Origin of the sequence: Nitratidesulfovibrio termitidis HI1 (assembly GCF_000504305.1) — a bacterium.
Taxonomy (GTDB): domain Bacteria; phylum Desulfobacterota; class Desulfovibrionia; order Desulfovibrionales; family Desulfovibrionaceae; genus Cupidesulfovibrio; species Cupidesulfovibrio termitidis.
Window position 1 is genome coordinate 253514 of the sequence record NZ_KI632512.1, and the last position, 57671, is coordinate 311184.

At 64.2% G+C, this 57671-nt stretch carries 44 protein-coding genes and 1 tRNA gene (2 of these 45 running past the window's edge); 17 read left to right on the top strand and 28 right to left on the bottom strand.

Features of this window, described 5'->3' with window-relative positions; translation table 11 throughout:
- Positions 1–402 carry the 3' portion of a methyl-accepting chemotaxis protein gene (locus DESTE_RS17390; protein ID WP_084559307.1) on the top strand. 6 nt of this gene lie to the left of the window's left edge, so 402 of the gene's 408 nt are visible here — the last part of the coding sequence; its start codon lies off the left edge, out of view; its stop codon occupies positions 400–402.
- 193 nt (positions 403–595) lie between these two features.
- On the opposite strand, the gene DESTE_RS01265 is transcribed toward DESTE_RS17390, so the two are convergent.
- The 5 genes from DESTE_RS01265 to DESTE_RS01285 all read right to left on the bottom strand — a co-directional run bounded on the left by DESTE_RS01265 (position 596) and on the right by DESTE_RS01285 (position 7718).
- Positions 596–2170 (bottom strand): diguanylate cyclase, encoded by a 1575-nt coding sequence (locus DESTE_RS01265; protein WP_051384256.1) that lies wholly within the window; start codon positions 2168–2170, stop codon positions 596–598.
- A gap of 1132 nt (positions 2171–3302) precedes the next feature.
- Positions 3303–4457: a tartrate dehydrogenase gene (locus tag DESTE_RS01270; protein WP_245590681.1), complete on the bottom strand. Its 1155-nt coding sequence runs from the start codon at positions 4455–4457 to the stop codon at positions 3303–3305.
- 86 nt (positions 4458–4543) lie between these two features.
- Positions 4544–5011 carry a tripartite tricarboxylate transporter TctB family protein gene (locus DESTE_RS01275; RefSeq protein ID WP_035064156.1) on the bottom strand — a complete coding sequence of 156 codons (468 nt, stop codon included), beginning with the start codon at positions 5009–5011 and terminating at the stop codon, positions 4544–4546.
- Positions 5001–6539: a tripartite tricarboxylate transporter permease gene (locus DESTE_RS01280; RefSeq protein WP_084559310.1), complete on the bottom strand. Its 1539-nt coding sequence runs from the start codon at positions 6537–6539 to the stop codon at positions 5001–5003. Before DESTE_RS01280 ends, DESTE_RS01275 begins: the two co-directional genes overlap by 11 nt.
- Positions 6540–6767: 228 nt before the next feature.
- Positions 6768–7718 (bottom strand): tripartite tricarboxylate transporter substrate binding protein, encoded by a 951-nt coding sequence (locus DESTE_RS01285; RefSeq protein ID WP_035064158.1) that lies wholly within the window; start codon positions 7716–7718, stop codon positions 6768–6770.
- Between the two features lie 405 nt (positions 7719–8123).
- Here DESTE_RS01285 and DESTE_RS17395 point away from each other — a divergent pair, with 405 nt between their 5' ends.
- Complete coding sequence (locus DESTE_RS17395; RefSeq protein WP_084559311.1) at positions 8124–9074, top strand: LysR family transcriptional regulator; 951 nt, start codon at positions 8124–8126, stop codon at positions 9072–9074.
- 27 nt (positions 9075–9101) lie between these two features.
- Here the strand turns inward: DESTE_RS17395 and DESTE_RS01290 are convergent.
- A tRNA-Pro gene (locus DESTE_RS01290) sits at positions 9102–9178 on the bottom strand.
- Between the two features lie 616 nt (positions 9179–9794).
- On the opposite strand from DESTE_RS01290, the gene DESTE_RS01295 reads away from it, so the two are divergent.
- The 3 genes from DESTE_RS01295 to DESTE_RS01305 all read left to right on the top strand — a co-directional run bounded on the left by DESTE_RS01295 (position 9795) and on the right by DESTE_RS01305 (position 12178).
- Entirely contained in the window at positions 9795–10061 is a 267-nt protein-coding gene (locus DESTE_RS01295) for an RNA recognition motif domain-containing protein (RefSeq protein WP_007521357.1), read from the top strand.
- Between the two features lie 97 nt (positions 10062–10158).
- Positions 10159–10377, top strand: a complete 219-nt coding sequence (infA, locus tag DESTE_RS01300; RefSeq protein ID WP_012611350.1) for a translation initiation factor IF-1 — start codon at positions 10159–10161, stop codon at positions 10375–10377.
- Positions 10378–10717: 340 nt separating this feature from the next.
- Complete coding sequence (locus tag DESTE_RS01305) at positions 10718–12178, top strand: 4Fe-4S binding protein (RefSeq protein WP_035064161.1); 1461 nt, start codon at positions 10718–10720, stop codon at positions 12176–12178.
- Between the two features lie 254 nt (positions 12179–12432).
- On the opposite strand, the gene DESTE_RS01310 is transcribed toward DESTE_RS01305, so the two are convergent.
- The 4 genes from DESTE_RS01310 to DESTE_RS01325 form a co-directional block, all read right to left on the bottom strand.
- Positions 12433–12756 carry a hypothetical protein gene (locus tag DESTE_RS01310; protein WP_035064163.1) on the bottom strand — a complete coding sequence of 108 codons (324 nt, stop codon included), beginning with the start codon at positions 12754–12756 and terminating at the stop codon, positions 12433–12435.
- Between the two features lie 441 nt (positions 12757–13197).
- A complete protein-coding gene (locus tag DESTE_RS01315; RefSeq protein ID WP_035064166.1) occupies positions 13198–13701 on the bottom strand; it encodes a cob(I)yrinic acid a,c-diamide adenosyltransferase in 504 nt (167 codons plus the stop codon).
- The gene (amrS, locus tag DESTE_RS01320; protein ID WP_035064168.1) at positions 13701–14852 is read right to left on the bottom strand and encodes an AmmeMemoRadiSam system radical SAM enzyme; all 1152 of its coding nucleotides are present in this window, start codon (positions 14850–14852) and stop codon (positions 13701–13703) included. The genes DESTE_RS01315 and amrS overlap by 1 nt, the downstream gene beginning before the upstream one ends.
- 106 nt (positions 14853–14958) lie before the next feature.
- Positions 14959–15393 (bottom strand): hypothetical protein, encoded by a 435-nt coding sequence (locus DESTE_RS01325; RefSeq protein WP_245590682.1) that lies wholly within the window; start codon positions 15391–15393, stop codon positions 14959–14961.
- A 139-nt stretch (positions 15394–15532) separates the two neighbouring features.
- Here DESTE_RS01325 and purM point away from each other — a divergent pair, with 139 nt between their 5' ends.
- Positions 15533–16585: a phosphoribosylformylglycinamidine cyclo-ligase gene (gene purM / locus DESTE_RS01330; protein ID WP_035064174.1), complete on the top strand. Its 1053-nt coding sequence runs from the start codon at positions 15533–15535 to the stop codon at positions 16583–16585.
- Between the two features lie 184 nt (positions 16586–16769).
- On the opposite strand, the gene DESTE_RS01335 is transcribed toward purM, so the two are convergent.
- Positions 16770–18290, bottom strand: coding sequence for a radical SAM family protein (locus DESTE_RS01335; protein WP_035064177.1), 1521 nt, complete (start codon positions 18288–18290; stop codon positions 16770–16772).
- A gap of 155 nt (positions 18291–18445) precedes the next feature.
- Between DESTE_RS01335 and DESTE_RS01340 the strand changes: the two genes are divergently transcribed.
- Positions 18446–19318, top strand: a complete 873-nt coding sequence (locus DESTE_RS01340; protein ID WP_035064179.1) for a hypothetical protein — start codon at positions 18446–18448, stop codon at positions 19316–19318.
- A gap of 45 nt (positions 19319–19363) precedes the next feature.
- A complete protein-coding gene (locus DESTE_RS01345) occupies positions 19364–19888 on the top strand; it encodes a hypothetical protein (protein ID WP_035064182.1) in 525 nt (174 codons plus the stop codon).
- Positions 19889–19988: 100 nt separating this feature from the next.
- On the opposite strand, the gene DESTE_RS01350 is transcribed toward DESTE_RS01345, so the two are convergent.
- Complete coding sequence (locus DESTE_RS01350; protein ID WP_245590683.1) at positions 19989–20990, bottom strand: glycosyltransferase family protein; 1002 nt, start codon at positions 20988–20990, stop codon at positions 19989–19991.
- 221 nt (positions 20991–21211) lie between these two features.
- Here DESTE_RS01350 and thiC point away from each other — a divergent pair, with 221 nt between their 5' ends.
- Positions 21212–22501, top strand: a complete 1290-nt coding sequence (gene thiC / locus DESTE_RS01355) for a phosphomethylpyrimidine synthase ThiC (RefSeq protein ID WP_035064183.1) — start codon at positions 21212–21214, stop codon at positions 22499–22501.
- A gap of 281 nt (positions 22502–22782) precedes the next feature.
- Here thiC and DESTE_RS01360 read toward each other — a convergent pair whose 3' ends face one another.
- Positions 22783–25071 carry an EAL domain-containing protein gene (locus tag DESTE_RS01360; RefSeq protein ID WP_035064186.1) on the bottom strand — a complete coding sequence of 763 codons (2289 nt, stop codon included), beginning with the start codon at positions 25069–25071 and terminating at the stop codon, positions 22783–22785.
- A gap of 30 nt (positions 25072–25101) precedes the next feature.
- Positions 25102–26070 carry a D-2-hydroxyacid dehydrogenase gene (locus DESTE_RS01365; protein ID WP_035064188.1) on the bottom strand — a complete coding sequence of 323 codons (969 nt, stop codon included), beginning with the start codon at positions 26068–26070 and terminating at the stop codon, positions 25102–25104.
- Positions 26071–26240: 170 nt separating this feature from the next.
- Between DESTE_RS01365 and DESTE_RS01370 the strand changes: the two genes are divergently transcribed.
- The 7 genes from DESTE_RS01370 to DESTE_RS01400 all read left to right on the top strand — a co-directional run bounded on the left by DESTE_RS01370 (position 26241) and on the right by DESTE_RS01400 (position 40389).
- On the top strand, positions 26241–27959 hold the full coding sequence (locus DESTE_RS01370; RefSeq protein ID WP_245590684.1) for an ABC transporter substrate-binding protein: 1719 nt from the start codon (positions 26241–26243) through the stop codon (positions 27957–27959).
- Positions 27956–31234: an EAL domain-containing protein gene (locus DESTE_RS01375; protein ID WP_035064192.1), complete on the top strand. Its 3279-nt coding sequence runs from the start codon at positions 27956–27958 to the stop codon at positions 31232–31234. Before DESTE_RS01370 ends, DESTE_RS01375 begins: the two co-directional genes overlap by 4 nt.
- 92 nt (positions 31235–31326) lie before the next feature.
- Complete coding sequence (locus tag DESTE_RS01380; RefSeq protein ID WP_035064195.1) at positions 31327–34971, top strand: AsmA family protein; 3645 nt, start codon at positions 31327–31329, stop codon at positions 34969–34971.
- A 437-nt stretch (positions 34972–35408) separates the two neighbouring features.
- Positions 35409–37589: a two-component system sensor histidine kinase NtrB gene (locus tag DESTE_RS01385; RefSeq protein ID WP_035064197.1), complete on the top strand. Its 2181-nt coding sequence runs from the start codon at positions 35409–35411 to the stop codon at positions 37587–37589.
- The gene (locus DESTE_RS01390; RefSeq protein ID WP_035064200.1) at positions 37586–39142 is read left to right on the top strand and encodes a sigma-54-dependent transcriptional regulator; all 1557 of its coding nucleotides are present in this window, start codon (positions 37586–37588) and stop codon (positions 39140–39142) included. Before DESTE_RS01385 ends, DESTE_RS01390 begins: the two co-directional genes overlap by 4 nt.
- A 17-nt stretch (positions 39143–39159) precedes the next feature.
- The gene (locus DESTE_RS01395; protein ID WP_035064203.1) at positions 39160–39741 is read left to right on the top strand and encodes a tetratricopeptide repeat protein; all 582 of its coding nucleotides are present in this window, start codon (positions 39160–39162) and stop codon (positions 39739–39741) included.
- A 282-nt stretch (positions 39742–40023) separates the two neighbouring features.
- A complete protein-coding gene (locus DESTE_RS01400) occupies positions 40024–40389 on the top strand; it encodes an Hpt domain-containing protein (RefSeq protein WP_035064206.1) in 366 nt (121 codons plus the stop codon).
- A gap of 218 nt (positions 40390–40607) precedes the next feature.
- On the opposite strand, the gene DESTE_RS01405 is transcribed toward DESTE_RS01400, so the two are convergent.
- The 10 genes from DESTE_RS01405 to pgm form a co-directional block, all read right to left on the bottom strand.
- Positions 40608–40871, bottom strand: a complete 264-nt coding sequence (locus tag DESTE_RS01405) for a hypothetical protein (protein WP_035064209.1) — start codon at positions 40869–40871, stop codon at positions 40608–40610.
- Positions 40872–41096: 225 nt separating this feature from the next.
- The gene (locus DESTE_RS01410) at positions 41097–41723 is read right to left on the bottom strand and encodes a peroxiredoxin (protein WP_035064212.1); all 627 of its coding nucleotides are present in this window, start codon (positions 41721–41723) and stop codon (positions 41097–41099) included.
- Positions 41724–42114: 391 nt separating this feature from the next.
- Positions 42115–42756: a hypothetical protein gene (locus tag DESTE_RS01415; RefSeq protein WP_035064215.1), complete on the bottom strand. Its 642-nt coding sequence runs from the start codon at positions 42754–42756 to the stop codon at positions 42115–42117.
- 66 nt (positions 42757–42822) lie between these two features.
- On the bottom strand, positions 42823–43857 hold the full coding sequence (locus DESTE_RS01420; protein WP_035064218.1) for an OmpA family protein: 1035 nt from the start codon (positions 43855–43857) through the stop codon (positions 42823–42825).
- Positions 43858–44013: 156 nt separating this feature from the next.
- Positions 44014–45435: a dihydrolipoyl dehydrogenase family protein gene (locus DESTE_RS01425; RefSeq protein WP_035064221.1), complete on the bottom strand. Its 1422-nt coding sequence runs from the start codon at positions 45433–45435 to the stop codon at positions 44014–44016.
- Positions 45425–46870, bottom strand: a complete 1446-nt coding sequence (gene gcvPB / locus DESTE_RS01430; RefSeq protein WP_035064224.1) for an aminomethyl-transferring glycine dehydrogenase subunit GcvPB — start codon at positions 46868–46870, stop codon at positions 45425–45427. The genes DESTE_RS01425 and gcvPB overlap by 11 nt, the downstream gene beginning before the upstream one ends.
- Positions 46867–48198, bottom strand: coding sequence for an aminomethyl-transferring glycine dehydrogenase subunit GcvPA (gene gcvPA, locus DESTE_RS01435; RefSeq protein ID WP_035064227.1), 1332 nt, complete (start codon positions 48196–48198; stop codon positions 46867–46869). The genes gcvPB and gcvPA overlap by 4 nt, the downstream gene beginning before the upstream one ends.
- 16 nt (positions 48199–48214) lie before the next feature.
- Positions 48215–48598 (bottom strand): glycine cleavage system protein GcvH, encoded by a 384-nt coding sequence (gene gcvH, locus DESTE_RS01440; protein WP_035064231.1) that lies wholly within the window; start codon positions 48596–48598, stop codon positions 48215–48217.
- 307 nt (positions 48599–48905) lie between these two features.
- Entirely contained in the window at positions 48906–49319 is a 414-nt protein-coding gene (locus tag DESTE_RS01445; protein WP_035064233.1) for a response regulator, read from the bottom strand.
- A 241-nt stretch (positions 49320–49560) separates the two neighbouring features.
- On the bottom strand, positions 49561–51210 hold the full coding sequence (gene pgm, locus DESTE_RS01450) for a phosphoglucomutase (alpha-D-glucose-1,6-bisphosphate-dependent) (protein ID WP_035064236.1): 1650 nt from the start codon (positions 51208–51210) through the stop codon (positions 49561–49563).
- 326 nt (positions 51211–51536) lie between these two features.
- On the opposite strand from pgm, the gene DESTE_RS01455 reads away from it, so the two are divergent.
- On the top strand, positions 51537–52973 hold the full coding sequence (locus DESTE_RS01455) for a hypothetical protein (protein WP_156925226.1): 1437 nt from the start codon (positions 51537–51539) through the stop codon (positions 52971–52973).
- Between the two features lie 157 nt (positions 52974–53130).
- Here the strand turns inward: DESTE_RS01455 and DESTE_RS01460 are convergent, their stop codons facing one another.
- The 4 genes from DESTE_RS01460 to DESTE_RS01475 all read right to left on the bottom strand — a co-directional run.
- Positions 53131–54228: a virulence RhuM family protein gene (locus DESTE_RS01460; RefSeq protein WP_156925227.1), complete on the bottom strand. Its 1098-nt coding sequence runs from the start codon at positions 54226–54228 to the stop codon at positions 53131–53133.
- A 115-nt stretch (positions 54229–54343) separates the two neighbouring features.
- Positions 54344–55444 (bottom strand): redox-regulated ATPase YchF, encoded by a 1101-nt coding sequence (gene ychF / locus DESTE_RS01465; protein WP_035064242.1) that lies wholly within the window; start codon positions 55442–55444, stop codon positions 54344–54346.
- Between the two features lie 353 nt (positions 55445–55797).
- Positions 55798–56448 carry a LysE family translocator gene (locus DESTE_RS01470; RefSeq protein WP_035064244.1) on the bottom strand — a complete coding sequence of 217 codons (651 nt, stop codon included), beginning with the start codon at positions 56446–56448 and terminating at the stop codon, positions 55798–55800.
- Between the two features lie 569 nt (positions 56449–57017).
- Positions 57018–57671: the 3' portion of a M16 family metallopeptidase gene (locus DESTE_RS01475; protein ID WP_245590685.1), read on the bottom strand. 2118 nt of this gene lie beyond the right edge of the window; only the last 654 of its 2772 coding nucleotides appear in the window; its start codon lies beyond the right edge, outside the window — the gene reads right to left on this strand; the stop codon is at positions 57018–57020.

The window sequence follows — 57671 nt, forward strand, 5'->3', positions numbered from 1 at the left end:
GTGCTGAACGCCGCCATGGAGGCGGCCCGCGCGCGTGAAGGGGGGCGTGGTGTTGCCGTCGTGGCCGACGAAGTGCGCAAGATGGCGGAAAAGACCATGACGGCCACCAGGGAAGGGGCGACGCCATACGCGACATCCAGGCTGAAACGCGCAAGAGCATGGACAGCGTGGACCAGCCTTCCCGACCATCAAGGATGCGATGCCCCTGGCGGCCAAGGGGGTGAGGCGTTGCGGCAGATCGTGCGGCAGATCGTGCGGCTGGTGGAGCAGGCGTCGGACCCGGTGTGTTCCATAGCCACGGCGTCGGAACAGCAGTCTTCCACCAGCGAGGAAATCAACCGCGCCGTGAGCAGGTGGCGGGCATGCCGTCGGAGACCTCGCAGGCCATGGGGCAGGCGTTGATGGCCATGTCGGAGCTGGCCCGACAGTGGCAGATACTGCACGCCTGATCGGGGACATGAAGTAGGCGGGCTGCCGCCCCCCCGTACGGCATGGTGCGCTGGCAGGCGGGGGCTGGCGGGCATCTGGCGGATAACGCCGGGTGCCCGCCGTTCTTTCGGGCTGGCAATGGCTGTCAGTCGCGCGCCATCCATGTTCAGGGTATCCCCGCGCTGGGCGTGTCGTCGGCCTGCCACAGTTCCACCCTGTTGCGGCCATTGTTCTTGGCCCGGTAGAGCGCACGGTCGGCCTGGCCGATCATTTCTTCCAGCGTGACGGGGCCGCCCGACCCGGCAACGCCTATGCTGACAGTCATGGAAAACCGGGTGTCGCCGTGGACCACGGTAGCCCGTTGCACGGCGGTGCGCACTCTTTCCGCAAGGTGCTCGGCCTGGGCCATGGATGTGTTGGCCGCGATGATGACGAATTCTTCGCCTCCCATGCGTGCAAGAAAGTCTGACTTGCGGGCGTGCTCGCGCAGTACCTCGCCCAGTTTGCGCAGAGCGGCATCGCCGGTCTGGTGACCGTACGTGTCGTTGATGGACTTGAAGCGGTCGATGTCCAGCACCAGACAGGCGTATTCCGTACCTGCGCGCAGGCAGGTTTCCGCGATGCGCGCGCCGTCTTCCTCCAGGCTGCGCCGGTTGGCGAGGCCGGTGAGCATGTCGGTGGACGTGAAGACCCGCAACTGCTCCAGATAGGCGGCCGTGCGTGCGGCCATGCTGCAGAAGTTGTCGTACAGCCGGGCCAGTTCCACGGGCATCTTGCGGGTGTCGATGTGTTGGCAGGTGGTGTCATATTCGCCCGACAACATGCGGGTGGACATTTCGGACATGGCCTTGACCGGTTTGGTGATGCCGGAGGCAAAACGCAGCATGAAAGGGGTAAGCACCGCCAGCGTCACCAGCGACGTGCCCATGAGTGTCAGCAGCATCCTGTGCATGTGCCCGAGAATTTCGGAAAGCGGCGTCTCGCGCACCAGCAGCCAGTCGCCCGCCGTGATCAGGCGGCTGGTGCCGATGACGTCCACCCCGTCGTTGTTGGTGTATACCTGCGGCGTGCGCAACCCGTTGGAGGCGGGCGGGGTGATGATGATGGTGTCCGGCTTCGAACTGTCCAGCAGCATGTGATCCTTGTTTCGCAGCAGGAACGGGGACCAGTCCTTCGTGGAGAACGACAGGGAAAACGTTTGTGCTATTGTATCGATGCGTATGGCGCCGGCAGCAACGCCAAGAAAGGTGCCCTCCGTGTCGCGGATGGGGCAGGTTACGATGACGGCGTTCGAACTGCTGACGCGGTTGTTGAAGATGGTGGTGATGGTGGACGTGCCGCTTCTGGCACTGGCGAAATACGCCCTGTCCGACACGTCGATACGCATTGATCCGTTGGGGTCGACGGTGACGATGCCTTTGGCGTCGATGAACACGAGATTGCTGAAATCACCATGCGATTCCATGAACAGCGTGGCGATTTCTCGCAGTTTCTCCTGGTCGCCCCGGGTTGTGGCAGCCAATTTCGCCACGTGCGCGATGTCGCCCATACGGTGGGTGAGCCAACGTTCGATGGATACGTGCAGGGCGTCCGTTTCTTCGGTGATGTAGGCGTAGGTGTCCGCGATGCTGCTGCTGCGCATGAAGCTGTAGTAGCCGATCAGCATGGCGCACGCGGGAAGGATGATGAGCACGGCGGTGTACGCGTGCAGTTTTCCTTCGATGGTGGAAAGTGTCGCCATGGTCGCTTCCTGCGTTCGTGGCCCGTTGGAGGGGCGGGATGGGCCCATGATATACACAAGGGGGCACGGCGGGAATTATACCATGCGAAATGAGGGGGCGGCAGCGCTTGGCCCGCCGCTGGCTCTTTGCCCGAGGGGACATGCATGAATGCACTCGGGTTCGATGGGTGGCGATGTATATCGGGGAATGCTTTGTGACTATATTGTTATTTTATGGTGGATTGAAGGGAGGCGTGTGTTTGTTGGTAGAATAAATATTTGCTGTTTTGCTAATATGGGTATCTGTCGAGATGTGGTATGATTGGTGTGCTGGTGGAAGATGTGTTGAGTAATTGAATGCGTTTTGTATGTGTATTTATTGATGGTTGTATAGCGCTTGTTGATTGTCATAATTTCAAGAAAATGAATAGAACATAACTGTGTTGTGTGATTATGTAATTGATGTCTTTAGAATGCAGTATATTGAATCTGGAAGAATTACGATACAATGAAGAATGCATATATAGATTTGAATGAGGATGTGATGTGATGTGATGTGATGAAAGGATATTCTGTGGTAAGTTGAAATGCGAGCTATGGTGTGAAGAAGTAGGAAGTATTGTTTTGAGAACATAAAGCATGACGGACATGTCAGATTATCATCGATGCATTGTCAAATACGGCGTGAAGTCGTTACATTTGTATGTAAGCGTGGTTTAAGAAGACGCATTAGTGCGCAGAGAATTGAAAGAATCGTGCGATATTTGAGGGTCGGTGATTGCGTGATGGGCCGTAAGTAACATGGCAGCACCAAATATCATAACTGCATCAATTGAATTGAATATTTCTATGTTTGCGTTAAAATCTGGATTTATACATTGCGATATGGCGGGAATGCTTTCAACTTCTTGATCGATGAAGTCGTTTATTGTTTTAAACGCCGAGAAGTGGATTTGCTCCCCATGCTCTTGAAGATGGTAAGTGTTATTTCAGGCAGTGATATTGCAACGGGTTGGCCCGGTTTGGCTGGGCCTTGTCAGGGTTATTGAGGAGAGGGGAGGCCCTTTTTACGCTTGCGGATGTCTTTGTGTGGCCCGCCGCGCAAAAGGGCCCCCCTGGAAGAGTTCGGGTTCGTCAACCGCTCATGCCGGACTTAACGCCCTGTCGAGCGGATTTTGGTGATGATCTCGTCCGTGACTTCCATTGTCTTCGACGTGCCGCCAAGGTCGGGGGTGCGCACCCTCCCTTCGGCGGTAACGTCCTTGATGGCCCCGACGATGCGTTGGGCCTCTTGTTTGTGTCCCAGAAAATCAAGCATGAGGGCTCCAGTCCAGATCATGGCGATGGGGTTTGCGATGCCCATGCCGATGATGTCGGGGGCCGAGCCGTGCACGGGCTCGAACATGGAGGGGAACTTCCGCTCCGGGTTGATGTTCACGCTGGGAGAGAGTCCCAGGCTGCCGCTGATGGCGCCTCCGATGTCCGTGAGAATGTCGCCGAACATGTTGGATGCCACGGCCACGTCCACGGACTCGGGCTTGAGCACAAGGCGGGCTGCCATGGCATCCACGAGCATATGCTCGGTGCGTACGTCGGGGAATTCGCCCGCCAAGCGTTCGAAGCACTCATCCCATAGGGTCATGGTGTGTCGCTGGACGTTGGATTTTGTTACGCAGATGAGGTGGTTGCGGCGGGTGCGCGCCAATTCGAAGGCGTAGCGGATGATGCGCTCCACCCCGACCCTGGTGAAGACCGACGTCTCCATGGCTACTTCAAAGGGCATGCCGGGGTGGGACCGGCCACCAGCGCCGGAGTATTCACCTTCGGTGTTTTCACGCACGATAACAAAGTCTATGTCCCCGTATTTTTTGTCCGCAAGGGGGCTTTTGACGCCCGGCAGCAAAAGGCTTGGCCGGGTGCAGACGAACTGGTCGAAGCCGAGGCGGATCTTGATGAGCAGGCCATGCAGGGAGACATGGTCTGGAACCTGCTTTGGCAACCCCACGGCGCCGAAGTAGATGGCGTCGAAAGGCCGCAAGATATCCAGGCCGTTCTCGGGCATCATCAAACCGTGCTGCAGGTAGTAATCGCATCCCCAAGGGAAATATTCATAGTGCATCTTGTACGTTCCGCAGGCCTCGCTGACCGCGTCCAGCACACGCACTCCTTCGGGCGTCACCTCCTGTCCAATGCCGTCGCCGGGGATGACTGCGACCCTGTACTCCTTCATGGCCAAACCTCGCTCCTGTTTTTCCTGTTTCCACGTGATTGCATTGATAATGCGCACTTGCTGATTTTGCAGCTGCACTGTGCCTGGTGTCGGTGACGATGCTTGGGCGGGATGAACTTTATCCGGACAATGTCAGGTGCATGGCCAGGTATCCTTTGTTGTGCCTATATGATGCCATCAAATACGTGGCCCACTGGAAGAGTGACGCCAAGCAACCTTGAGAAGACAAAGTAGAATACAATGACGCATGCCATTGTTCCCAGGCAATTCATTAAAATACAAGATGATGTCCGTTTTTCTTTTGGGATATACCTGATAATCAGGATTGAAATGCTTATGAAGCTGGCAAGAATAAATCCCAAGATATTCAAGAGAAGAGCCCATGCCGCGCCCACTACCATCGATAGCATCATGGTGTCGTTTATCTTGAATATGACCCTATTGCTTTCCTTTTTTTTCAATACACCCTTGATGACAAGGATTACGCCCAAGAAGGCAAGAAAGGGCAAGATGATTTCTGGAAAGAATGCACCGAAGGGCGTGAAGTCGTCATTCAGCTGGAAGTAGAAAAACGATGAGATGGCCAGAACGGCAACGCCGCCCACCGCATCGGTATTTGTATTAACTTGCATGAGAATTTTCTCCATTCCCTGCCGTATGCAGTTTGGAACTGACTTTTTTGATCAGGGGCCAGCACAGCGACAACGCACAGCAGGCCGCCAGCACGATGCAGATTGGACGTGTGAGGAAGATCAGCCAGGGGGCAGACTGGCTGACAGCCCCTCCCATGATTATGCCTTGCACGAAGCCGCGCTCTGCGATCGGGCCAAGGATCAGACCCAGCACGATCGGCCCCGGGTCGAATTCAAGCTCTTTCAGGCAATAGCCTAAAAGACCGCTGCCGAACATGATCAGCACATCAGCAGCATTGTTGCGTATGGCATAGGAGCCAACAACTGTAAGCAGCATGATGGCGGGGATCATGTAGCGGGAAGGAGTTTTTGTGACAACTTGAAATATAAATTTCCCTGCAAAAATACCGAGCACGGCCATGAGTATGTTGCAGAAGAAGAAAGAAAGCATGAATGCGTAGGTAATGTCGCCATTTTTACTGAAAAGTTCGGGGCCAGGTGTAATGCCTTGCATGAGCAGGGCGCCAAAGATGATGGCGGCGGGGGGTGATCCGGGGATTCCCATGGCAAGAAGAGGAACCAAGGCGCCTTCAACAGTAGCGTTGTTTGCTGATTCCGTGGCTACAATGCCCTGTGCATTGCCATTGCCGAAGGTTTCGGGATCCATTGCGGCGCGTTTGGCCTCGTTATAGGCGACAATGTTGGATATATTGCCGCCAGCACCGGGAAGGATGCCTATCAGTGCACCAAGGACGGATGAGCGCATGGTGTTGCCCATGTGATGCGTCACGTTCTTCCAGGCCTGTCGCAATGCATGGGAACTGCCGCTCAGCTTGCCCATGATGACAAGTTTCTGGTTGGGGGTGGCCGCCATGTTGAATACTTCGGGAATACAGAAAAAGCCGATCAAAACTGAAACAAGTTCCATTCCGCCCTGTAGCGACGCGACGTTGAGCGTAAAGCGGATGTCGCCGCCGATCGGGGCTATTCCGATCATGCTGAGCATTACGCCGATAAGCCCGCCAGCCACGCCTTTGATCAAGGATTTGTCCGACAGGCTGGTGATGATGGTCATGCCGAAGACTGCGGTCCAAAAGAATTCCGGGGGCCCGAATTTCAATGATACCTGCGCGAGAGGCAGTGCAAACATGATCAGGATGGCGGTGCCGATGAGTCCCCCGAAACTCGACGCCACAGAGGCCGTGTACAGCGCCTCCTCGCCGCGCCCCTGCCGAGCCATGGGGTAGCCATCAAAACACGTGGCGATCGAAGACGGCGTGCCCGGTGTATTGAGCAGTATCGCCGAGAAAGCGCCGCCAAAAATGGTTGAGGAATAGAGTGCGCCGATGGTTACAAGCGCCGGAATTGGATCCATGGTAAATGTGAATGGCACCAGTAAGGCAACTGCCATGGTTGCTGAAAAGCCAGGAAGGGCTCCGGCGATGATTCCCAGAAAGCATGCTATCAGCATGAAAAGCATATTTTGAAATGTAACAACATTGCTGAAAGCGGTTACTATTATGTCCATTTCTGCCTCCTTCTGTCTTGACATAGAATAGTAGGCATATCGTTTTTGTAGCCATTGGCGCAGAAGTAATTTGACGATAGTCCACTTGCTGCATCATCTATTCAGCTGTTCACCCTTTGCATGCATCTGTGCGCAGAACTATCCAGGTTATTTGTACATGATTGCAGAGGGTGAACAGTTTGTTGTCGTCTTGTGAAAGTCAGGATGCAAGGCTGATATTTGCTGTTGCTACTTGCTGAGCTCGTCAAGGATGTTCTTGTACTCTTCGAATTTTCGATTGATATAGTTCTGGCTTTCCTGTGGATTCATGTCGAGCAGGGTGAAACCCATTGGCGTCATCTTTGCGGAAAAATCAGGATCGGCGTTTATCTTGGCGCATGCCTCGTAAAGAATTTGCGTGATATTGTCTGGCGTCTGCGGGGGGACTGCAAGCCCGCGAACAGAGCCTTCAATGATGTCATATCCAAGCTCCTTGAACGTAGGCGCGTCGATGTTGTGCGCACGCTCTTCAGAAGCCACCGCCAGCACCCGCATGTCATTGGGGTATGGTCCAGATGTTGTGGTGAAGCCCATGACGGCTGTCACGTGCTTGCCCAAAAGCGCCGGGGGAAGGTCTGCCGTTCCGGGGAAGGGGATGTAGGCGAACTTGGCGGAAGTGTGCTTGTTCAACAGCACGGTTGCGATATGCCCCGCAGTCGCGTTGCCTACCCCGCCGATGATGATGCTGCCTGGGTTTTCCTTCTGGGCTTTGATGAGATCGTCGAGGGTTTTGTAGGGGCTGTCGGCTCGTACCACCAGCGCGCAAGGAGTAATCATGAATATCATGGCCGGTTTGATGTCGCTGGTCTTATAGCCGGCGTTCTTTCGCTGCAAAGGTTGCAGGATGATGTGCGGTATGTTGAATCCGGCCGTGTAATAGCCAGAAGGTTTGCTGTTGGCCAGTTCACTCCAGGCGACAGCACCACCAGCTCCAACTTTGTAGCTAATGAGAATCTTTTGCTTCAGTTCTTTTTCAAGGTAAGGTTGCTGTGCTCTGGCAAAAATATCAGATTCTCCACCGGGACTGAACGGGATCAGATAGTTGATGGGTTCTTCCTTGGGGTATTGGTCTGCTGCGAAAGCGTGTGTCGTTGCGATCATGAAAAATGAAAGAAATACAACTGAGAATAAACGTTTCATTCTTTCCTCCATTGATAGTGAAGATCGTTCAATGACGCATGTGTCGACAGCAGATGATAAACCGGCTGTCTAACCATTGTTGCATTTTCTTCGCCCCCTCACGTCCATGCCGTCGTATTTGGAGGTTGGAATTCCAGCATAGGGCACGTGCGTTTTTTTGGGCAAATCAAAAAAACGCATACTCCAGATAAGTTTTTGCAAGGATGGTGGCGAACCGCCCACGGGAATGTTTTGCGGGCGCCAGTGGGCAGTGGAAGCCCCCTTGTGGCTGTCTGCTTCCTCATTCTTGATGATAAAAAGCGACCCGGCGGGTGCCGGGCTTGTCTGGTTTCTGGAAAGCTGGACAGTCACAAGGTTTTTGGGGAATGCTTGCGCGGGGATCGAGATAAACGAACGGAGTTGGCCATGAACATTTCACGCCTCAGGACGTACCTTAAGGTCGCTTCCACCGGGAGTTTTACGCGGGCTGCACAAGAGCTGTTCGTAACGCAGCCAACAGTGACGCATCATATTCAATCTCTTGAGGAAGAACTGGGATATCAGCTGATTGTCAGGTCAAGCGCGCACATACGCCTGACCGCGGAGGGGAAGCGGCTTGTCCAGAAGGCCAATGAATTGTTTCAGATTATAGATGAAATAAAAGGAACTGCGGCAGAGCAGGAAAAAGGAATAAGCGGCACGTTGAACATCGCTGCTTCATCTGTGATGGGTGCTCATTTTTTGCCTAAAGCGCTGAATGCAATTATTTCAGAATACCCTAATGTAGACATAAGACTTCATTTTGGTACGGCATATTCCATTGCCACATGGGTTCAGAATGCTTTTGTGGATATGGGGTTTGCCCCGCGTTCGCCTGGGTTTGAAAAACTCAGGTTTGCGCCACTCCTTGTTGAGCCATGCGTTCTCGCAATAAGCTCATCACGCTATGCCATGTGGAATTCAGAATTGGACAGAGAAGACTTTACCAATCAGCCGTTCATCCTTCGTGAAAAAGGAACAAAAGCTCACGATATAGCTATGAGGTGGCTTAAAAAGCAGGCGTGGTATTCATCTTTTCGGCAGCCGGCGATTCTCTCTAGCATGGAGTCAATAAAGAACTTGGTGCTTGAGGATGCCGGGATGACCATTCTGCCACGTTGCTGTGTGGAATATGAATTTCAACAAGGTCGAATGAAAGAAATTAAAACGGATACGGGATTGGAGGACATTACGTACTTCATGATAGAACGGATTCATGAAAATGACAGTGAACCGATACGGATATTCAAACAGGTGCTTGGTATCAACATAAAGGCTTTCATATGCGTATGTTGCGGCCATTGGACGCCGTATGGCCCAAATAGAAATGGGCTGTGACCTAAGATCACAGCCCATTGTTTTACTTGGTCGGAACGACTGGATTCGAACCAGCGACCCCCTGCTCCCAAGGCAGGTGCGCTACCAGGCTGCGCTACGTTCCGGTGGGCCACGGCGGTGGTGTCGTGGCGTACGGTGGTCAGATAGTCGAAAGCGTGTCGCGGTGCAAGGGGAAATGGCGATGAGGTAGATTGGCGAGACGAACCGGTGATGCCGCGGCTGAGTGGCAGACGAGGGCGGTGAGAAGAACAGAGGCAGGTGAGATGCGGACGGGGCAGCTTCCCTGCCCATATCGACATGGGGGGACATGGCATGGATGTGGCCCCGGCAATGCTTGGGACAGGGCAGGATGAAGTCGGGCGGCAAGGGCGCGACAGGGGTGCGATAGGGGGGCGGCAGGGGGGCGGCAATCCGGTCCCCGTTCGTGCGCGTTCGCCCATCATTTGCCTCCCTGTTTTTTTGCAGTATTCTTGTATTGTTTGATTTCCATAACACGATGTAATCAAAAGTTTTTTTTGGCATTTGTTCGTCCCTGCGGCAAACTTTTCTGAAGCCGCGGATTATTTTGCGTGCGGCCCGCTTGACGACAGGGGGCAAGGTGCGTATTTACGCATCTCCTTACCAATTGGCAGCGTTCTTGTTTCCCTCGTTCGATCTTCGCATGTGCAAAGCTCCGGACAGATGAAAAGAAGAGCCTGAGAAAATTCCGGAGTATTTCACATGTCCAAGAAGCTCTACGTCGGCAACCTTCCCTTCTCCAGCAGCGAAAGCGACCTGCGCGCCCTGTTCTCCAACCACGGCGAAGTGCAGTCCGTCGCCCTGATCATGGACCGCGAAACCGGTCGTCCCCGTGGCTTCGGCTTCGTGGAAATGGACGACGACGGCGCCCGCGCCGCCATGGAAGCCCTTGATGGCCGCGACTTCCAGGGCCGCAGCCTGAAGGTGAACGAAGCGCAGGAACGCGCTCCCCGCCAGCCCCGCTGGTAGGTCTTCGCTCCCCCTATCGTCTGGACCGGGTCCCGCCCATTTCGGGCGGGACCCTTTCTTTTCGGCGCGGTGCGCGCCACAAGCAGGAGGAGACCCCATGGCCAAGGACGATTATTTCGAAGTGGCGGGCGTGGTGCAGGAAGCCCTGCCCAGCACGCTGTTCCGTGTGGAACTGGAAACGGGCCACACCGTACTCAGCCACCTGTGCGGCAAGATGCGCAAGTTCCGCATCCGCATCCTGCCCGGTGACAAGGTGCGTGTCGCCATGTCCCCCTACGACCTGACCAAGGGCCGCATCGTTTTCCGCGAACGCTAGGCGGCCCGCCACGGCCCCGCGCCGTGTCCCGTAGCCTGAAGGCCCCTGCCGGCATCGTGCCCGTGGGGGCTTTTCGTTTGCGGAAGATGTGGAGGCCAGACCGGCGGCGGACAGAAGTGACGTGCCCTGGCTTCCGGTTGCCCCGGTGACGTCGCCGTGGTCGTTGGGTTCGCCGGATCGCCCTGCCGGATGTCCCCAAGGTGCCCGCCAGATCATTAACCGTCCCGCTGCCTGCGCACCCCCCATGCCTTTGACACCCCCGTCGGCATGGGGCATTGCGGTGGCTAGGGGCGTCGGTCCGCCGCGCTTTCCCGTTTTTCGCACTCTCTCCGGAGCCGTCATGGGACACATCGCCGCCAGGGACATCTACCGTCGTCTCGGCCACGCCATCGACAACACCCCCGTGCGCACGCCGTGGAACGATGCCTTCCACGCCATGCTGCGCGAACTGTACACCCCGGAAGAAGCGGAACTGGTGGTGCGCATGCCATACCGCCCGTCGTCCATCGGGCGGCTGGAACGGGTCACCGGCATGGACCGCGTCCGGTTGCAGCTGTTGCTGGACCGGCTGTGCGACAAGGGGCTGGTGCTGGACATCCGCGAGGATGGCGACCACGCTGCCGAATCCGCCGAGCGTCATGCCGCATCGGCGCACGGGCATGACAGGCATGACGGGCATGGGCATGATACCTATACGGATCGCGCACATCCGCACGACCACTCCCACTCCCCGTCCGCCCACGGCCATTCCTCCCTCGGCTCTCCCGCTTCACCGGCCCACGATCATTCCGACAACAGCTGCCTGTACATGATCAGCCCCATCGTCATCGGCATCTTCGAATTCACCATGATGCGCACCGGTGGGGCGCTGCCCAGCAAGCGCTGGGCGGAACTGTTCCACGACTACATGTTCGGCGACCGGGCCTTTCTGGACGCCAACTTTGGCGACGGGCAGCGCGTTTCGGTCATGCGCGCTCTGCCGCACCAGCAGACTCTGGGCGATCATGTGGAAATCCTGGACTACGAGCGCGCCGCCGCGCTGGTGGAGCAGAACCGCACCTTTGCCGTGGGGCTGTGCTCGTGCCGCCATGAAAAGCACCATCTGGGCACCCGGCAGTGCGACGTGGACATGGAAACCTGCACCTCCATGGGCACCGGCGCGGAATACCTGATCCGGCACGGCTTTGCCCGGCGCATCGACAAGGCGGCCATGCACGACACCCTGGCCCGCTCGCGCGACCTCGGCTTCACCCTGTCCGCCGACAACGTGCAGCAGGGCGTGGGGTTCATCTGCCATTGCTGCGGCTGCTGCTGCAACCTCATGCAAGGCATCCGCCAGTGGGGGCACACCGGGATACTGGTCACCTCGTCGTTCATCGCCCGGTGCGACGCCAGCCTGTGCAACGGCTGCGGCCTGTGCGAACGGGCCTGCCCCATCGACGCGGTGTCGTTGCCGGTGCCGCCCGATGGCCGCAAGCGCGACCGGCGCTGTCTGGTGGACGAAGACTATTGTCTGGGCTGCGGGGCTTGCGCCCTGAAGTGTCCCACCGGGGCGTTGTGGCTGCACCCGCGCGAGCGCAAGGTGCTGCACCCGGCGGACAGCTTCGAACGGGTCATTTTGCAAAGCCTGGAGCGCGGCACCCTGCAAAACCTTGTGTTCGACAACCCAAACAGCCGCACCCAGGAATTCATGCGCGGGCTGGTGGGAGGTTTTCTGCGGCTTGCCCCGGTGACACGGGCGCTGATGGGGGATGCGCTGCGCTCGCGCTTTCTCGATGCCGTGCGCCGCATGGCCGAATAGGCGGAAACCGTTCGGCTGCATGTGGAGAGCTGGCAACTCTGCGAGCTGATTGCGTTCTGCAATGCGGGACGATGCTGCCCGAGAATCAGGTCGGGCGGGAGCCTGCGCCGACTCCCCTCCGCGCCATCCTTGTCCTTGCGAATGACGAAGCCCCCGCTGGCGATGCTGGCGGGGGCTTGTTGTCTGCAAAGCCGGAAGCGGAAACCGGACCGATGCCCGGCGTCACGGTGCGGCCTCCGGCTGGCCGCGTCGCATCAGTTGCAGGGGGTGGGGTGCGACTTCAGAAGGTCGTCGGCAATGGCGGGGCTGTCCTCCGCATCGGCGGGGTGCACGCACAGGCAGTCCGCGCCCTGGCCCAGCGCGGCAGCGCGCTTGTCGTGCCTGCCAAGGTGGCTGCCCAACTCGGCGGAGTGCCCGATGAACAGGGGGCTGTACCCCGTGTCCAGCACCGCCTGAGGCTTGCGGGCGAACATGAATACCCCGCTGAAGTCCGCCAGGGTGGCGCCCAGCGGGTACACCGCAAAGGTGTAGGCCTTGCCAGAAGCTCCGGTGAACGAGGTCATGGCGAGGGGTTCCATAGTGCCTCCTTCGTGTTGCGGGAAATACAATACCCTTTGGCAACATATAGGCATGGAACGGCAGCGCCGCAATGATTTGCGCGGGGCCGCAGCGTCGTCGTGCCGTTCCGGAGCGCCGCCCCCCTGGGGGCTTTTCTCCAAATGAGGATTTTCGTTCGTTGGCAAGGAAAACGAGCCGCCATGAGGGAGTGCCCTAGCCGTTATGCGAGTCTTCGAGCATTACGGATGAGGACCGCAACGCGCTCTTAACGTATTCGACCGAGCCTTAGCCGTCAGGTGAGCTTGCGAACCTTACGGATAAGGACGGCAGAGCCATGGCAGGCGAAGTTTGACCGCGTTGCGCACGATGTCCGTAGGGCTCGCAAGCTCGCCCAACGGACACGCTTCGCGCCCTTCGGGTCGGTCAGCAAACGGACGAAAAGACAATTCGGAGACCGCCCCCTAGAACTCGATGCCCTTGGTCGCCTGCACCCCCTTCTGCCACGGGTGCTTCACCTCGTTCATTTCGGTAACCAGATCGGCCCGCTCGGCCAGCCAGTCGGGCAGGCCGCGCCCGGACAGCACCAGGTGCCTGCCCTGCGGTTCCGCCAGTTCGAGAAGGTGTTCCACCTCTTCGCGGGTCACGATGTCGTAGCCGAGGGCGTACAGCGTTTCGTCCAGCACCAGCATGTCCACCTGGGGCAGGGTGTCTTCCGCCCATTGCAGCAGTTCCTGCGCGGCCTTGCGGTGGGCGGGGCGGTCTTCCTCTCGGCGCAGAAAGCCCTTGCCCCCGGCGCGAAAGCGTTCGCCCAGCAACCGTTGCAGCATTTCCTGCTCGCCCGCCTGTCCGGGGCGTTTCATGAACTGGCCGAAGGCCACGGTCAGCCCCTGGCCCAGGGCGCGGATGGCCTGCCCCACGCAGGCGGATGTCTTTCCCTTGCCGTTGCCGGTGTATATCAGCAGCATCAGTTCTCCGGGGTATCCCAGCCCACCCCGGGCATGGCGGCCCCGCAACGGGCGCACCGCGACGAGGCGGGCAGGTGGGTGTGAAAGCCCTCGCGCCGGGCGAACAGTGCGCCGCAGGCGGGACAGTGAGTAGATTCGGCGGGGTGGCCCGGCATGTTCCCAAGATAGACGAAGCGCAATCCTTCCGTCTGGCCGATTTCCCAGGCCCGCTCCAGCGTGGCGGGCGGGGTGGGGGGGCGGTCGGTCAGTTGGTAGGCCGGGTGAAAGCGCGAAAGGTGCCACGGCACGTCCGGGCCCAGTTCGTCGCGGATGAACCGGGCCATGTCGCGCAGTTCGTCCGGGGCGTCGTTCAGGCCGGGGATCAGCAGGGTGGTCACCTCCAGCCACCAGCCCATGCGGGCGATGGTGCGCAGTGTGTGCAGCACCGGCTTCAGTCGCGCGCCGCACTGGCTTGCGTAGAAATGCTCGGTGAACGCCTTCAGGTCGATGTTGGCCGCGTCGATGCGGTGTTCCAGTTCGGCAAGGCATTCCGGCGACTGGAACCCGTTGGAGACCATGATGGTGGCAAGCCCGGCGGCGCGGGCCGCGTCCGCCGTGTCGCTCATCAGTTCGAAAAAGATGGTGGGCTCGGAATAGGTGAACGACACCGACGCAGCCCCGCTGGCCTTGGCCTCGGCCACCAGCTTGGCCGGTGTGACGCGCTGGCCGCGCACCACGCCTTCTTCGGCGGGCGGGCGCGACAGCGACCAGTTCTGGCAAAAGCTGCACGCCAGGTTGCAGCCCATGGTGCCGAAGGACCAGGTAAGCGTGCCGGGCATGAAGTGGAACAGCGGTTTCTTTTCCACCGGGTCCAGGTTCACGGCGGCCACGTTGTCGCCCACCAGGGTGAACAGCCTGCCGACGGGGACATTCCCGTGCGCAACGCCTGGTCCAGAGGTGCCTAGTCCAGAGGTGTCTGGCCTAGCCGTGTCTGGCTCGGGCATGTCTGGCCGATTCACCCGCACCCCGCAGCGGCCCGTGCCGCCCCCAGGAATGATGCAGTAATGGCTGCACAGGCGGCACTGCACGCGCGCCGTGTCCGCATCCGGCAATGCGGCGGCGTCGAGGTCGCCGGACGGTGGCAGGGGCTTCCAGAGGCGTGCATCGAGCATGGCGAAGGTCCTTGATGGATGGAGTGGCCCCGAAGGGCGCAGGCGAACGGGGGTCGGCCCGCAGGGCGTGCAGGCAAAGGTCTTTCGACAGCAACAGGCCGGTCTGCTATTGCCGCCTGCCCGTCCCTATGCCGCCGGGGGGCAGGGGAGTGGGCCGCATCACGCCGCCCCCGCTTCCGCTGCTGCCGCCATTTCCCCAATTTCCACTATTCCCGCCCTGGGGCTGGCCCCAGGTGCCGTTCACGTTGATCTCGGGCGCGATGATCATGGGCACCTGCTGTTGCGGCATGTCCTGATGGCGTGGCGGTCCCTTGGATTCCATGACCCGGTCGCCGGTGTCCGGATCGCGCCCGATGTACGACTGGTCGCCGCCGGTACCCATGAAGGTGTCGTTGCGCGGGCGTTCCTGTTGCGGGGGAATGCCGCCGCCCGTGTCGCTGGTTCCGGTCACGGATGCCGCCACGAGCGTGTGGTGTTCCGCCTGTGCGGGCGTGCCTTCGCGGGCAAAGGCAGTGTCCGGCAATACCGCTGTAGACAGCATGCCCAGTACCAGTATACCATTGAATAAGGCCCGTGCCAGCAAGGGTTTCATGGTGTGTTCCTCTTGCGCTTCGGGGGGTAAAAGCCTATGAAGGGCTTCCGGAAAATCCGAAGCCAGCCGATTCAAGGAGCCTACGTTAATGTCTGAGGACCGTTCCAAAGCCTACACCGATGCGGGGGTGGATATCAACGCCGGCAATGCCCTCGTGTCGCGCATCAAGTCCATTGTCGCCCGCACGCACACCAATGGTGTGATATCCGACATCGGCGGCTTCGGCGGCCTGTTCAAGCCGGATCTCGCGGGGATGGACGAACCGGTCCTTGTTTCCTCCACCGATGGCGTGGGCACCAAGCTGAAATGCGCCTTCCAGTTCGGCAAGCATGATACCGTGGGCATCGACCTGGTGGCCATGAGCGTCAACGACATTCTGGTGCAGGGCGCCAGGCCGCTGTTCTTCCTGGACTATTTCGCCACCGGCAAGCTGGACGTGGACGTGGCCGCCAGCGTCATTTCCGGCGTGGCCGAGGGCTGCCGCCGCGCAAGCTGCGCCCTGCTGGGCGGTGAAACCGCCGAAATGCCCGAAATGTACGCCCCCGGCGAATACGACCTGGCGGGCTTCTGCGTGGGCCTTGTGGACAACACGCGCATCGTGGACGGTTCGTCCATCCGCGTGGGCGATTCCATCATCGGCATTGCCTCCACCGGCCTGCATTCCAACGGATACAGCCTGGCCCGCAAGGTGCTGGCCCAAAGCGGCCTGAACGGCGCCGATCCGCTGCCCGGCTCGGACCGCACCGTGGCCGAGGTGCTGCTGGAACCCACCGCCATCTACGTGGACATCGTGCGCTCGGTGATGCGCGACTTCGACATCAAGGGCATGGTGCACGTGACAGGCGGCGGCTTCTACGACAACATTCCCCGCGTGCTGCCCGCCACGGTGGAAGCGCACATCGATTTCGGCTCGTGGACCGTGCCGCCGGTGTTCAACTGGCTGTTGGCCCAGGGCAACCTGACCTGGCCGGAAATGCTCCAGATCTTCAACTGCGGCATCGGCTACATAATGATCGTTTCGCCCGACGTGTGCGACGAGGTGCTGGGCCGCGTCAACGCCATGCATGCCCAGGCCTGGCGCATCGGCAGCATTGGCCGCCGCCGCGACAAGACGACGGAGCAGGTGCAGGTGGCTTTCTAGGGCTTTCAGTCCCTGACTGCACGACTACATTGCATGCCATCGGGGCCGTTCCTTCGGGAGCGGCCCCGTTTTTTTTACCGGTACTGGCCGGGATTGTCAGTAATGGCATGGCATGGCAACGGGCCGGAACCTCGTGGTACCGGCCCGTTGCGGTGTCATTGGGATGATGGGGGCTGGCTGTATATCAGTCCTCGCAGCCGCAGGCCTGATCGTCGTCGTCCGGAACTCCCTCGTGCGGACCGGCTTCCAGGTGACCTTCGGGCAGGCCTTCGTCGGCGTCGTCCGGTTCGGTGTCTTCCACACCGGACAGGTCTTCCGTCGTTTCCGGGCCGCGCGCGTCGGGCCGGGCCTCCGGCGCGTCGCGCAGCAGGTCGACCAGCGGCGTGGGCTGCCATTCACCGGGCATGGGGACGCCCCGTTCACTCAGGTCCCCCCGGTCACCCAGGTAGGGGTTGAAATAGCCGAAACCCAGCCACGGGCATTCCCGGCGCAACCGTTTGCGGAAGTTGACCAGGCCCATGTTGGGGCCGAACTCGATGCCTTCCAGCAGTTCCAGGTACATTTCCGGGTCGATGTTCAGGTTGCGCAACTGAATGAAGCTGACCCCACAGGTGCGGATCATGTCCAGCAGGGCTTCCAGTTCCGGCTCGGTGTCGGTGATGCCGGGGAAATACAGCAGGTTCAGCGAAACGAACACCCCGTTCCGCCGCGCGGTGGCGATGCTTTCGCGCACGTCGGCCAGGGTATAGCCGTGCGGGCGGTAGTAACGGTTGTAGGATGCTTCGCGGGCGCTGTTCAGGCTGACCCGCAGCGAGGTAAGCCCCGCCTTGGCGATGCGGTCCACGGCGTCCGGCAGCGAGGCGTTGGAGTTCAGGTTCACCGTGCCGCGCCCGCCTTCGGCGCGGAACAGGCGCACCGCTTCCTCGATCAGCGGGGCCTCTGTCAGCGGTTCGCCCTCGCAGCCCTGCCCGAAGGAAAAGACCGGCTCGGTCACTTCGTTGCGGGCGTGATGGCGCATCACTTCCACGATTTCCGCCGCCGTGGGGGTGAAGGCCATGCGGTTCTGCGGCGTGGCGCAAATGCGCGACCCGGCCTCCTGCTGCGAGATGCAGCCCACGCAGCGGGCATTGCACGCGCGCGAGACGGGCAGCGGGGCCTCGTACCGGCCAAGGCACAGGTTGCGTGCGGCCGGGCAGGAATAGGTAAGGGCGCACTTGGCCGTCAGGTGCTGCATCAGCCGGTTGTCCGGGTAGCGGCGCATCAGTTCGCGGGCGGTCTGTTCCACCTTCTTGCGGTGGATGCCCCGGAACACCTGGCGGTTGGATTCATCCACCCGCTTGGCGCAGACGTAGAAGCGCCCGTTGGCAAAGCCCACTGCCCCGTAAGCGAACAGGGGCAGGGTGGGGGCGTCCGCTTCGCTGACGTAGGCGGGGTGTGCGGTCAGGGTGTGCGCGGGCGCGGCGAACGCGGCCACGGCCAGTTCGTCCATGCCCACGGCCTCGCCGGTTTCCGGGTCAAGCCCGACGGCGCGGCGGCCCGGCAGCAGGAACAGTTCGCTCTCGTCGGGCAGGGGCATCAGTTCGTCGGGGCGGGGCAGGGCGAATTCGTGCCCGCGCCGACAGACCATCAGCAGGTCCGGGTGGTCGTAGATTTCGCCGTGTTCGTCGGCAACGACAAGGTGGGGGCGGATATTGGATGAGGCCATGTGGTGCCCTTTGTTCTCATGTATTGTGGTGCATCGTGGGATGTGCTAGGTGCCGGATGGTTACTGCAAGCGGGGTTCCCCGGCAAGTGCATATCCGGTCCGCTGGCCGGTGGCCGGGGAAATGCCGCCTTTTTTTTCCGGGAGAAAAAGGAACCATGTTCGATAACGCCACCATGTTCATGATGTTCATCCTGCTGTGCTTTGCGGGATTGTTGGTGATGTTCTATTTCGTGCTGCGCGGCATGGAAGAACTTGCGCGCGGCATGCGCGACGAGCACGCGGCACTGGCCTCCGGCCTGCGCACGCTGGAGACGAGGGTCAACGAACTGGCCCGCGCCCAGCGCGCGGTAGTCGCCGGGCTGCCCCCCACCCCTCACGCGGATGCAGGGGGCGACGCCTTCGAGGAACCGGCGGGCCAGTACCACGTGCAGTACGGCACCGGCCCGGATGCCCGCATCGACGCGGGCTACGGTGCCGGCGTCGATCCGCTGTACGGCCTGGTGCAGGAGGACGCGGAATCCGACCTGCCGGGCGGCCTGGGCATGGACTTCGAGGAACCCGTGGAACTCGTGGACCGTCAGCCTGCCGACGTGCCCGGCTTGAGATATGACGGCATGCACGATGGCGGCTCGGCCAGCGTGTCGCGCGCGGCAGACCTGCACGAGGTGGAACTGCCCAGCCTGGACCTGTCCTCCCCCGCAAAGGGCGTGTCGGGCGCTTCGCGCGGCAGGACCGCTGGTCTGGATACCTCCGCGTTGGACGCCTCTTCGCTGGATGCCTTCGGTGGCCCGGACCGTGGGGACCGTGGGGACCGTGGGGACCGTGGGGACAGTGGGGACCGTGGGGACCGTGGGCACGACGACCACGAACCGCAACCCGCCCCACGCCTTTCTTCCGACACCGGAGGGACGGGGCTGCTCTCCTTTGGTGACGATGAAGCCGCCTACCGCGAAGCCCGCGAACGCCGGGCCGAGGCCCGTGCCTCGCGCGGCAAGGGGGGGCTGCCGGATCTCAAGCTGGACGACTAGCCGCGAGCACAGCGTGGCGAACCGTTGTTCAAGGGCGGATGGCGCATGGACTTCGTCAACATACTGCTGGCCTGCTGCGTGGCGGGGGTGCTGCTGTACACCAGGCTGGGCGGCGGTGGCGGCGGTGCCGCGCGCGCGGTCGAGGCAGCCCTTGAGCGTGATATCCAGCTCATGGAAATGCGTCTGGCCAATCTGACCGAAGACTGCGGCACCCTTCAGGCCAGCGTGGCGTCCATGCGCGGACGCCTGCACACCCATGCCGAGCACGAGGCCGACCGTGCCCGACAATTGCGCGAGGCCGCCGTGCAGTCCGCCACCGAACAGCGCGAAAGCCTGCCCGAACGCCTGGTGCGCAAGGGGCTGGTGAACGCCGACCAGGTGGCCAAGGCCGAAGTCTACCGCCGTAACACCGGCAACCCCCTGCCGACGGAGGAGATACTGGCCCTGCTGGGCTTCATCGCCCCCGACGTGCTGCGCGCGGAGCGCGACGAGCACAAGCGTCAGGCCCGGGTGGCCGCTGCGCCGGAAGCCGGGGCCGCCACCACCGAAGGCGGTGAGGGCACGGCCTGAGGGCGTCCACCGTAACCGGTGCTCCGGCGCATCACGCATTTCGAATCTTGCAGGATGGCATACGCCCGGCACGCGCACAGGCTGCCGGGCGTTTTCGCGTTCAGCGCGCTGCGGCCAGGTACGCCTTGCGCAGCAGGGGAGAAGGCATCTGCTCGGCCAGCAGCAGGTAGATCAGGCGCAGGTGGGTGCGGCGAATGTCGTCGGCCTGGGCGCATCGCTCTGCCACGATGCCCTGCGGCAGTCCGCGCAGCCGTTGGGTGAAGTCGCGTGCCCGGTGGCGTGCCCGGTGGGCGGCGTCCACCCTGGCCTGCCCGCTGGCGGCAATGCGCGCGCACCGTTCCGGATCGGCCAGCGCGGGCTGGACAACATCCAGCAGGCTGTCGATGTCGTCCGGTTCGTACAGCAGCAGGTCGCGCCCGTCCTCGAACAGGTCGGCAAGGCCATGGCCGATGCGCGGCGTGACCAGGCAGCCGCCGCAGCCCAGGGCCTCGAACACCCGGAAGTTCAGGTCGCCGTGCTCGCAGTAGTTCAGCAGCAGGCGTCCGCGCGGGTACAGCGCCCGGTAATCGCCCCTGGTCACGTGCAGGCCGGGCAGGCGCTGCGCCAGCCGTTGCAGGAAGGCGTGACGCGCCGGGGTGCGGGCCGCGTCCACGGTGCCCACGAACAGCAGGTCCCATTCCGGCGCGGGGGGGCGGGGCTGGTCCGCGTCCTTGGCGAAGGCGGGCGCCCACCAGATGCGCTCGTCGGGCAGGCGTCGCCCGGCCACCAGCGGAATGTGGTCGCGCAGGCTCATCAGGCACACGTCAAAGGCCTGGACGTACAGCGGGTACCAGCTGTGGATGTGCGAATCCACGCAGTAGAACACCGTCAGGCAGGGGAACGATTCCATGCCCAGCACGAAGGGCGGGCGGCTCTTGTCCGCCACCACCACCACGTCCGGCTCCCAGCCAGCCTCGCGCACGATGTCTTCCCAGCCGAACACCGCCACCTGCTGAAAGTCCATGGCGTGCACCTGCCAGCCCTGGTCGCGCAGGGCCTGCGCAAAGAACGGGCTGCCGATCCAGAACAGCCGGGGCATGCGGTTTTCGTGTTCGCCAGTCATGGCCGGGGTATACCGTGCCGGAGCGACGGGCGCAACGCACGCCTGATGGGCAATGGCGCAAGCCCGATCGGTAACGACGCGGCGTGCGGTCCGTCATGGCGGCGACCTTGCCAACCGCGCCCTTTCCCCCTTGCCAGCCGCCGTGCGAACGGATAGTGCTGGTACGTCGTGTTGTCGGCGTCACCGGCCCCTTCCCGTTGAGTCAGCAGCGGGGACCACCCATGTCCATTCTTACCAGGAACACCGCGCTCGCGGGCGTTCTCGACACTCATCTGGCGGCCCTGGCCGCGGACGAGGGCCTTGCGCCCCAGACCATTCGCGACGGCATCGAAGGCGGCACCATGGTGCTGCTGGGCAATCCGTCGCACCCTTCGTTGCGCCCGCTGCTTGTCGGCCAGCCTTCCCGCGTGAAGGTCAACGCCAACATCGGCACCTCTCCCCTGTGCAACAATCCCGAACGTGAAATAGAAAAGCTGGCCGCCGCCCTGGCCGCCGGGGCCGACACCGTGATGGACCTTTCCATCGCGGGCGATCTGCTGGCCATCCGCAAGGGCATGCTGGCCGCCTGCCCGTTGCCGCTGGGCACCGTGCCGCTGTATTCCGTGGCCCAGAAGTATCTGGACAAGGGCAAGGATCCTGCGGGGATGGACCCGGAAGAACTGTTCGCCGAAATCGAGATGCAGGCGGAGCAGGGCGTGGACTTCATGACCGTGCACTGCGGCCTGACCCGGCGCGGCGCCGAATGGGCCACCGAGGGCGGGCGCGTGCTGGGCATCGTCTCGCGCGGGGGCTCCATCCTGGCCCGCTGGATGCGCAAGAACGGCAAGGAAAACCCCCTGCTGGAACAGTATGACCGCATCCTTGAGATCGCCCGCAGGCACAACGTCACCCTGTCGCTGGGCGACGGCCTGCGCCCCGGCGCAGGGGCCGACGCGGGCGACGCCGCCCAGTGGGACGAGGTGATGATGCTGGGTCGCCTGGCCAAGGCGGGTCTGGCCGAAGGCGTGCAGTGCATGATCGAGGGCCCCGGCCACGTGCCCATGCACGAGGTGGAGGCGCAGATCGTCGGCATCAAGAAGCTGACCAACAACGCCCCGCTGTACGTGCTGGGCCCCCTGACCATCGACAGTTCGCCGGGGTACGACCACATCGCCGGGGCCATCGGCGGGGCCATCGGCGTGCGTGCCGGGGTGGACTTTTTGTGCTACCTCACCCCCGCCGAGCACCTTACCCTGCCCACCATCGAGGACGTGAAGGCCGGGGTGATGGCCTCGCGCATCGCCGCGCAGGCTGGCGAGGTGGCCCTTGGCCGCCGCCACGCGCTGGAGCGCGAGGCGGGCATGTCGCAGGCCCGCATGGCCCTTGACTGGGACGGCATGAAGCGCTGCGCGCTGGACCCGGAAATGGTGGATGCCCGCCGTGGCGAGCACCGCAATGAAGAGGAATGCGCCATGTGCGGCAAGTTCTGCGCCGTGAAGATGCTGCGCGACGACCCGCAGGGCACGCTGTAGCAGCGCGCGCCCAGGCCGCCTTGCCAAATCGGGCCAGGTCCCGAAGGAAGGGCCGGGCGGCGGATGGAATCCGGAAACGGGAGGGATGCCGACATCCTTCCCGTTTTCTTTTGCCGGTGGGGCGGCAGGGCATCCGGCGGGCCGGAACGGCAGGGGGAACGGACAGGGAAAGAGACAGGGAAAGGACAAGGGCGAGGCGGGGCAGGGAGCCCGGCCCACGTGCGGTGGCCGGGCCATCCCGCACTTGCCACGCCGTAGCGCGGATGTCCCCGCGCTACAGGCTAGGCCCCCGTCTCGCGGTCTGGGGCGGCCCGCTCCGGCGCAGCCGCGATGCCGTCCCATCCGGCCACCACTTCCAGGCATTGGGCGGCACTCACCGGGCGGCTGAACAGATACCCCTGAAAGACCTGGCACCCCAGAGCGACGAAACGCTCGAACTGTTCCCGTCGTTCCACCCCTTCCACTACGGTGGTGATGTCCAGGCTGCGGGCCAGTTCCACGATGCTGCGCACGATGTGTTCGTTGATGTCCCCGTGGCTGGCCTCGGTGAGCGAGCGGTCGATCTTGACCGTGTCCACGGGAAAATCGCGCAGGTAGCGCAGCGATGCGTGCCCCATGCCGAAGTCGTCGATGGCCACGCGCACCCCGGCCGCGCGCAGGCGGCGCAGGGCCTTGACGGTGCGCGTGTCGGGCAGCAGCACGGTGGATTCGGTCAGTTCCAGTTCCAGCAGGTGCGGGGCAAGGCCGGTGCGTGCCAGCACGTCCAGCACGTCACGATCGAAGCGCGGGTTCAGCAACTGGCGCGGCGCCACGTTGACCGACATGACGAAGCCGTCGGGCACCTGCCCCGCCCACGCCACGCGGCGGGCACAGGCGCGGTGCAGCACGAACATGCCCAGCCGGTCGATGATGCCGGTGTCTTCCGCCAGGGCCACGGTGATGGGCGGCGCGATGCGTCCGTAAGCGGGGTGGCGCCAGCGCAGCAGCGCCTCGGCCCCGTGCGGGCGGCCATCCACCCCGATCTGGGGCTGGTACTCCAGAAACACTTCGCCGTTGCGGCCCATGGCGGCGGACAGATCGTTGGCCAGCGAGGCGGCAAGACGCCCTTCTTCGCCGGGGCGGCCGATGCACTTGCGTCCGCCCGGCCCCACCTCGCTGCTGTTGGCGGTGCGCAGCAGTTCCGCCAGGATGTGCCTGCCGTGCCGTTCGCGCAGGGCGTCGGTTGCCCGCACGAAGGGCAGGTACAAGGCCATGCCGAGGCCCAGGTTGACGGCCTGCATCAGTGACCCCGCCACGGAACCCGTGGCCGCGTACCCGTTGAGCAGGGGCGGGGTGGTCCAGACCACGTCGGGCAGGGTGTACGGCACCAGATGCAGCAGGGTGGCCGCATGGGCGGCGGTGGTCTGCGCCAGCGGCACCAGCAGGAAGGGGATCAGGTACACCGGGTTCATGACCATGGGCAGGCCGAACAACAGCGGTTCGTTGACGTTGCACAGCGCGGGCAGCAGGGCCACCAGGGCCAGCCTGCGGGTGCCGCTGTCGCGGCTGGCGTACAGGATGGCGGCGATGAGGCACAGGGTGCTCCCCGACCCACCCATGCGCGTGAACACGTCGAAAAAGGTCTTGGTCAGCACGAACGGCGGCGCCTGCCCCGCCGCCAGCGCCGTGGCATTGGCCAGCCCGGCGGGGGCGAAGATGGCGTCTTCTATGGGAAACAGCAGGTTGGGGCCATGCGCCCCGAAGAACCACAGCACCTGCGACAGACCCGTGTACAGCAGGCCGAGCCCCAGGGTGTTGCCACCCTCCAGAAAGGGCCGGGTCATGGCGGCGCGCAAGGCCGCATGCAGGTCGGGGATGCCGCCTTCCACCAGCCCCACGCGCAGCAGGCCGAAGATGACGATGGTCAGCATGCCCGCGGGCATGACGGTCAGGATGTCGCGCACCACCGGGTCGTGGCCCACGGCCTCCAGCGGCAGTTGCAGGCGCTTCACGTCCGACAGGCGCAGGAACAGCCCCGATCCGCCGACGGAAACGATGAACGCCAGAAGCAGGCCCCGGTCCATGGAGAACATGTCGCGCCAGGGCATGTCGTTGGCCGGGTTGGTGACCACGAAGAAGCAGGCCAGCACGACGATGGCGGACATGACCGGGCTGACGAACTGCCCGCCGCGCCGCTGGTTGTAGACCATGGCCATGGTGCCGCTGAAGGCGCACAGCACCGCCAGCGAGGCGACGCCGAAGGTGCCGGAAATCAGGGCGTCGCCCATGGTGATCCACGCGGGGCCAAACAGCGCGTCCAGTGCCCGGCGCAGCAAGGGGAAGGGCGTGTGGCGCATCATCAGCGCAAAGGCGCCCACCGTGACCAGCGGCAGCACCAGGGCCAGGGCGCGCTGCACCGCGATGACCACGGGCAGGTCGGCCACGCGCTCGGTCACGTCGGCAAAGGCCGCCGTCAGTGGTCGCCACCACGGCGCGGCACGGCTGGCCGCGTTGTCGGCGGCCTCGTCCCCCATGGTCCGCTCCCCGTCCGCGGGCGGGGAAGCGGTTTCTTCGGCGGCGCCCGCCTTCATGCTGCCTCCCGGGTGGTGCGGCGGCCCGCGTTACGCCTTGGGCGCATTCACCACGTTGGCGGGCGCACCGGCCAGGAAGGCGCGGATGTTGTCCGCCGTGACGCGCATCAGGGTCTGGCGCGCGGTCAGGGTGGCCCAGGCCAGGTGCGGGGTGATCAGGCAGTTCTTGGCCGTCAGCAGCGGGTTGTCCGGACGGATGGGTTCCACCGCCACCACGTCCACGCCAAGGCCGCCCAGATGGTTGTCGTTGAGGGCGGCAGCCACGGCGGCCTCGTCCAGCAGGGGGCCGCGCGCGGTGTTGATGAGGATGGCCCCCTGCTTCATGGAGGCCAGGCGCACCCGGTTGACCATGCCGCGCGTGGCGTCGGTGAGCGGGCAGTGCAGGGTGACCACGTCGGACCGGGCGAAAAGTTCGTCAAGAGATACGTAGGCGAACGGCTCGTACCCCGGCATGGTGCGGGTGTTGGGCGAATAGGCCAGCACCTTCATGCCGAAGGCGTTGGCGATCTGCCCCACGCGCTTGCCCATGTTGCCGAAGCCCACGATGCCCATGGTCTTGCCGGTCAGTTCGATCTGGGTGGTTTCCCAGAAGCACCAGTCCTTGTTGGCGCTCCAGTTTCCCACCTTCACGCTGGCGTCGTGCCGGGCAATGCGGCGGCACAGTTCCAGCAGAAAGGCGAACACGTGCTGGGCCACGGCGTCGGTGCCGTAGCCGGGCACGTTGCAGACCGGGATGGAGCGCGCGGCGGCGGCGCGGACGTCCACCACGTCGTACCCCGTGGCCAGCACCCCGATGTAGGCCAGGTCGGGCAGTGCCGCGATGGTGTCGGCATCCAGCTGGGTCTTGTTGGTCAGCACCATGTGCGCGCCCGCCGCACGTTCCCGGATGGCCTCGCGCGGGGTGCGGTCGTACACGGTCAGTTCGCCGAGCGCGGCAACGGCGTCCCACGGGTTGTCGCCGGGGTTCAGGGTGTAGCCGTCCAGTACGACGATACGCATGGCAGTACTCCGAAAAGGTTTTTCTGTTGCCACGGGGCGTTGTGTCCAGTAAACCGAAACGTAACCTTCGGAATCCTACGTGAGTCCGCAGCCGGGGTAAAGCCCGGCGCCGCATCCGGGGGTATCAGCCGCATACGGGACCGGGGACCATGTGCAAGGCGCAAGCCGGGATGACCTGTCAGCAGTTCTGGGTGGCCGTGGTCTGCACGGCTCTTCTGCTGTTGGCCGTGTGGCCGGATCCGGGCGCCCGGGCGGCGCAGGACACAGGGCGGGGAGCGGGGCAAGTCGCCGCCGACCAGTCTGGCAACCTGTCTGGCAGTCCGGCAGGCAATCCGTTCACGCCTTTCATCCGTTCCGCCAGCCCCGCACATTCTTCTGAATCCGCACATGCCACGGCAGCCGCCAACGCTGCCGCCATCCATCCCTCGGGATTTCCCACCGGGCTTCTATGGGCCCAGAATTCCCACGCCGCAGGCGCGGCCCTCACCGGCGCGGCCCCTTCCGCCCCCGTGGGGGCGTCCGTCGCGTCCCCCCGTCCCGATCAGGCCGGGTTTGCGGAGGGCACGCCAACAGAGGACGAACTGGCCCCCGGTGAACCGGTGCGCCTTGGCATGTCCGCCCCCTTCAGCGGTCCCGGCGCGTCGCTGGGGCGTGAATTCCATCGCGGCGCGGCCAGTTGCCTGGCACGGGTCAACGCGGCGGGCGGGGTGCACGGCAGGCAGGTGGAAATCGTGGCCATGGACGATGGTTACGACCCGGAACGCACCGTGTGGAACGTCATCCGGCTCATCGAGGAAAAGCGCGTTTTCGCGCTGTTCGGTCTGGTGGGCACGCCCACGGTCACGCGAGTGCTGCCCCTGCTGGGCGGCCATCCGGAACGCACGGTGCCGTTGCTGTTTCCCTTCACCGGGGCGCGCCCCCTGTCCTTGCCGCGTCACGAGGGGCTGGTGTTCCGCCTGCGCGCCTCGTACGACGCCGAATTCTCCGAACTGGTGGACCGCCTGTACGGAGCCGGGTGCTCTCGCATCGCCGTGTTCTACCAGGCCGATGCCTATGGCCGCGAGGGCTGGGCCGACCTGCGCGACGCGCTGGCCCGCCGCCGTCTGTCCCTGGCGGCAGAGGCCTCTTATCCGCGCGGCGCGGGAAGCGACGCCGGCTTCACCCAACAGGCGGAGCTGATCCTGCAAGGCATGCCCGACGCCGTGGTCTGCGTGGGCACCGACGCCGCGTGCGCGGCCTTCATCCGTGACCTGCGCGACCTTCTGTCCACGCAGGGCGCAAGCTGGCAGGCAAGCCACGGGGCAAGCCAGGGCACAGGCCAGGGCGCAAGCCCGCCATCCCCGCCGTTTTCCCGCAAGCCCGCCATCCCCGTGGCCATGCCCTCGTTCGTGGACAGCGCCCACCTGCTGGAGCTGCTCGCCGCCATGGGCCGCACCGCGCAGCGCGACTACACGCGCGATCTCGTGCTGACGGAGGTGGTGCCCGCATGGACCGGAAACCTGCCCGCCGCCAGGGACTACCGCCGTGATTTCGCGGAGATGGCGGAGGCCCCCGATGTGCCAGATGTGGTGGCCGTTCCCGGCGACGAGGCTGCCCCGCCGTCGGTTTCGGGCGGAGGGCAAGCGGGGATGGCGCCGCATCCCGGCGACGTGAGCTTCGAGGGATATCTGGCCGCACGACTGCTGGTGCTGGCGCTGGAACGCATGGGGCCGCATCCCTCGCCAGCCGGACTGCGGGCGGCGCTGGCCGGGCTTGACGGGCACGACCTGGGCGTCGGCCTGCCGTACCGCTACACCCCCGCCGAACAGGGGCTGGGGCTGGTGCGCTTCACCACCGTGCGCGGCGGCGTGCCGGTGGACCTGCGCGATTTTTCGGAGTGGCGGCGATGAGGCGTTCGCGTCTGTTCGGGCGCACCCTGCGGGGGCTCATCGTGCTGTTTGGGGTGTATGCCGCCGTCACGTCCATCTATTCCGGCTGGACCCTGCACACCCTGCTGACCCGCGAATACGAAAGCAAGGCCCTGGCCATCGCCCGCGCCATCGCCGGGGCGGACCTGGAAAGCCTGATCGGGCGCGACGTGACCACCGTGCAGTCGCGCATCGACCAGTTTCTGGGCATCGACGGGGTGTCCTACGTGCTGGTGGTTGATGGCCGGGGCGAAACCGTGGCCCACACCTTCGTGCCCGTGGTGCCGGAACCGGTGCGCGAACTGGTGGCCTCGCTGGCGGGCGCGCGCATGAACGAGGTCACCGTGCTGCGCGACCGGCTGCATCTGCCCCCCACCCCGGATGGCCCGGCGGGCGGCGGGCATGGGGGAGGCCGCGAGGTGATGCACGTGACCATGCCGGTCTTTTCCGGCGTGGGGGGCTTCGTGCACATCGGCATGGACCGGGGGCGCATCAGCGAATACATCGACGGCGCCATCCTGCGCCAGCAGGGGCTGGGGCTGGCCTTCTTCGTCGCGTGCACTGTGGGGGCGTGGGTGCTGCTGCATTCCATCTCACGGCCGCTCATGCGCCTGACCGACCAGGCCCGCCGGGTGGCCGCGCACGATTTTTCGGCCCCGCCAGACCTGCCCGCCATGAAGGGCGACGACGAGATCGGCGATCTTTCCCGCGCCATGGACACCATGTCGCGCGACCTGGCCGGGCTGGTGGAAGGACTGGAGGATTCCGTGCGCCAGGCCACGGCGGAACTGGGCGGCGCGCTGGAGCAGCTTTCCACCATCGTGGCGGGCATGGCCGACGGCCTGCTGGTCACCGATCCGCAGGGCATGGTGCTGCGCAGCAACGCGGCACTGTGCGAGATGTTCGGCCTGAATGCGGACCCCGACGGCAGGCCGGTGCGAGAGGTGTTCGGCTTCGTGGCGTCCGCCGTGCCGGTGCCGCCAGTGCCGGGGGACGGCATCCACGAATTCGCTTTCGAGACGGAAGAAGGCGAGGACATCCTGCCCGAGGCCGTGGTGCAGGACAACGCGGCGCTGCTGGCCTTTCTGGACGGGGCCGACGTGCCTGGACAGCCCATGCCCGGCGTGTCCTGCACTCTGCCCGGCCCGTCAGCGGTGTACGCCACCGGCCTGGACTCGGGCCAATCAGGAACATCAGACTCGTCAGGTTCACCAGGTCCATCAGAATCATCTAAATCATCAGGCCCGTCGGGAACGGGCATGGCCCTGCGATCGGGAGAGGTGGCCGCCGTGCGGCGCGACGGCACCCCATGCTGGGTGGAACTTTCGCTGGTGCGGCGGCAGGTGATGGGCACTACCTACGGCATCTGTCTGGTGCGCGACGTGACCGAGCGCCGCCGCGCGCAGGACGCCCTGCACCGTGCCCACGGCATGCTGGAGCGCAAGGTGCGCGAGCGCACCCGCGAACTGAGCCGCGCCAACGCCCAACTGATGCTGGAAAACGCCGAGCGCCGCACCGTTGAGCAGGCCCTGCGCCGGGCCGAGGCGCGTTTCCGGGGCATTTTCGAACATGCCCTGGAAGGCATCTTCCAGAGCACGCCGGAAGGGCGTTTTCTGAGCGTCAACCCGGCCATGGCCCGCATTCTGGGCTATGAAGGGGTGCAGGATCTGCTGGAGGGCGTGGAATCCATCGGCGAAGGGGTTTATGTGGACCCGGTCCGGCGCGACGAGTTCGTGGCCCGCATGGAGGAGCACGGACAGGTCAACGCCTTCGAATTCCGGGGGCGGCGCAAGGGGGGCGAGCTCATCTGGCTGTCGGTCAACGCCCGGCGGGTGCCGGGGGCCGACGGGGCCACCATGTACTACGAAGGCTTTCTCGAAGACGTCACCATGGGCCACGAAAACCGCGAACGGCTGGAACACCAGGCTTTCCACGACCCGCTCACCGGGCTGCCCAACCGGGTGCTGTTCCACGACCGGCTGCAAATGGCCCTGAAGCGCGCCGCCCGCCGCCGCAATTACACCTTTGCCATGCTGTACCTGGACCTTGACCGGTTCAAGGTCATCAACGACAGCCTGGGCCACGACGTGGGCGACGCCCTATTGAAGGTGGTGGCCGCCAAGCTGCGCGAATGCGTGCGCGACGTGGATACCGTGGCCCGCTTCGGCGGCGACGAGTTCGGCGTGCTGCTGGAGGAAACCCCCACCCGCGGCACGGCGGTGCGCGTGGCCCGGCGCATCCGGGCGCACCTGGCGGAGCCGGTGCGCATCGGCCCGCACGAGGTGTTCACCACGGCCAGCATCGGCATCGTGCTGCGCACCGACCAGTACACCACGCCCGAAGAACTGGTGCGCGACGCGGACACCGCCATGTACCGCGCGAAAGAGCAGGGGCAGTCGCGCTTCAAGGTGTTCAACAAGCGCATGCGCGAAGAGGCGTTGCGACTGCTGACCATAGAGACGGATCTGCGCCGCGCCGTGGAACGGCAGGAGATGCGCTTGCACTACCAGCCCGTGGTGGCGCTGGAAGACGGTGGCCTGCACGGGGTGGAGGCGCTGCTGCGCTGGACGCGCACCGAGGGGGGCGACATTTCGCCCGCCGAATTCGTGCCCGTGGCCGAGGATACCGGGCTGATCACCTCCATCGGGGCCTTTGCGCTGGAAGAGGTGTGCATGCAACTGCGCCGCTGGAACGATGCCGGCCTGCCGCCGCCGGGGGTGGTGCACGTGAACATTTCCGGGCGCCAGTTCATGCAGCCCGGCCTGCCCCACGCCGTGGAGATGCTGCTGGACCGCACCGGCACCGACCCGCGCGCGCTGCGCTTCGAGGTGACCGAAAGCGTGCTGATGCGCCACGGCAGCCAGGCCATCACGGTCATGGCCCAACTGCGCGACCTGGGCATCCGGCTGTGCCTGGACGACTTCGGCACCGGATATTCCTCGCTGGGCTACCTGAAGCGGCTGCCGGTGGACTCCATCAAGATCGACCGCAGCTTTGTGGCCGGGCTGGAGCACGACCGCGACGGGCAGGCCATCGTGCGTTCCATCGTTTCGCTTGGGCTGCACCTGGGGCTGGAGATCGTGGCCGAAGGGGTGGAAACGCCCACCCAGGCGGAAATACTGGTTTCACTGGGGTGCCGGTACGCCCAGGGCTTTCTGTACGCGCCGCCGGTTTCGGCGGGCGATCTTGCCGCCATGCTGGGCGCGGCGCCGTTTCCGTCCGCCGGGGGTGGTGTTTTCGCGGGGGGTTCGGTATAGCATGACACGCCGCACTTGCCCGCGCCGCCCGGGAACGGGGGCGGGGCGCGTGTCGCCTCATGCGTGCTTCACTTCGTCGAACCGGAACCCTCATGCGCTTGCGTCCCCTGCCGATCATCCTGTGTCTTGTGCTGCTTGCCGTCGGCGGCGGCTACGCGGCCTTGCGCCAGCTGGTCGATTCCGAGGCTGCGGCACGGCAACTGGGTGAATCGCTTACCGCGCTCACCGGGCACGCCAGCCGGGTGCAGGGCGGGGTGCGGGTGATCTTCGACCCCGACCCCACGGTGGTGGCCCGCGACGTGGTCATGGACCAGGCCGCCCCCTTTGCCGGGCAGGAGCCGTTGCTGCGAGTGGCCGAGGCGCGCTTCAACCTGCGACTTGCGGCCCTGTTCTCCGGTCGGGTGGAAGTGCGCGGCGTGGAAGTGGCCCGCCCGCAACTGGTGCTGCTGGCCGATGGTGAAGGCCGCAACGGATGGGACGGGCTGCTCGAACGTCTAGGCGGGAAGGCTGCCACACCGTCCGGCGTGCCATCTTTTTCCTCTGATGCCTCCGTTTCTCCCCCCGCTTCACCTGACGCGCTCCAGGCATCCCGTTTGCCGGAAGACGGGCCGCGCATCGAATCTCCCCCCCCTTCGACGGGCATATCCTGGTTCACCCCGCAAGTGGTGCTGACCGGCACTGCGACGCTGCGCATCGAAGACGCCGATCTGCAATGGCGCAACACGGCCAGCGGCGCGCAGATGCAGATCCGGGGGCTGGATGTCGACCTGGTGGCCAGCAAGGGGCGTCTGGCCGAGGCGGCGCTGCGGCACGGCAACCTGGAATGGCGCGCCGATCCGCAGGCACGCCCCGCCACGGTGCGTGACCTGGACGTGTCGTTCACCACGCCGGGGGGCGGATGGAAGGCGCTGCGCGACCTGTTGCAGGGCGCGCTGGACGTGATGCCCCACCGCGAGGGCGCAGGGCAGAAGCCCCCCGCCAGGCAGGAACGTCCGGCAGAACAGGGCGCCCCCACCGGGCAGGGCAGCGCCGTGGGCCGGGGGGCAGGGGGCAGGGCGGGCGTGTTGCGCATGTCCTGCACCTATGATGTGGCCCCGGGCGTCACCGGTACACTGGGGGTGGAGGCGGCTGTTGCCCACGCGGCGTCGGAACATGCCCCATCGGACATGACCGCGCTGTTGCCCGCAGAGGTGCACGGCACGGCACGGGCGCGCGGTCACCTGCCGCTGGGCGGGCAAGCCGTGCCCTTTGAACTTGTGGTGCCCTTCGACGCGCAGCGCGGCACGGACCCGCGCATCACCGGCGCGCGCCTGCAACTGGAGCAGGACGCCCTGGAGGTGACCGCCAGCCTGCGCGGGCTGGGCACCGGCGGCGCGGAGATGCACGGCACGGCAGAGGTGCGGCGGCTCAGCCTGCCGCGCTGGTTCGGTTTTGCGCGCAACCTGCCCGTGGGCCTGCAGCACGCGCTGGATGCCCTTTCCGGGCACCTGGAATTTTCGCTGGACCGGCACGGGCTGCGTGTGCCCGTGCTGCACGCCGAGGTACTGGGCATGCCCCTGCGCGGCTCGGGCGGGGTGGCCGATTTCGCCGCGCCGGTCGTCGCCATCGACGTGGCCGGGGCGGACATCGACGTGAACAAGGTGATGCCCGAACTGGCCGGGGCCGATCCGCACCCGCTGGTTCATGCCGGACCGCCCGCCGTGGAAGCTGCGGACACGCCCACCAGCCCCGCCAAGGCCAACGGTTCCGCCAGAAATGGGCAGCAATCCGCGGCAACTGCGGACGAGATTCCGGACGTGGGCTACGACATCCGCGTGCGGGCGGAAAAGGCGCGCGGCTGGAAGTTCGACGTGGGCGGGCTGGCCTTCCGCTGCTCGCCTTCGCGCGAGGGCACGCTGCTGGAATTCACCGCCGCTTCGTTCTACGGCGGCACGGCAAAGGCCCTGCTGGATATCGTGGGCGACTACCGCCTGCAATTCACCGCCGCCGAAGTGGCCCTGGCGCGCCCGGCGGCCATCGTCAGCGGGCGCGAATCCGCGGCCGGAAAGCTGGCGGTCAAGGCCTCACTGCGCGGTCAGGGGCACAGCCTGGGGGCCGTGGCCGCCTCCATGCGGGGCACGCTGGACGCGCGCATCGACGACGGTTTTCTGCTGGTGTGGCGCAATGGCGCGCTGGAACGGCAGCCGTTCAGCCGGTTCGACCTGCGGGGCGAGGCAGTGGGGCAAGGGTTCCCGGGCGGCAGGGTGCCCCCCAATCCCCCGGCGCGCCTGCCGTGGACCGGGGCCTGGCGGGCGGCCATGCGCACCCCCACCGGCACGGACTGGGAAGCCACGGCCAACGGGCCGTTGCTGTTCGACACGGCCACCGGCCTGCCCGTGGCCGCCGACCGACTGCCCGCAACTCTGCGCCTTTCGCTGCCGCCCGCGCTGACCGACCTTGACCGCACGGTGGAGGCGCGTTTCTCCGGTCCGGTCCGCTTCGATTTCGACATGGGCTCCCTGAGTTCCGACCAACTGGACGTGGAATCGCTCGGCGCGCGGGGCCGTCTGGCCCTTACCGCCACCGGCATGAACAAGGTTGCCACCTGGGCGGGCAGTCTGACCGCCCGTTTCGCCGATCCGCGCGCCACCCTGCGCGGGCTGGGCCTTGCGCCATGGAAGATGGACGCCGCCGCATTGCGCTTGGCGGAACTGTCGGCGGGCTTCCGCCAGTCCGGCAACACCTTCGACCTGACCGACGCCCGGCTGGTGCTGGACGGCCAGCCGATAGCGGGTAACGTCTCGCGCATTTCCGGCCAGCGCCCCCTGTGGCGGTTCAGCCTGCACGCAGACGACTTCGACGCGGACCGCTATCTGGCCCCCCGCACGCCGGATCCCGCCCCCGGCGAACCGGAGCCCGTGCCTTCCGACGAGCCGCTGCACTACGCCTGGCTGCGCACGTTCGATGCCGACGGGCGCGTGTCGGTGGGGCGCGGCACGTTCAAACAGCTGCGCTTCGATGGCTTTACCGCGCCCATCCTGCTGCGTGACGGCCAACTGGAGGTGGGGCCCATCGCCTCCGGCTTCTATGGCGGCACGCTGGGCGGCAGCATTCGCGCCACGGCGGGAGACGCGCTGGCCACGCGCCTTGTGCTGGACGCGCGCGACTTCGATCTGGAACCGGTGGGGCTGCGCTTCGCGGGCAAGGATTACGTGGGCGGCAAGGCCCTGCTGGTGCTGGACGTGCAAGGCCCCCTGCGCACCGAACTGGACATGCCCGCCGCCCTTTCCGGCACCTGGGCCTTCGAGGTGCGCGACGGCTTCTACAGCACGCGCGGCAAGTCGAGCACGCCGGAACAGTCCAAGACCCCGTTTTCGGAGGCGCGGGCCAGCGGGTACATGCGCACCGGGGTGCTGCACAACGAGGACTTCACCCTGAACAGCCTGCTGCTGACCATGGAGGGCCGGGGCTGGGTGGACATTGCGAAGAAACGCATCGACTACACCACGGACGTTTCGCTGGTGCGGGTGCCCACCTTTCCCATCCGCTTCCATGGCGACCTGCGCAAGCCGGAAACCAGCGTGCGCCAGACCGGCATCGTCACCGGCACCCTGGGGAATCTGGGCAGCACCGTGTTCGACCTGCTGGGCGGGATTATCGGCATGCCGTTGCGGGTGCTGGAAGGCCTGCAGGACGCCGCGCGCGGCAACGGCACGACACCCAATGGGCAGCCGTCGCAGCAACAGTCGGGGCAGTAGGCCCGCAGATACCAGTTGGCGCGCCGTGTGCCGGGGGTGATGCCCGTGCGGGCAACCGCCAGCCGGATGCCGCCGGACCGCCAGCCGACGCCGTTGCGCAACCCGCCGATATCGCAGTTCCACGGGGGCGGACGTGCGATCAGCTTTCCCCATGTCTCCCGCGTGTTGCTTCTGCTTTCGCTTCTTCTGCGTTCTCCCCGCAAGCTTTCCCCACCCTTCCGCATTGCACACGTGCAACCGGGGTTGCGCGTTCTTTTGTTGTGTGCAATTTTATGCACAGATGGATGCGGATTTGTGCTGCTTGTGCAATGCATTTCTCGTAACTGTTTGAAATTGCATTGTGCACACGTTGGCACGAGGTTTTCATGCCAGTTCCTCACGCCCGGCTTCTTGTGCAGCCGGGCGTGTGCATCACCACGGTTTTTCAAGGACGTTCCATGGATATCGCCGACAAGAACACCGAGCGCAGTACCCTGATCATCGCGGTGATGGCGCTGGTGACCATCGGACTTTCGCTCATCGTCTCCACCGGGCAGACCCTGAACCGGCAGGAAGAGGCGGGCACCCAGCACCTCATCCTTACCGCCCGGTCGGTGTTGCAGGCGGTGGAAACATCGCTGCGGCGCGGGCTGTTCATGAGGCCCAACGGCCCCGGCCTGTTCAGCCCCGGCACGGCGGAACTGTTCCGCGAACTGGAGCAGAGCGGCGACGTGCTGTTCGTGGGCATCATCGACCGGCAGGGGGGGAGGGTGCTGACATCCCGTCCCACGCAAGAGGCGGGCGGTACGCTGGTCTTTCCGCCCGAAGCCTTGCAGGACCTGGCCCAGAAGGGCGAATGGCATGGCCGCGCCACCTTCGGCAAACTCAGCGCCTACGTGTACGGCAAGCGCATCCTGCCGCGCAGCCATGCCCTGATGCACGACCCGGAACTGGACGACGGCGAGCAGGCCCGGCCCGAAGCCGGAGCCGACGGGGGGACGGCGCATGTCCCCGGTTCGTTGGGTCCGTCCGGTTCATCCGGCCCGTCCGGTTCATCCGGCCCGTCCAGTTCATCCGGCCCGTCCAGTTCATCCGGATCGTTCAGTCAGGGCGACTTTGCCCCGGACGACCCCAACCAGTTGCCCACCTTTCTGGTGGTGGGGCTGGATATGGCCAAGCACCTCGCGGTGTACCGGGGCTTTCGCCAGAACGCATTGTTTCAGGCGGCATACATCCTGGCGGCGGCGGTGTTCATCTGGGTGCTGACCATGAGCTTCCTGAAGCGCCGCGAGCAGGCGGGCCGCGCCGCCGTGCTGGAGCGTTTCCAGGCCCGGCTGGTGGACAACCTGCCCGACGGCCTGCTGACCATCACCCAGGACAACGTGGTGCGCGCGGCCAACCCGGCGGCCCATGACATCCTGAAGGCCCGCGACGGCAGTCTGGCGGGCACCGACGTGGCCGAGTTGCCGCCGGAAATCGCCGGGTGCATCGCGGGTCCGGACAGTGGGGCAACCCCCGGCTGGACCAACCGCACCGTGGACGGCGCGCATCTGGAAATCCTGACCCTGCCCATTCGCGAAAGCGACGAGGAGCACGATCGTCTGGTCATCATCCGCGACCGCACCCAGATCCGCGAGTTGGAAAAGAGCCTGAGCGAGGCGGAAAAGCTGGCCGCCGTGGGCACCCTGGCCGCAGGGGTGGCGCACGAGATACGCAACCCGCTCTCGGCGCTGCGCGGTTTTGCCCAGTATTTCGCCAAGAAGCTGGCGGGCAAGCAGCCGGACGAGAACTACGCCCAGACCATGGTGCGCGAGGCCGACCGGCTGAACCGGGTCATCACCGACCTGCTGTACCTGGCAAGGCCGCGCGCCATCGAACCGCGCGAGGTCAGCCTGGGCCAACTGGCCGCGGAACTGGAAAGCCTGGTGCGTTTCGATGCGGGCAAGCTGGGGGTGCGCATGCGCACCAGCCTGGGGCCGGACCTGGTCATGGCCGACGAGGACGCGTTGAAGCAGGCCCTGCTGAATCTGGTCCTGAACAGCCTGGACGCGCTGTCGCAGTGCCCCCAGCCCGTTGGTGACGACGGGCGCGAGGTTCACATCTCGTCCATGGCTTCCGATGGCGGCGTGTGGGTGTTCGTGCGCGACACCGGGCCCGGCATGAGCCGCGAGCAGCGCGAACAGGCCTTCGAGCCGTTCTACACCACCAAGAAGAAGGGCACCGGCCTTGGCCTTGCGCTGGTGCACAAGACCATGCGCGACCACGGGGGCCGCGCGCAGATAGATTCCGAGGTGGGGCGCGGCACCACGGTGGCGCTGTTCTTTCCGGGGGATGGGCACGGCGCGCCGGTCGGCACGGTCGGCGCCATGGACGATGCGGACAGCCCCAGAGGCGGCGACCCGCTGGACCACGGCGCGGACATTCCGCCAGGCAGTTGCCCCGGCGCGGCAGCCTTCGACATGGCCGCGGCCAACCGTGGGGGCAGGGGCGAGGGCCACGGCGGCCCCGTGCCGGGTGGCGACGCCCGGAGTGCGAGCGGCCCTGCGCATGCCGATCACGGGCATGCCGATTCCAGACAATCCACGACAGACCAGCCCACAACGGATACGGTCATCGACATAACCGAGGACAAACGATGAAGCGACTTCTGGTCATCGACGACGAACCCGGACACCGCCTGATGGTCCGTGCCGTCATGGAGGACAGTGGCTGGAACGTGGAAGAGGCAGGTTCCGGCGAAGAAGGCCTGGAACAGCTGGCCCAGGACCGCGTGAACGTGGTCCTGCTGGACATGCGCATGCCCGGCATGGACGGGCAGGAGACATTGGCCCGCATCCAGGAAATGTATCCCGGCCTGCCCGTGGTCATGCTGACCGCCTTCGGCACCGTGGGCTCCGCCGTGGTGGCCATGAAGAAGGGCGCCTTCGATTACCTGACCAAGCCCGCCGACAACGAGGAACTGACGGCCGTGCTGGAGAAGGCCTGGGACTTCGGCAGGCTGATGGAGGAAAACGAAAACCTGCGCCGCCGCCTGAGCAACGACGATCCCACCGCGCCCATCGTGGGGACCAGCCAGGCCATGTGCCGGGTGCGTGATTTCATCCGCCAGGCAGGGCCCAGCGAGGCCACCATCCTGGTCATGGGCGAGTCGGGCACCGGCAAGGAACTCATCGCCCAAGGGCTGCACGATGCCAGTAACCGCGCCGACCAGCCGCTGGTGAAGGTGAACTGCGCGGCCCTGCCCGGCCACCTGCTGGAAAGCGAGCTGTTCGGGTACATGAAGGGCGCGTTCACCGGGGCCGTGCGCGACAAGCCGGGGCGTTTCCAACTGGCGCGCGGCGGCACGCTGTTCCTCGACGAAATAGGCGAGCTGCCGCTGGAATTGCAGTCCAAGCTGCTGCGCGCCTTGCAGGAACGCGTGGTGGAACCGCTGGGCGCGGTACGCCCCGTGCCCGTGGACGTGCGCATCATCGCCGCCACCAACCGCGACCTCAAGCGCGCGGTGGAGGCGGGTGAATTCCGCGAGGATCTCTTTTTCCGGCTCAACGTGCTGGAGGTGGTTTCGCCCCCCCTGCGCGACCGGCTGGAGGACTTGCCCATGCTGGCGGGGCGACTGCTGGAACGGCTGTGCCGCAAGAACAAGAAGGGCATCCGCAGCGTGAGCCCGGAATTTCTCGAAGCACTGATGCGTTATTCCTGGCCCGGCAACGTGCGCGAACTGGAAAACGTGCTGGAACGGTCACTGATTCTCAGCCGCTCGGATACCCTGGGGCCGGATTCGCTGCCCTCGCAGGTGCTGGCGGACCGCCCCGACCGCCCCGACCGCTGGGACCGCCCCGACCGCTGGGGCAGGGAGCAGGACCGCCAGCGCCCCGACATGTCCGACAGGTCGGGCCCGGTTGACCGCTCCTTCGAGCGCCAGGGCAGGGGGTGGGGGCAGGACAGCGCTTCCGCCATGCCGCGCGACGACGCGGGTTGGCCCGGCGAAGGCGACGGCCTTGTGTCCGGCGGTTACGGGGGTGTTCCGGGGGCGTATCCCGGCTCGCTGGACGACGCGGAGCGCGACGCCCTGTTGCGCGCGCTGGAAGTGCATGGAGGGCATCGGGAACGCACGGCCGACGCGCTGGGCATCAGTCGACGTACCCTGCAATACAAGCTGAAGAAGTTCGGGTTGATCCGGCGCGGCATGTAGCCCGCCAGGGAGGCAGCATGAACAGGGTGCACGGCGTTTCGGCTTTTGCGGCTCTTGTTGTTGCGACGACCATCATGTCCGGGTGTTCCGGCGCAAGCATGCGGGCCTCGTCCCTGCTTGAGCAGGGCAGATACGCAGATGCCGCCACGGCCTATGCCCGGGTGACGGCGGAAAACCCGTCCGACTGGCGGGCCGGGGTGCGCCACGGATATGCCCTGTACCGCAAGGGTGACTACGCGGGGGCACGTGCCGTGCTGACGCCGCTGACGGAGGATTGGCGTTCGGCGGAATACGCCCGGTTCTGGGCAGGCATCGCGGCCATTGCCGCGCGCGACGGTGATGCGGCCCGCGCGGCGTGGTCCGGCTGGACCACGGACAGGACCGAGGTGCTGCGGGCGGTGCGCCCGCGCGTGGATCTGCTGCGTGACGGTGAACTGGCCCTTGGGTCGCAGGCGGCGGACATGTATGCGCGCGAAGCCGCCCAGGCCAATGCCCTGGAAGAAATGAAGCGCTCGCGCGACATGTTCCGGCGCGGTATGGACAAGGGTGACGTGCCCGACCCGGCGTTGCCGCCGAGCCCCGTGGAGTATCTGCCGTAGGCGGGGGGGCCTGCGGCCGGAGCGGTGGCAAGGCTGGCTGGCGAGCCCCGGACAGGGCTGCCGCCAGAAACCGGGCCGCGTTGATGTGCGTGCCGGTATGGAAAACCACCCGTCAAGGGTGGTTTTCGCATTTCGAATGCCGATGATGAAGCACCCGCGAAGGGTATCCGCTTGCGTACGAGGGGCGTATTGCCGTAGGCTGTAAGATGAACCTCGGCACCACGTCCGCATTCCGCGGGATGTTCGCCAACGGCGTGGTCCGGCAAGCCGCACGAGTGTCCCATGAGCCAGTCCGCCCACCCGCCCGTCTTCGACATCGATGGAGTGCTGCACCGCCTGCAAGGCGACCGCGAATTCCTGACGCTGCTGCTCGACACCTTTCTGCCCGACTTTGCCGACCGGCTGACCAAGATGCAGGCTGCCCTGGGTGAAGGGCGACTGGGCGACCTTGCGCGCCTTGCCCACAGCCTGAAAGGGGCCTCCGCCACCATCGGCGCGTCGCGCCTGCACCACCGGGCCGCCGCCCTGGACCAGGCCTGCCGCGACGAGGACATGGCCACTGCCCGGTTGGAATGGCTGGGCCTTCTGGAAGATGCCGAAGCCACGCGCGAGCAGATCGGGGCGTGGCTGGCGGCCAACAGAACCTGACCGGATGGCGTGCTTCGGTGTGAATCGGAGGACCTGCCAGACCTGACGGGTCTTACGGATGGGGAGATTCGGCGGAATTGGCAGAGCTGACGCCAACTACCGTATCAGGCCCTGGCTGCGTCAGACCGCGTCAGACCGCGTCAGACCGCGTCAGACCGCGCCAGACCGCGTCAGACCGCGTCAGGCCAGCAGGCCGTAACAGGCCGCTCCGGATTGCGTCAGGCCGTGTCCCCGTCTTCGAAGCAGCCTTCCGGGCAGAAGGCCATCAGTTCGGTCAGCACCCCGTCCGGGGCCATGTCGCTGACCAGGAATGGCCGTTCATCCCCTTCGCGCCACCCGACAATGTCGGGGGCCAGTTCCGTGCACGCCCCGCATCCGCTGCAATCGCCCGGCGAAAGCAGCACTTCCCTGAAGCCGCGCGGGGTGGTGGGCGTATCCTGCTGCACCTGCGATGCCGCCGTTGAATCCTGACGATTGGTCATCTGGCCTCCCGGGCGCGCCCGCGCGCCCAATCTTCAACTATGACCTGCGCAGGGACCAGGCAAGGTGCCCCGCGCGGTCATGCAATCTGAAAATACCCGCTACGTGCGGTGAACGAGAAAGGGGCACGACAAACGTCGTGCCCCTTCGCATGCATGGGCGGCAGATCGGGGTCCTGCGTGCGGGCCGGTGTTGCATGGGCGGCCGCACGTACGCCGTCCGGCGAACTAGGGAATGAGATCCTCGTACACCTTGCCCACCAGTTTTTCGGAGGGGGTCAGGGTGCGGGCGCCGGGTTCCCAGCGGGCGGGGCAGGCTTCCGCCGGGTGGTCGCGCAGGTGCTTGTTGGCCTGCATCTTGCGCACCAGTTCGGCGGCGTTGCGGCCCACGTTGTAGAAGTTCACCTCGGAACCCACCAGCGTGCCTTCGGGGTTGATGATGAACGTGCCGCGCAGGGCGGTGCCCGCGCCTTCATCGTACACGCCGAAGTAACGCGACACCGCGCCAGTGGGGTCGGCGGCCATCTGGAAGCGCACGTTTTCGAGCAGGCGTTCGGAATTGCGCCAGGCAAGGTGGGCGAATTTGGTGTCGGTGGATACCGAGATGACTTCCACGCCCATGTCCTTCAGCGCCGCGTGGCGTTCCGCAAGGTCCGCCAGTTCGGTGGGGCACACGAAGGTGAAGTCGGCGGGGTAGAACACCAGCACGGTCCACTTGCGGTCCTGCTGCAGCTTTTCGAGCGAAATCTGTCCGAAGGAACCTTCGGTGGGGTCGTAGGTTTCCAGGGTGAAGGGCTTGACCGGGCGGCCAACGGTGGCAAGGGCGGGGTATTCCTGTTGGGTGGGGCAGCTCATGTTCGGTGACTCCTTTGAAAGAGTTGTTAGTAATGATTTCTGGTATCATTTATGACACTGGCAGCCTCATGCGTCAAGAGGGAAGAAGAAAAAAGAAGGCGAAAGTTGCGGCGTACCCGTGAACCGTGCGGCGCGGCCAAGAAATTCATGGCTGCGGCGCATACGGCAGGGAATCTTGCTAGACGGCATGCGGACTGTCGCATGCCGACCACGCATGCCGTCACGGATGCGCCAGACATTGGCACATGACGTGGGCAGGGTGAGGTGGGTGCGGCGGGCGAGGCGGGTGCGGTGGGTGCCGTGCGGGCAAGGGGGCTGGACCCCGTAACGCAACACGCCGCACGAAAGCGGGTTCCGTGCGGCGTGCGACAGGCTGTGCGGGCGTGGAGCGCTAGTCTATCCACTTGCCCTTGTCGTAGCGGATGATTTCGGTAACGCGGCGGGCCTTGACCACGGAGAAGTTGCCGGTGAGGGCTGCTTCCTTGGTGGCGGCGCGGCTTTCGTATTCCTGTTCGTGGTAGACGATCAGTCCCACGTACCTGGCGCCGGGGCCCTGGGCGTCATGCACGTCGGTGGAGAGCGAGTCGGGGTCCACGGCCATGTAGCGGGCCACGAATTCGTTGCCGTTCTGCACCACATCCTTGCGGCTCTGGCAGGGCCGCAGGCTTTCGTTCATGTGGCGCAGCTTGGCGCGGGCCAGGGTGTCGAGCTTGTTGTGCACGTCCTCGATGGTTTCGCCCACCGGCTTCTTGGCGGGGGTCACCTTGGCCACCTGCGTGCCGGGGGCGGCCTTGGCGGATTTCGCGGGCTGGGTGGACTTTTGCGGTGCGGCCTTGGCGCTCTTGTCCGGTGATTTAGCAGGGGACTTTGCGGAAGCCTTTTCCGGGGTCTTCTTGGCCTGCTGGGTCGGCGGTACGGCAGTGGCATCCGCCGCTCCTGCCGGAGAAACGCAGACAGCCCCGCTCAGGAGCAGGGCCAGGGTAACGGGCAGCGTCAGGGCCTTTGCGGCCAATGCGATGCGGCCTTGCTTCATCGACGTCGTCTCCGTTTGCGGAAAGGCCCGGCGGGTTTCCCCACCGGGCCTTCAAGGTCCGTTGTGCTACTTGATGAAGGAGAGTTCAACCCGGCGGTTCAACTTGCGGGTCTCTTCGGTGCTGTTGTCGTACTTGGGCATGGATTCGCCGTAGCCCTTGGTGATCAGGCGCGAGGACTCGACGCCCTGCTTGACCAGGAAGTCCTTGACCGACTTGGCGCGGGCTTCGGACAGCTTCTGGTTGTATTCGTCGGTGCCGAGGCTGCAGGTATGACCGGCAACTTCAACCGAGCCCTTCTTGGACTTCAGGATGGCGGCGGTTTCCACCAGAATGCTGGTGGCGGTGGCGTCCAGCTTGGCCGAGTTCAGGGCAAACTGGATGCTGCGCAGCACGATCACTTCGTCCATGGGGGCGACAGCGGCGGCGGGAGCGGCCTTTTCTTCGTAGAAGACGTCGCGCACGAACTTGTCGAGGGCGGCTTCGTTGGCCAGCAGTTCGGGGCCCTTGGCGGTGACGGCGCAGCCGTTCAGCTTGGCGATGGCGTCAAGGGTGGCCTGACCGGCGGGCTTGTCGGCCATGGAAATGACGTGCAGGCACAGGCCGGGGTTGGTGGAGAGCAGCAGCTTGGCTTCGGCCACGGGGTCGGAACCCAGGTTGGATTCGCCGTCGCTGACCATGATCATGGCGGCCTTGCGCTTCATGGCCTTGGCATAGGTGGCCTTCTGCAGGCCGGTGCCCATGGGGGTCATGCGGGCAAAGGTGTCTTCGTTTTCGTTCAGCTTCTTGATGGCCTTTTCATAGGACGCCTTGTCCCACGCGGCCACGGGCTGGATTTCGGTCGAAGGGGCAAAGGTGTGCAGGCCGCCTTCGTAGCCCAGCGCCGGGATCTTGGCGTTGATGGCCGAGAGCAGCTTCTTGGTCATTTCCATCTTGCCCTTGCCCGTCTTCTCATGGGACATCATCATGGACCCGGAATAGTCCACGAAGAAGTCGAAGCTGGCGATCTTGGGCACAAGGGTGGATTGACCGGCGGCGAAGGCCGGGGCAGCGCAGACAAGCATCAGCGCCGCGACCAGAGTCAGGATTTTCGAAAATTTCATGGGAGCCTCCAAAGAATAGCTGATGTTGACGCAGGGAAAAAACTCCAGCCCGGAATTATCTTCATATTGTGCAAGTTACCGTCAAAGCATGGTCGTGACAAGACCCTTCTGCGTTTTAGGGCACAATCTTTCCGATTTTTTACGGGCCGCATGCCGTCATGCAGGCTCTTGCGGAGCCTCCATGGCGGCTTCCAGCGCTTCATCCAGCGTCGGGTGGGCGAAAATGACAGAACCCGCGTCATGCGCTGTCCAGCCAGGCGCCGTGCCGCTCCCTCCCGCAAGCACGGCAGCCAGCGTCACCAGATGCGAAACCCCGTGGCCCACGGCGGTCACGCCTCGGATGCGCCCGTCAACCCAGACTATCTTGATGAAACCTTGCGTCGTTCCATACGCCTGGGCAATGGGATTGGCAATGAGCATAGAGCGCGAAACACGGGGGGAAAATCCCGTATTTTTCAGATCTTCCGCAGTAGGGCCAACCCGCATGGCCTCCAGATGGCCGTAGATGCACGCGGGCATCACGCCTGCGTCGTAGGGCGCCGGGGCGTCGCTGCAGGCATGGCGCACGGCGTAGCGGCCCTGATGGTCTGCCGCGTGGGCCAGCAGGGTGCGGCCGTTCACGTCGCCGATGGCGTACACGTGCGGGGCCGCACGCAGCCACTCGTCGGTCTGCACCCAGCCGGGGCCGCGCAGGGTTGCGCCCAGCGCCTCCAGCCCGATACCGGCGGACGCGGGGCGGCGCCCCACGGCCAGCAACGCCTTGCTGGCGGTCAGTTCCTCGCCATCGTCAAAGCGCAGCACGGCGTTACCGTCCACGGTCGCCAGCGAGGCCACCTTGCGCCCGGTGTGGATGGTCCACCCTTCGCGGGCGTAGACCTTGCGCAGGGTGTCGCCCACTTCGGCATCCTCGGTGGGGGCCAGGCGGCTCATGCCTTCCACGATGGTGATGCGCGTGCCGAGGCGAGAGAAGAAGTCGGCCATTTCTAGGCCGATGGCTCCGCCGCCCACCACGATCAGGCTTTCCGGGGCCTCGGTCACGTCGAGCAGCGCGGTGGAATCGAGCACCGCCGCGCCGTCGGCGGCAAGGCCGGGAAAGCTGGCCGGGGTGGAGCCGGTGGCCACGATCAGGGTCCCCCAGCCAAGCCGGGTTTCCTGCTCCGTGCCGTCGGCCTGCACGGCGGTGACGGCCAGTTCGCCGTCACCATCGCCCTGCCGTCCGCTGGTCACCCGGCCCTCGCCCGCGTACACGGCGATGCCCGCCGCCTTCAGGCGCTTTTCCAGCGCCTGGCGGGTGCCCTTGACGTACCTGTCCTTGCGCTGTTGCAGGCCGGGCAGATCGAAGGCGATGTGCCCTTCGGCGCCCTTCAGCTTCTTTTGCGCTTCCAGCAGCGGCAGGGCGGCGGTGGCCCCCAGCAGCAGCTTGGTGGGGATGCACCCCCGGTTCAGGCAGGTGCCGCCCAGGCCGTCACGGTCCACCAGCGCCACGGAAAGCCCGCGCGCCGCCGCATCGAAGGCGGCCCGACTTCCGCCGGGCCCTCCTCCGAGTATGATCATGTCGTAGCGGGTGCTAGGCGTCATCCGTCAGCACCATGTTGCGGGCCGCCGCCGTCTCGTCCAGCCTGCGCACCGGCGTGGTCACCGGGGCCGCGTGCAGGGCGTCGGGGTTTTGCGCCGCCGATTCCAGAATGGCGATGAGGTCGTCCGCGAATTCGTCGAGCGTCTGCCTGCTCTCGGTTTCCGTGGGCTCGAACATCATGCATTCCTTGACGATGAGCGGGAAGTAGATGGTGGGGGCGTGGTAGCCCTTGTCCAGCAGGGCCTTGGCCACGTCCAGCGCGCGGATGCCGCATTCGGCGTGGTTGCAGGCGGACGCCACGAACTCGTGCATGCAGATGCGGTCGTGGGGGATTTCCAGCACCTTTTCCAGCCGCTTGCGCAGGTAGTTGGCGTTGAGCACCGCGTATTCGGACACGCGTTCCAGCCCTTCGCCGCCCAGGCGCAGGATGTAGGCATAGGCCTTCAGCAGCACGCCGAAGTTGCCGTAGAACGGCGCCATGAAGCCGATGGACTTCGGATGGTCGTAGTTCAGGTAGTAGCGGCCATCGTGCAGCTTTTCCACACGCGAGATGGGCAGGTACGGCACCAGCCGTTCGCTGACGCCCACCGGACCGGCACCGGGGCCGCCGCCGCCGTGCGGGGTGGCGAAGGTCTTGTGCAGGTTAAGGTGCACCACGTCAAAGCCCACGTCGCCCACGCGCATCTTGCCGAGGATGGCGTTAAGGTTCGCGCCGTCGTAGTAGAGCAGGGCGTCCACTGCGCGCAGCTTTTCGACAATGCGCGGCAGGTGGCTTTCGAACAGCCCCAGGGTGTTGGGGCAGGTCATCATCAGGGCGGCCACGTCGTCGGTCAGGGCGGCTTCCAGCGCGTCCGGATCGACCATGCCGTCCTTGGATTCGATGTTCACCACCTCGTACCCGGCCAGTGCGGCGGATGCGGGGTTGGTGCCGTGGGCGGAATCCGGGCAGATGACCTTGGTCTTATGGTTGCCCTTGTCCTTGTGGTAGGCGGCGATGAGCATGGCGCCGGTAAGCTCGCCGTGCGCGCCCGCCATGGGGTGCAGGGTGAAGGCGCGCATGCCGGTGATTTCGCACAGCAGGCGCTCGGTCTCCCACATCACCTCAAGGGCGCCCTGGGTGTACTGGCCCGCGCCCTTCAACTGGGCCATCAGCGGGTGCAACCGGGTAAAGCCGGGCAGGGCGGCCACCTGTTCGGTGAATTTGGGGTTGTACTTCATGGTGCACGAGCCGAGGGGGTAGAAATTGGAATCCACCCCGAAGTTCAGGCGCGACAGCCGCGTGAAGTGGCGCACCACGTCCAGTTCGCCCAGTTCGGGCAGGGCGGGGCGGGTGGCGCGCAGCAGGTTTGCGGGCAGCATGTCCGCCGCGTGCTTCTTCGGTTCTGCGGGCAGGCAGGCGGTGCGGCCGGGGACGGATGCGGCGAAGGCGGTCTTCACAGGATACCTCCCAGCATTTCGGCCAGAATGCCGACCTGTTCGAAGCTGTTCTTTTCAGTGCAGGCCACCAGCAGCACGTCGTCCATGCCTGCGTAGTAGCGCCCCACGGGAAAGCCGGGCACGTAGCCGCGCGCGGTAAGCCTGTCCACCGCCTCGAAGGCGGGAATGGGCAGCCGCACAGCGAATTCGTTGCCGTAGGGGGCGGTGTTCAGCGGGCGCACCCCGGCGATGGCGGTAAGCCGTTCCATGGCGTAGCGGGCGCGCTCCATGGAAAGTTCCGCCGTGCGGGTCAGGCCTTCCGGTCCCAGCAGGCACAGGTGCACCAGCGTGCGCAGGGCGCACAGGGCCTGGTTGGAGCAGATGTTGGACGTGGCTTTGGCGCGGCGGATGTGCTGTTCGCGCGCCTGCAGCGTCAGCACGTAGCCGGTGCGGCCTTCGGTGTCGTTGGTGCGGCCCACGATGCGGCCCGGCATCTGGCGTACCATGTCCTTGGTGCAGGTCATGACGCCAAGGTACGGCCCGCCGAAGCTCAGCGGCTGGCCCAGCGACTGGCCTTCTGCCACGGCGATGTCCGCGCCCATTTCGCCGGGCGTTTTCAGCACCGACTGCATGACCGGGTACACCGAAATGACCGACGCGGCCTTCTGGCTTCTGGCATGCGCGAACAGGTCGGTGAAGTCTTCCACCACCCCGAAGAAGTTGGGGTTCTGCACCACCACGGCGGCGCAGCCGGTATCCACGGCAGCCTTCAGGGCGGCCATGTCCGACGTGCCGTCCACCTGCGGCACGGTGACCAGATCGAGCGAGAGGTTGGACGTGTACGAGGCCAGCATGGTGCGCCAGATGGGGCTGACGGCCTCGTCGATGACCAGCTTGCGGCGCTTGGTGGCGCGCACGGCCATCATCATGGCTTCGAAGATGGCCGAACCGCCATCATACACGGACGCATTGGCGCAATCCATGTCCAGCAGGCGGCACACCGCCGTCTGGTATTCAAAGATGGCCTGCAGGGTGCCCTGCGATGCTTCCGGCTGGTAGGGGGTGTAGGCGGTGTAGAATTCACCGCGCGAAACCAGCGCATCGACGGCAGCGGGGATGTGGTGGTTGTAGAAACCGCCGCCCAGAAAGCTGACCACGTCGGTGCGGTTGCGGGCGGCCATTTCTTCCATCTTGGCCATCACCTGCATTTCGCTCAGGCCCTGGGGCAGCTCGAAGCTGCGCGAGCGCATCTCTGCCGGAATATCGACGAAAAGGTCCTCGATGCTCTGCACGCCGATGACGGAGAGCATTTCCCGGACCTCCTCTGGGGAGTGCGGGATGAACGGCATGGGTTGCTCCTTGCCGCTAGTGGGCTTCGCGCGCGACGACGGCTTCGTAGTCGGCGGCGGAAAGCAGGCCTTCGGGCTTGCCGTCCAGCTTCACGCGCACCATCCAGCCGTCGGTGTAGGGCAGCTGGTTCACCAGTTCCGGCGCGCCGGAAAGGGCGTCGTTGACGGCGCTGACGGTGCCGGCAAGGGGCGAGTACAGTTCGCTGGCGGCCTTCACCGATTCCACCGAACCCATTTCCTGGCCGGTGGCCAGGGTGTCGCCCACGGCGGGCAGGTCGACGAAGGTCAGGTCGCCCAGTTGTTCCTGGGCAAACTGGGTGATGCCGATGACGGCCTCGTCACCTTCGATGCGCACCCATTCGTGGGTATCGGTGTAGAGCAGGTCGGCGGGAATGGACATGTGTTGCCTCCTGGAAGGGGTCGGCCTGTGGTGGGGGCCAGTGGGGGGTGAGTGGAATGCGCGGCGCGGGCGCGGCGGTCACGGCCCGGCTGCGGTGTGTGGCGCTGTTGCGAACGATGCGGGGCGCGGTCTGCCCCGGTGCAGGCGGGCGGCGCGGCCCTTGCTGCGGTGGTACGCAATGAAAGGATACGCCGGACAGGCCAGACCGTGGCCGGGAACGCGGATAGCGCGCCGGTGCACCGGTAATAGCCGGACACGGCGCGACCCGCAAGTGCCGCGACACATTGAAAAGGGGGGAGAGGCGCGCCTACTTTTCGGTCTTTTCCAGATGCACGCCGAGCTTTTCGATTTCGTCCAGCAGCAACTGGCGGCGGATGGGCTTTACGATGAAGCTGACGGCATCGCCCAGAAAGAAGGCGTCGTGCACTTCCTGCGAATCGTCCAGGCCGGAAATCATGATGACCTTCACGGCCTTTTCGGGGGCAACGCCCTCTTCTTTTTCGATTTCGCGGATTTCGCGCAGGGCCTGTTGCCCGTCGGCGTTGGGCATGAGGATGTCGAGGGTGACGACATCATAGGGTTCGCCGTCCTTGAGGGCGGAAGCGAAGGCTTGCACGCCTTCCTCGCCGTCGGTGGCGATGTCGACATACCCGTAGGGATGAAGGAGTTTCTGGACCAGTCTGCGGCTGTCGAAGTCGTCGTCAACGACCAGGAATTTCATCGGAACGTCCTTCTGCCTGCGCGCGGTGTGCGCCGTGGTTTCGCCGCCGCGCCTGCGTGAGGCGGCGGCCTGATGGATGCCCGGTAAACGTGATGCGGTCCGAATTTCGGGCTTTGGCTGGCGCATGCCGCGTCCGCCCCCGGAATTGCTGACGAACATAGCCGCCAGCGGTAGCGCGGTCAATGAGCGTTAACGCCCTGCGTGACTTTCTATCACGTGGCGTTGTTGTGCCGCCTGCCGTCTATACCCCGGCCGCCGCAAAGGCCCGGTCCACGATGTCCACGGCCTCTTGCTGAATGCGCTTCAGGTGGTCGGAACCCTTGAAACTTTCGGTGTAGATTTTATACATGTCCTCGGTGCCGGAGGGGCGCGCGGCAAACCAGCCGTCGTCGGTGATGACCTTCAGCCCTCCGATGGACGCGCCGTTGCCGGGGGCCTTGGTCAGCATGGCGGTGATGGGCGCGCCCGCAAGTTCGGTGGCGGTCAGCACGTCGGGCGAAAGGTTGGCCAGCACGGCCCGGCGTTCCGCCCCGGCGGGCGACTGCAACCGCTCGTACAGCGGCGCGCCGAACTGCTCTGTGAGTTTCGTGTACAGTTCCGCCGGGTCGCGGCCTTCCACGGCCATGATTTCCGCCGCCAGCAGGTTCAGCAGCAGGCCGTCCTTGTCGGTGGTCCACACCGTGCCGTCGCGCCGCAAAAAGGACGCCCCGGCGCTTTCTTCCCCGCCGAAGCCGCAACTGCCTTCCAGCAGCGGCTGCACGAACCACTTGAAGCCCACGGGCACCTCCACCACCTTGCGGCCCAGCGATGCGGCCACCCGGTCCACCATGGAACTGGTGACCAGCGTCTTGCCCACGGCGCATTGCGGCGACCACTGCGGGCGGTGGCGGAACAGGTACCACACGGCCACGGCCAGGTAGTGGTTGGGGTTCATCAGGCCCGATGCGGTGACGATGCCGTGGCGGTCTGCGTCGGCGTCGTTGCCGAAGGCCACGTCAAACTTGTCGCGGAGATTGATCAGCCCGGCCATGGCCCACGGGGACGAGCAGTCCATGCGGATCTTGCCGTCCTTGTCCAGCGGCATGAACCGGAAGGTGGGGTCCACCGCGTCGTTCACCACGGTGATGTCGAGGCCGTAGGCTTCGGCAATGGGGCGCCAGTACGCCAGCGACGAGCCGCCCAAGGGGTCTGCCCCCAGTTTCAGCCCGGCGGCCTTGATGGCGGGCATGTCCACCACGGATGCAAGGTCGTCCACGTAACCGCGCACGAAGTCGCGCTGGCTTACGCACGGGGCGGCCAGCGCATCGCGCAGGTGCATGCGGCGCACGGCGCGGTTGCCGTCATCAAGTAGTTCGTTGGCGCGGCGCTGAATCCACTTGGTGGCGTCGGTATCCGCCGGGCCGCCGTGGGGCGGATTGTACTTGAAGCCGCCGTCTTCGGGGGGGTTGTGCGAGGGGGTGATGACGATGCCGTCACCAAGGCCCTGCGCGCGGCCCGCGTTCCAGGTGAGGATGGCGTGCGAAATGACCGGGGTGGGGGTGTAGCCGCCGCCCTGCTGGATGACCGTGGGCACGCCGTTGGCGGCCAGCACTTCCAGCGCGGAGCGGTGGGCGGGTTCCGACAGGGCGTGGGTGTCCATGCCCAGGAACAGCGGGCCGGTTATGCCTGCCTGCGCGCGGTATTCGCACACCGCCTGGGTGACGGCGAGGATGTGTTCCTCGTTGAAGCTGCCGGACAGCGCGCCGCCCCGGTGGCCGGAGGTGCCGAAGGACACGCGCCGCTCGGGCGCGGCGGTATCCGGGTGCTCGGTATAGTAGGCGGCGACCAGCGCCGGAATGTCCACCAGTTGCGAAGCTTCGGGCCGCTGCCCGGCCCGTGGATGCGTTGCCATGGCGTGCTCCTGTCCTGACGGCGCGAAGTGTGCCGAAGTGTTTGGAGAATTTGTATACCGTCGGGGCAGGGCAAGCGCAAGGGCAAGGGTGGAGTTATAATTAGCTACATTGTGCTGGTTGCTCGTACAGGGGGAGAGTTTGCTCCTCAAGGTGTTAACGTGCATGTATGATGGAATATTCTCCCACTGCTCTCTGTTTGGCTTCAGCTTCCAATATGGTTTTTCTTGAAAAAACAGGATAAACGGATTTATCTTCAAGTATTCAGAGTTGATACCGCGTGTGTGCGCGTCTGTAGCGATGGTTAATGGTATAGCAGGGACATGATATGGATGGTTTCTTTTTAAATATCAGCGAAGGGCTTCATTTCTTGCTAGCCACTTTCAACGGCAAAGCACTTGCGGTTGCAGGCACTGTCAGCACAAGGGACCTTGCACTTCTTTCATGGATTGGAATGGCTGTTGCTTTGGTCTTTGCTTTCAAAAAGACAAGGGAGCCCGCTTTTCAGGTTGTCAAAGCTGCTTTGAGAAAAAAATTAGTTTCAGTCTGTTTTGCCATATTGGCATACACTGGTGGCTCCTTGTACCTGCTTGAGCAACTTGGCCTATTCACAGTGTATCAGCTTAAATACGCCTTCATCTGGATTGTTTCAGTAGGATTTATACCACTTGGGAAAATGAAAGAATTTCAGAAAAACATGGTTGGAAACGCTTTCACTCTTGTCAGGTCAGGTTGGACTTGGCTGGCTTTGTTTTCATTTTTTCTCGGCCTTTATCCGTTTGATTTCTTGGTTGAGTTTTTTATTGGCGTTCCACTCATGCTTTTTTTCGGAATCATACTCGCTTACGCGGAGAAGATGGAGGAACAACGTATCGTCAAGATGACAAGCTTTATGATTTTGGGGATTGTATTGTTCGTCGTCGTACGAACAGGCTTTGACATGTATAGCAATCCGAAGGCGTATTTCAACCAGCATGTTCTCTTGAACTATGTCTCCGTCGCATCCTTGACAGTTCTGTATGTGCCGTTCGTGTTTGCCTTCACCATGTTTTGTGCCTACGAAAGCGTGTTTGTATTGGTAGATTTCCATGTAAAGAAGAGGCCAGTGGCTCTTTATGCGAAGATAGTGTCTTTCATTGTCTTTAACTTCAATGTTAATATCGCAAAGAGGTGGTCTCAGATTGTAGCTTGCACAAGACCGCAAAATATCGCAGGAATCAATTCGGGAATAAAAATAATTATGCAAACATGGTTGTCTGAGATATTTCCTGAGCCTGTTTCAGGAAATGAGGGGTGGCTTCCAAAAGATGCTAGGCATTTTCTTGATGATTATGAACTGATGCCTGATGACTACGACTGGAGATATGGAGATTATTATTCCGCATCAGATACCACGACAGCCAATGATATAAACATTATGAACACGTATTGTTATTCGATTCGTGGCGTCAAAGGGGTTGTTAAAAAGCTTGTCTTTAAAATGTCAGTGCTCAACGTCGCAAGGCATCTAGAACGGTCCGTAACCAAAGGTCAAGTGGTCAATGACTTCCTTGCAATGTGCAACATGCTCTGGTTTCGGGCAAATGGTGTTGATTTGCTAGGTTCGGTTATTGACTCGATCCGTTCCTGTTCCAAGTCCGAATTCTCCTTAGGTGAAATCCACGGCCAGTTTGAATGTGTTTCGTTGGAGAATGGATGCGAAATGATATTTGTCGTCCAACAAGGACAATGGGATGAAAACTGTACAGAGATAGTATTCCCCTGACACAGCCGTGCCCGGGGAGGTGCTGATCAGGCGGCCTGTTGGCCCACGCCATGCTCGCCCGGCATTGCTCTTTGACGTGTAAAAAAGCTTGTGGGGGCAGCCTGCGGTGACCAAGGACGGCAGCCGTTACACACGCCTGCGATAGTCACCCTGTCCGTCAGTTTTTGCCGCGCCGCAGTTTGTCGCGTGTTGAAGACATCGTCGGATGTTCGGGGGCTTTCGGTTCAGGCAGCGCTTTGGCGGCGTCTTCCAATGCCCGCACATTGAACGTTTCCCCCTCGGCTTCCAGCAGTGCGCGCCGTTGTGCGGCAAACTGCTCATACTGGCCTTCCGCGTGGGTGTCCGCCTGCTTTTTGGAAATCCGGCCCGCGCCTTCAAGCACGTCGCGGTCGTTGAATTTCAGGAAGGAATCAAGCTTTTCGGCCCAGTCCTTGAGAAAAATTTCCTTGCGGCGGCGGGCTTGGTCTTCTGCAAAGTCCAGCCACATGGTGACGATGCGGTTGAGTTCACCAATCTCCGTTTCGTGCAGATAGTTCTTGGCAACGGTGACGTCCGCCTTCTGCACGCTTCCCGACTTCCACGTCGTCAGCCCCATGTTCGGCAGGCTGCTGTCGGCCCGTTCGGCGATGAGTTCCGCAGCGGTCTTGCCGGTGACGGCAAAGTGCAACTTGTTCTGGATGAACCGGAAAAACTGGGTGGTTTCCGGCAGCGTGGGGGAGTAATCCGCCGCCATTGCGAATATCTCGCGCACGCGCAGGTACATCCGGCGTTCGCTGGCCCGAATGTCGCGGATGCGATCAAGCAGTTCGTCAAAGCGGTCCGGCACGGCTGATCCGGCAACGGGCGGGTTCTTCAACCGTTCGTCGTCCAGAGTGAAGCCCTTGACCAGATATTCCCGCAGCCGCTCCGTGGCCCAGCGACGGAACTGGGTGCCGCGAGGCGAACGGACGCGATAGCCCACGGCCAGTATGGCGTCGAGACTGTAGAACTTGACGCTGCGCCGGACCTGCCGCGCCCCCTCGGCCCGAACCTGTAAGTAACTCTTACAGGTTGCCTCGGGGGTAATTTCGCCCTCTGCGTACAGGGCCTTCAGATGCAGGGTGATGTTTTGCGACGAAGTCTGGAACAGCTCGGCCATCATTGCCTGCGAAAGCCAAAGCGTATCCTCGGCAAACCGGCATTCCACACGGGTGTGACCATCCTCGGTTTCGTAGAGCAGGAATTCACCCGGCAGTGGCGATTGAAGGTCGGTCATCCCTCCTCCTGTCGGCATCTTGCAAGGATGGCGGCTTGCGTCCGGTGGGGCTGTGGGGCATGGCCCGCGCCCCGGTCAGCTGTTCTCCGGGGCGTCAGGCCTGGCGATGCATGCGTTACACGTTGAACAGGAAGTGGACCACGTCGCCGTCCTTCATCACGTATTCCTTGCCTTCCACGCGCAGCACCCCGGCGGACCGGCAGGCCGCTTCGGTGCCGTGCTTCACGTAGTCGTCGTAGCCGATAACTTCGGCCCGGATGAAGCCGCGTTCGAAGTCGGTGTGGATTACGCCCGCGCAGGCCGGGGCCTTCCAGCCCTGCTGGATGGTCCAGGCGCGCACTTCCTTTTCGCCCACGGTAAAGTAGCTGGCCAGGCCCAGCGTGTGGTAGCCGGTGCGGATGATGCTGACGAGGCCGCTTTCCTTGATACCGTAAGAAGCCAGCATCTCTGCCTGTTCCTCGTCGGAAAGGCCCTGAAGCTCTTCCTCGATCTTGGCACAGATCACCACCATGTCGCAGCCGCGCTGCTCGGCCAGTTCGCGCACGCGGCGCACGTGGTCGTTGGCGCCGTCCAGGTTGGCCTCGTCCACGTTGGCGCAGTAGATGACCTTCTTGGCGGTGATCAGGCCCATTTCGCGCATGGCCTGCTTGAACAGGTCGTTGTCTTTGCCTTCAAAGGTGGAGGCCGGGTTGCCCGCGTTCATGTGCTCCAGCAGGCGGCCCAGTTCGTCAGCCGCGGCCTTGGCTTCCTTGTCGAACTTGGACGTCTTGGACAGGCGCTCGTACCGCTTTTCGGCGGACTGAATGTCGGCCAGCAGCAGTTCGGTCTCTATGGTCTCTATGTCGCGGATGGGGTCGATGGCCCCGTCCACGTGGGTGATGTTCTCGTCGTCGAAGCAGCGCACCACTTCAAGAATGGCGGCGCATTCGCGGATGTTGGCCAGAAACTGGTTGCCCAGCCCTTCGCCCTTGCTGGCCCCGCGCACCAGCCCGGCAATGTCGATGAAGTCCACCGTGGCGCTGATGGTCTTCTGCGGCTTGGCCATTTCGGTCAGCTTGTCGATGCGCACATCGGGCACGGCCACAGTGGCCTTGTTGGGTTCTATGGTGCAGAAGGGGTAGTTGGCCGCCTCGGCGTTCTGGGTCTTGGTCAGTGCGTTGAACAGGGTGGACTTGCCCACGTTGGGCAGCCCGACGATGCCTATGCTGAGAGCCATGTCTGTCTCCGGAAATTGCGATGATGGCGCGCGCGCCGTATGCGGCGCGGGGCGCGGGTTGGGGGGCGGCGTGGCCGCCGGGGCTTCATAGCGTCTTTTGCGCGGTTTGGAAAGGGCGGGCGGGGATGGGGGACAGCGGGGGCGGCGCTGGGGCGCGACGGGACGCGGCAGGCGACGAAAGGTGGCATGCGCGCGGGGCGAGGTGCGCGCGGCCAGCATGCGGCCCGCACACGACCAGCGCATGGCCCGCACGCGGCGTCGGCATGGGATCGAAGGTCGCTGGGGCCGGGCGCAGTCAGGACGGGGCGGGCGGGCCGGGCACAACCTGCGCGCCACCGCCCGTCAGCCGTGGCTTAGAACAGCGAGAAAACAGAAATCGCCAGCAGCGCGCCCATCACCGCGTTGCACCAGCGTATCGCCACCGGGGAATGCAGCAGCCCGCGCAGGGCCGTGCCGCCCGCACACCAAAGGGCCAGGGACGGGAAGGCCATGGCCGCGAACACTGCCGTAAGCGCCAGCAGTTCCGGCGATACGCCGTGCAGGCCAAGCACGTTGGCGGCTAGGGCGGATTCTTCCCCGCCATGCCCGGAAACGTAGGTGGTCACCCCGGCCACGGCGGCCAGCCATGCCTTCGGGTTCACCCACTGGAACAGCGCCCCTTCGATGAAGTTCATGGGGCGCGCGGCGTTGCGGCCTTTTGCCGCTTCGCCCGGCGTGGGCGGGGCGGCGGTGGCGATGCGCCAGGCCAGCCACAGCAGGTAGGCGGAACCTACCCAGCGCAGCCAGTCGTGCAGTTGCGGCACGGCGGCGAAAATCCGATCCATGCCGAGGCCCACGGCAATGATCATCAGCGGAAAGCCCAGCGAGACGCCCAGCAGGTGGGGCATGGTGCGCCAGAAGCCGAAGGTGAGGCCCGATGACATGACCATGGTGTTGTTGGGGCCGGGGGTGACGCTCATGGCGATGGCATAGGTGCTCATGGCGGCCAGGGTCGCGAATTCCATGGGATGCTCCGGTGAGTGTGTCGTGTCGTTGTACAGGGCGCGGGGGCAAAGGGAAAGCGTTGGGAGGGGGAGCAGGGACGGGCGGTGGGGTTTGGTAATGCGCGAGGGCACTGCTGTCGGAATCCGCGCGCTGCGGTCGCCATCCGTAATGATCGTGCTGCGCACTCTCATAACGGCTGCCGCCTTTTTCCGCCGGGCTGTGTTGGCTGTCTTTTTTTGATGCTCACGTACATAAGTACAGCGCTGCTTTCGCCATCCGTAACGTTCGCGCTACGCGCTCACCTAACGGCTGCCGATCTCCGCTCAAAAAAAGCCATCCGCCTTGCCCGGCGAAAAAACTCGTAATTCCTTGCATCGCCCCCGCACAGCCCTCCGCGCCGGAAGACAGGCGCGGAGTATAAGGACGCAAGGCAATTTGGGGCTGAAGAATGAGGAACCCTTGGCAACGCTAGCAGGTTCCTCATTTTCATTTAGAAACGGCGGTCCCCCAGCTAATACGAAAGCGCCGGGACATCCATGCGGATGCCCCGGCGCGGGAACGGCATCAGATTACGGTATTGCGGTCTGGTTTAGGGCAGCACGCGGACGGTATACGCCCCCTCAACCTTCAGATACTTGCGGGCCAGCGCGCGCAGGGCCTCGGCGTCCAGCTTGGCCGCCTTGTCCACCACCTGCTTGTTGAAGGCCAGCGGGTACCCCTGCGACGTCAGCACCGCCGCCTCGGAGCTGCGGCTGCCAAGGCGCTGGTGTTCGCGGTAGTAGTCGCCTTCCAGCTGGTTCTTGCCGCGCCGCAGTTCGTCGTCGGGCAGGGTGTCGACGTGCAGGCGGGCGATGACGTCCTTGAAGCCCTGCGTGGCCTGGTCCAGCTTGCCCGGCTCGGTGCCTATGTAGAAGATCATGAACCCGGCCTTTTCCGACTGCCAGTTCATGGCGGTGACGGTGTAGCCCAGGCCCTGCTCGTCGCGCAGGTCGCGGAACAGCAGGCCGCTCTGGCCGGACAGGATGGCCTGCATCAGTTCAAGGCCGGGGGTGTCGTCGCTTTTCAGCGGCGTGGTGGGGAATACCAGCATCAGGTGGGCCTGATTGCGGCCCGGCAGGTGCAGGTCCAGCCCCTTGTCCTTGTTCCAACTGGGCGCGGACAGGCTGGCGGGCCTGGCGTCGGGCGCGGGCAGTTCCTTTGCGTGGCGGATGATCGCTTCGCGGTCGTACTGGCCGCACACGGC

Bases quoted from the DNA above. Each gene is read 5' to 3' on its own strand.
- DESTE_RS01295 (WP_007521357.1), top strand. From the start codon at position 9,795: ATGTCCAAGAAGCTCTACGTCGGCAACCTTCCCTTCTCCAGCAGCGAA.
- DESTE_RS01385 (WP_035064197.1), top strand. From the start codon at position 35,409: ATGGATATCGCCGACAAGAACACCGAGCGCAGTACCCTGATCATCGCG.
- DESTE_RS01400 (WP_035064206.1), top strand. From the start codon at position 40,024: ATGAGCCAGTCCGCCCACCCGCCCGTCTTCGACATCGATGGAGTGCTG.
- DESTE_RS01415 (WP_035064215.1), bottom strand. From the start codon at position 42,756: ATGAAGCAAGGCCGCATCGCATTGGCCGCAAAGGCCCTGACGCTGCCC.
- DESTE_RS01375 (WP_035064192.1), top strand. From the start codon at position 27,956: ATGAGGCGTTCGCGTCTGTTCGGGCGCACCCTGCGGGGGCTCATCGTG.
- thiC (WP_035064183.1), top strand. From the start codon at position 21,212: ATGTCCATTCTTACCAGGAACACCGCGCTCGCGGGCGTTCTCGACACT.
- DESTE_RS01305 (WP_035064161.1), top strand. From the start codon at position 10,718: ATGGGACACATCGCCGCCAGGGACATCTACCGTCGTCTCGGCCACGCC.
- DESTE_RS01335 (WP_035064177.1), bottom strand. From the start codon at position 18,290: ATGGCCTCATCCAATATCCGCCCCCACCTTGTCGTTGCCGACGAACAC.
- DESTE_RS01360 (WP_035064186.1), bottom strand. From the start codon at position 25,071: ATGAAGGCGGGCGCCGCCGAAGAAACCGCTTCCCCGCCCGCGGACGGG.
- DESTE_RS01345 (WP_035064182.1), top strand. From the start codon at position 19,364: ATGGACTTCGTCAACATACTGCTGGCCTGCTGCGTGGCGGGGGTGCTG.
- DESTE_RS01380 (WP_035064195.1), top strand. From the start codon at position 31,327: ATGCGCTTGCGTCCCCTGCCGATCATCCTGTGTCTTGTGCTGCTTGCC.
- DESTE_RS01445 (WP_035064233.1), bottom strand. From the start codon at position 49,319: ATGAAATTCCTGGTCGTTGACGACGACTTCGACAGCCGCAGACTGGTC.
- DESTE_RS01310 (WP_035064163.1), bottom strand. From the start codon at position 12,756: ATGGAACCCCTCGCCATGACCTCGTTCACCGGAGCTTCTGGCAAGGCC.
- DESTE_RS01395 (WP_035064203.1), top strand. From the start codon at position 39,160: ATGAACAGGGTGCACGGCGTTTCGGCTTTTGCGGCTCTTGTTGTTGCG.
- DESTE_RS01280 (WP_084559310.1), bottom strand. From the start codon at position 6,539: ATGGACATAATAGTAACCGCTTTCAGCAATGTTGTTACATTTCAAAAT.
- infA (WP_012611350.1), top strand. From the start codon at position 10,159: ATGGCCAAGGACGATTATTTCGAAGTGGCGGGCGTGGTGCAGGAAGCC.
- gcvH (WP_035064231.1), bottom strand. From the start codon at position 48,598: ATGTCCATTCCCGCCGACCTGCTCTACACCGATACCCACGAATGGGTG.
- DESTE_RS01275 (WP_035064156.1), bottom strand. From the start codon at position 5,011: ATGCAAGTTAATACAAATACCGATGCGGTGGGCGGCGTTGCCGTTCTG.
- DESTE_RS17395 (WP_084559311.1), top strand. From the start codon at position 8,124: ATGAACATTTCACGCCTCAGGACGTACCTTAAGGTCGCTTCCACCGGG.
- DESTE_RS01325 (WP_245590682.1), bottom strand. From the start codon at position 15,393: ATGCTGTCTACAGCGGTATTGCCGGACACTGCCTTTGCCCGCGAAGGC.
- purM (WP_035064174.1), top strand. From the start codon at position 15,533: ATGTCTGAGGACCGTTCCAAAGCCTACACCGATGCGGGGGTGGATATC.
- DESTE_RS01460 (WP_156925227.1), bottom strand. From the start codon at position 54,228: ATGACCGACCTTCAATCGCCACTGCCGGGTGAATTCCTGCTCTACGAA.
- gcvPA (WP_035064227.1), bottom strand. From the start codon at position 48,198: ATGCCGTTCATCCCGCACTCCCCAGAGGAGGTCCGGGAAATGCTCTCC.
- DESTE_RS01390 (WP_035064200.1), top strand. From the start codon at position 37,586: ATGAAGCGACTTCTGGTCATCGACGACGAACCCGGACACCGCCTGATG.
- DESTE_RS01410 (WP_035064212.1), bottom strand. From the start codon at position 41,723: ATGAGCTGCCCCACCCAACAGGAATACCCCGCCCTTGCCACCGTTGGC.
- amrS (WP_035064168.1), bottom strand. From the start codon at position 14,852: ATGCTCGATGCACGCCTCTGGAAGCCCCTGCCACCGTCCGGCGACCTC.
- ychF (WP_035064242.1), bottom strand. From the start codon at position 55,444: ATGGCTCTCAGCATAGGCATCGTCGGGCTGCCCAACGTGGGCAAGTCC.
- DESTE_RS01370 (WP_245590684.1), top strand. From the start codon at position 26,241: ATGACCTGTCAGCAGTTCTGGGTGGCCGTGGTCTGCACGGCTCTTCTG.
- DESTE_RS01365 (WP_035064188.1), bottom strand. From the start codon at position 26,070: ATGCGTATCGTCGTACTGGACGGCTACACCCTGAACCCCGGCGACAAC.
- pgm (WP_035064236.1), bottom strand. From the start codon at position 51,210: ATGGCAACGCATCCACGGGCCGGGCAGCGGCCCGAAGCTTCGCAACTG.
- DESTE_RS01350 (WP_245590683.1), bottom strand. From the start codon at position 20,990: ATGACTGGCGAACACGAAAACCGCATGCCCCGGCTGTTCTGGATCGGC.
- DESTE_RS01265 (WP_051384256.1), bottom strand. From the start codon at position 2,170: ATGGCGACACTTTCCACCATCGAAGGAAAACTGCACGCGTACACCGCC.
- DESTE_RS01315 (WP_035064166.1), bottom strand. From the start codon at position 13,701: ATGCTGCTGATATACACCGGCAACGGCAAGGGAAAGACATCCGCCTGC.
- DESTE_RS01470 (WP_035064244.1), bottom strand. From the start codon at position 56,448: ATGGAATTCGCGACCCTGGCCGCCATGAGCACCTATGCCATCGCCATG.
- DESTE_RS01340 (WP_035064179.1), top strand. From the start codon at position 18,446: ATGTTCGATAACGCCACCATGTTCATGATGTTCATCCTGCTGTGCTTT.
- DESTE_RS01405 (WP_035064209.1), bottom strand. From the start codon at position 40,871: ATGACCAATCGTCAGGATTCAACGGCGGCATCGCAGGTGCAGCAGGAT.
- DESTE_RS01420 (WP_035064218.1), bottom strand. From the start codon at position 43,857: ATGAAATTTTCGAAAATCCTGACTCTGGTCGCGGCGCTGATGCTTGTC.
- DESTE_RS01455 (WP_156925226.1), top strand. From the start codon at position 51,537: ATGGATGGTTTCTTTTTAAATATCAGCGAAGGGCTTCATTTCTTGCTA.
- DESTE_RS01285 (WP_035064158.1), bottom strand. From the start codon at position 7,718: ATGAAACGTTTATTCTCAGTTGTATTTCTTTCATTTTTCATGATCGCA.
- DESTE_RS01425 (WP_035064221.1), bottom strand. From the start codon at position 45,435: ATGACGCCTAGCACCCGCTACGACATGATCATACTCGGAGGAGGGCCC.